51 protein-coding genes and 1 other annotated feature (1 of these 52 running past the window's edge) are annotated in these 57,671 nt (G+C 45.6%); of the genes, 40 read left to right on the forward strand and 11 right to left on the reverse strand.

Annotated features, from left to right (window positions below):
- Positions 1 to 97: 97 nt before the first annotated feature.
- On the reverse strand, positions 98 to 583 hold the full coding sequence (locus BK127_RS34920) for a PCYCGC motif-containing (lipo)protein (RefSeq protein WP_076237058.1): 486 nt from the start codon (positions 581 to 583) through the stop codon (positions 98 to 100).
- Between the two features lie 150 nt (positions 584 to 733).
- On the opposite strand from BK127_RS34920, the gene BK127_RS34925 reads away from it, so the two are divergent.
- From BK127_RS34925 to BK127_RS34950, 6 genes are all read left to right on the forward strand, one after another.
- A complete protein-coding gene (locus BK127_RS34925; RefSeq protein ID WP_076237060.1) occupies positions 734 to 1,636 on the forward strand; it encodes a LysR family transcriptional regulator in 903 nt (300 codons plus the stop codon).
- A 137-nt stretch (positions 1,637 to 1,773) separates the two neighbouring features.
- On the forward strand, positions 1,774 to 3,132 hold the full coding sequence (locus BK127_RS34930; protein ID WP_076237063.1) for a sedoheptulokinase: 1,359 nt from the start codon (positions 1,774 to 1,776) through the stop codon (positions 3,130 to 3,132).
- Positions 3,133 to 3,372: 240 nt separating this feature from the next.
- Complete coding sequence (locus tag BK127_RS34935) at positions 3,373 to 3,753, forward strand: GntR family transcriptional regulator (RefSeq protein ID WP_076237066.1); 381 nt, start codon at positions 3,373 to 3,375, stop codon at positions 3,751 to 3,753.
- 4 nt (positions 3,754 to 3,757) lie between these two features.
- Positions 3,758 to 4,471, forward strand: a complete 714-nt coding sequence (locus BK127_RS34940) for an ABC transporter ATP-binding protein (RefSeq protein ID WP_144026659.1) — start codon at positions 3,758 to 3,760, stop codon at positions 4,469 to 4,471.
- Positions 4,468 to 6,060: an ABC-2 transporter permease gene (locus BK127_RS34945; RefSeq protein ID WP_076237068.1), complete on the forward strand. Its 1,593-nt coding sequence runs from the start codon at positions 4,468 to 4,470 to the stop codon at positions 6,058 to 6,060. The genes BK127_RS34940 and BK127_RS34945 overlap by 4 nt, the downstream gene beginning before the upstream one ends.
- A gap of 194 nt (positions 6,061 to 6,254) precedes the next feature.
- Positions 6,255 to 7,640: a protoporphyrinogen oxidase gene (locus BK127_RS34950; protein ID WP_076237071.1), complete on the forward strand. Its 1,386-nt coding sequence runs from the start codon at positions 6,255 to 6,257 to the stop codon at positions 7,638 to 7,640.
- Between the two features lie 89 nt (positions 7,641 to 7,729).
- Here BK127_RS34950 and rarD read toward each other — a convergent pair whose 3' ends face one another.
- Positions 7,730 to 8,620 (reverse strand): EamA family transporter RarD, encoded by an 891-nt coding sequence (gene rarD / locus BK127_RS34955; RefSeq protein ID WP_076237073.1) that lies wholly within the window; start codon positions 8,618 to 8,620, stop codon positions 7,730 to 7,732.
- Positions 8,621 to 8,822: 202 nt separating this feature from the next.
- On the opposite strand from rarD, the gene BK127_RS34960 reads away from it, so the two are divergent.
- The 15 genes from BK127_RS34960 to BK127_RS35030 all read left to right on the forward strand — a co-directional run bounded on the left by BK127_RS34960 (position 8,823) and on the right by BK127_RS35030 (position 27,528).
- Positions 8,823 to 9,557: a class I SAM-dependent methyltransferase gene (locus tag BK127_RS34960; protein ID WP_076237075.1), complete on the forward strand. Its 735-nt coding sequence runs from the start codon at positions 8,823 to 8,825 to the stop codon at positions 9,555 to 9,557.
- A gap of 33 nt (positions 9,558 to 9,590) precedes the next feature.
- The gene (locus BK127_RS45615; RefSeq protein WP_179097717.1) at positions 9,591 to 11,684 is read left to right on the forward strand and encodes a helix-turn-helix transcriptional regulator; all 2,094 of its coding nucleotides are present in this window, start codon (positions 9,591 to 9,593) and stop codon (positions 11,682 to 11,684) included.
- A gap of 298 nt (positions 11,685 to 11,982) precedes the next feature.
- The gene (locus BK127_RS34970) at positions 11,983 to 12,363 is read left to right on the forward strand and encodes a cytochrome-c oxidase (protein WP_076237077.1); all 381 of its coding nucleotides are present in this window, start codon (positions 11,983 to 11,985) and stop codon (positions 12,361 to 12,363) included.
- 260 nt (positions 12,364 to 12,623) lie between these two features.
- Positions 12,624 to 13,886: an MFS transporter gene (locus tag BK127_RS34975; protein ID WP_076237079.1), complete on the forward strand. Its 1,263-nt coding sequence runs from the start codon at positions 12,624 to 12,626 to the stop codon at positions 13,884 to 13,886.
- A gap of 308 nt (positions 13,887 to 14,194) precedes the next feature.
- Positions 14,195 to 14,962 (forward strand): ThuA domain-containing protein, encoded by a 768-nt coding sequence (locus BK127_RS34980; protein WP_076237081.1) that lies wholly within the window; start codon positions 14,195 to 14,197, stop codon positions 14,960 to 14,962.
- A gap of 56 nt (positions 14,963 to 15,018) precedes the next feature.
- Positions 15,019 to 16,266 carry an MFS transporter gene (locus tag BK127_RS34985; RefSeq protein ID WP_076237083.1) on the forward strand — a complete coding sequence of 416 codons (1,248 nt, stop codon included), beginning with the start codon at positions 15,019 to 15,021 and terminating at the stop codon, positions 16,264 to 16,266.
- A gap of 63 nt (positions 16,267 to 16,329) precedes the next feature.
- Positions 16,330 to 17,355, forward strand: a complete 1,026-nt coding sequence (locus BK127_RS34990; RefSeq protein ID WP_076237086.1) for a Gfo/Idh/MocA family protein — start codon at positions 16,330 to 16,332, stop codon at positions 17,353 to 17,355.
- Positions 17,356 to 17,435: 80 nt separating this feature from the next.
- Entirely contained in the window at positions 17,436 to 18,209 is a 774-nt protein-coding gene (locus BK127_RS34995; protein WP_076237089.1) for a ThuA domain-containing protein, read from the forward strand.
- A 120-nt stretch (positions 18,210 to 18,329) separates the two neighbouring features.
- The gene (locus BK127_RS35000) at positions 18,330 to 19,298 is read left to right on the forward strand and encodes an ABC transporter permease (protein WP_076237091.1); all 969 of its coding nucleotides are present in this window, start codon (positions 18,330 to 18,332) and stop codon (positions 19,296 to 19,298) included.
- Between the two features lie 26 nt (positions 19,299 to 19,324).
- The gene (locus tag BK127_RS35005; RefSeq protein WP_076237094.1) at positions 19,325 to 20,215 is read left to right on the forward strand and encodes a carbohydrate ABC transporter permease; all 891 of its coding nucleotides are present in this window, start codon (positions 19,325 to 19,327) and stop codon (positions 20,213 to 20,215) included.
- A gap of 33 nt (positions 20,216 to 20,248) precedes the next feature.
- Entirely contained in the window at positions 20,249 to 21,988 is a 1,740-nt protein-coding gene (locus BK127_RS35010) for a type 2 periplasmic-binding domain-containing protein (RefSeq protein WP_076237097.1), read from the forward strand.
- Between the two features lie 89 nt (positions 21,989 to 22,077).
- Positions 22,078 to 23,697 (forward strand): response regulator transcription factor, encoded by a 1,620-nt coding sequence (locus BK127_RS35015; RefSeq protein WP_076237099.1) that lies wholly within the window; start codon positions 22,078 to 22,080, stop codon positions 23,695 to 23,697.
- Entirely contained in the window at positions 23,694 to 25,538 is a 1,845-nt protein-coding gene (locus BK127_RS35020) for a sensor histidine kinase (RefSeq protein ID WP_076237102.1), read from the forward strand. The genes BK127_RS35015 and BK127_RS35020 overlap by 4 nt, the downstream gene beginning before the upstream one ends.
- Before the next feature lie 101 nt (positions 25,539 to 25,639).
- Positions 25,640 to 26,239: a DUF2238 domain-containing protein gene (locus BK127_RS35025; protein ID WP_076237104.1), complete on the forward strand. Its 600-nt coding sequence runs from the start codon at positions 25,640 to 25,642 to the stop codon at positions 26,237 to 26,239.
- A 203-nt stretch (positions 26,240 to 26,442) separates the two neighbouring features.
- A complete protein-coding gene (locus tag BK127_RS35030) occupies positions 26,443 to 27,528 on the forward strand; it encodes a winged helix DNA-binding domain-containing protein (RefSeq protein WP_076237107.1) in 1,086 nt (361 codons plus the stop codon).
- A gap of 3 nt (positions 27,529 to 27,531) precedes the next feature.
- Here the strand turns inward: BK127_RS35030 and BK127_RS35035 are convergent, their stop codons facing one another.
- Positions 27,532 to 30,465 (reverse strand): DEAD/DEAH box helicase, encoded by a 2,934-nt coding sequence (locus BK127_RS35035; protein WP_076237109.1) that lies wholly within the window; start codon positions 30,463 to 30,465, stop codon positions 27,532 to 27,534.
- Positions 30,462 to 32,021, reverse strand: a complete 1,560-nt coding sequence (locus tag BK127_RS35040) for an SWIM zinc finger family protein (RefSeq protein WP_076237112.1) — start codon at positions 32,019 to 32,021, stop codon at positions 30,462 to 30,464. The genes BK127_RS35035 and BK127_RS35040 overlap by 4 nt, the downstream gene beginning before the upstream one ends.
- Before the next feature lie 181 nt (positions 32,022 to 32,202).
- Here BK127_RS35040 and BK127_RS35045 point away from each other — a divergent pair, with 181 nt between their 5' ends.
- Both BK127_RS35045 and BK127_RS35050 read left to right on the forward strand, forming a co-directional pair.
- Complete coding sequence (locus tag BK127_RS35045; RefSeq protein ID WP_076237175.1) at positions 32,203 to 32,661, forward strand: GNAT family N-acetyltransferase; 459 nt, start codon at positions 32,203 to 32,205, stop codon at positions 32,659 to 32,661.
- Positions 32,662 to 32,949: 288 nt separating this feature from the next.
- Complete coding sequence (locus BK127_RS35050) at positions 32,950 to 34,689, forward strand: Ig-like domain repeat protein (protein ID WP_076237115.1); 1,740 nt, start codon at positions 32,950 to 32,952, stop codon at positions 34,687 to 34,689.
- 65 nt (positions 34,690 to 34,754) lie between these two features.
- Here the strand turns inward: BK127_RS35050 and BK127_RS35055 are convergent, their stop codons facing one another.
- Positions 34,755 to 35,807 carry an LLM class flavin-dependent oxidoreductase gene (locus BK127_RS35055; protein WP_076237177.1) on the reverse strand — a complete coding sequence of 351 codons (1,053 nt, stop codon included), beginning with the start codon at positions 35,805 to 35,807 and terminating at the stop codon, positions 34,755 to 34,757.
- Positions 35,808 to 36,075: 268 nt separating this feature from the next.
- Positions 36,076 to 36,540: a GlcG/HbpS family heme-binding protein gene (locus BK127_RS35060; protein ID WP_372237403.1), complete on the reverse strand. Its 465-nt coding sequence runs from the start codon at positions 36,538 to 36,540 to the stop codon at positions 36,076 to 36,078.
- 226 nt (positions 36,541 to 36,766) lie between these two features.
- Here BK127_RS35060 and BK127_RS35065 point away from each other — a divergent pair, with 226 nt between their 5' ends.
- From BK127_RS35065 to BK127_RS35085, 5 genes are all read left to right on the forward strand, one after another.
- Entirely contained in the window at positions 36,767 to 37,126 is a 360-nt protein-coding gene (locus tag BK127_RS35065; protein ID WP_256711587.1) for a MarR family winged helix-turn-helix transcriptional regulator, read from the forward strand.
- A 96-nt stretch (positions 37,127 to 37,222) separates the two neighbouring features.
- Positions 37,223 to 38,086 carry an NAD(P)H-binding protein gene (locus BK127_RS35070; RefSeq protein ID WP_076237122.1) on the forward strand — a complete coding sequence of 288 codons (864 nt, stop codon included), beginning with the start codon at positions 37,223 to 37,225 and terminating at the stop codon, positions 38,084 to 38,086.
- A complete protein-coding gene (locus BK127_RS35075) occupies positions 38,083 to 38,571 on the forward strand; it encodes an anthrone oxygenase family protein (RefSeq protein WP_076237125.1) in 489 nt (162 codons plus the stop codon). The genes BK127_RS35070 and BK127_RS35075 overlap by 4 nt, the downstream gene beginning before the upstream one ends.
- Before the next feature lie 95 nt (positions 38,572 to 38,666).
- Positions 38,667 to 38,920 (forward strand) — a binding site (T-box leader).
- Between the two features lie 74 nt (positions 38,921 to 38,994).
- Complete coding sequence (locus BK127_RS35080; protein WP_076237127.1) at positions 38,995 to 40,674, forward strand: glutamine--tRNA ligase/YqeY domain fusion protein; 1,680 nt, start codon at positions 38,995 to 38,997, stop codon at positions 40,672 to 40,674.
- 78 nt (positions 40,675 to 40,752) lie between these two features.
- Positions 40,753 to 41,508, forward strand: a complete 756-nt coding sequence (locus BK127_RS35085) for an NRDE family protein (RefSeq protein WP_076237130.1) — start codon at positions 40,753 to 40,755, stop codon at positions 41,506 to 41,508.
- A gap of 39 nt (positions 41,509 to 41,547) precedes the next feature.
- On the opposite strand, the gene BK127_RS35090 is transcribed toward BK127_RS35085, so the two are convergent.
- Positions 41,548 to 41,934, reverse strand: coding sequence for a MerR family transcriptional regulator (locus BK127_RS35090; RefSeq protein WP_076237132.1), 387 nt, complete (start codon positions 41,932 to 41,934; stop codon positions 41,548 to 41,550).
- A gap of 231 nt (positions 41,935 to 42,165) precedes the next feature.
- Between BK127_RS35090 and BK127_RS35095 the strand changes: the two genes are divergently transcribed.
- A complete protein-coding gene (locus BK127_RS35095) occupies positions 42,166 to 44,448 on the forward strand; it encodes an S-layer homology domain-containing protein (protein WP_076237135.1) in 2,283 nt (760 codons plus the stop codon).
- 7 nt (positions 44,449 to 44,455) lie between these two features.
- Here BK127_RS35095 and BK127_RS35100 read toward each other — a convergent pair whose 3' ends face one another.
- Together BK127_RS35100 and BK127_RS35105 are read right to left on the reverse strand one after the other, a co-directional pair.
- Complete coding sequence (locus BK127_RS35100; protein ID WP_076237138.1) at positions 44,456 to 45,631, reverse strand: anti-sigma factor; 1,176 nt, start codon at positions 45,629 to 45,631, stop codon at positions 44,456 to 44,458.
- Positions 45,631 to 46,128, reverse strand: a complete 498-nt coding sequence (locus BK127_RS35105) for a sigma-70 family RNA polymerase sigma factor (protein WP_076237140.1) — start codon at positions 46,126 to 46,128, stop codon at positions 45,631 to 45,633. Before BK127_RS35105 ends, BK127_RS35100 begins: the two co-directional genes overlap by 1 nt.
- Before the next feature lie 337 nt (positions 46,129 to 46,465).
- Here BK127_RS35105 and mle point away from each other — a divergent pair, with 337 nt between their 5' ends.
- The 6 genes from mle to BK127_RS35135 all read left to right on the forward strand — a co-directional run bounded on the left by mle (position 46,466) and on the right by BK127_RS35135 (position 54,214).
- A complete protein-coding gene (gene mle / locus BK127_RS35110; protein ID WP_076237143.1) occupies positions 46,466 to 47,317 on the forward strand; it encodes an alpha/beta fold macrolide esterase in 852 nt (283 codons plus the stop codon).
- Positions 47,318 to 47,583: 266 nt separating this feature from the next.
- Entirely contained in the window at positions 47,584 to 48,906 is a 1,323-nt protein-coding gene (locus tag BK127_RS35115) for a response regulator transcription factor (protein WP_076237145.1), read from the forward strand.
- A gap of 111 nt (positions 48,907 to 49,017) precedes the next feature.
- Complete coding sequence (locus tag BK127_RS35120) at positions 49,018 to 50,406, forward strand: ABC transporter substrate-binding protein (protein WP_076237147.1); 1,389 nt, start codon at positions 49,018 to 49,020, stop codon at positions 50,404 to 50,406.
- Positions 50,407 to 50,510: 104 nt separating this feature from the next.
- Positions 50,511 to 51,422, forward strand: a complete 912-nt coding sequence (locus BK127_RS35125) for a carbohydrate ABC transporter permease (RefSeq protein ID WP_076237149.1) — start codon at positions 50,511 to 50,513, stop codon at positions 51,420 to 51,422.
- Positions 51,419 to 52,300 carry a carbohydrate ABC transporter permease gene (locus BK127_RS35130; RefSeq protein WP_076237151.1) on the forward strand — a complete coding sequence of 294 codons (882 nt, stop codon included), beginning with the start codon at positions 51,419 to 51,421 and terminating at the stop codon, positions 52,298 to 52,300. Before BK127_RS35125 ends, BK127_RS35130 begins: the two co-directional genes overlap by 4 nt.
- A gap of 147 nt (positions 52,301 to 52,447) precedes the next feature.
- The gene (locus BK127_RS35135; RefSeq protein ID WP_076237153.1) at positions 52,448 to 54,214 is read left to right on the forward strand and encodes a sensor histidine kinase; all 1,767 of its coding nucleotides are present in this window, start codon (positions 52,448 to 52,450) and stop codon (positions 54,212 to 54,214) included.
- 73 nt (positions 54,215 to 54,287) lie between these two features.
- Here BK127_RS35135 and BK127_RS35140 read toward each other — a convergent pair whose 3' ends face one another.
- Complete coding sequence (locus BK127_RS35140; RefSeq protein ID WP_076237155.1) at positions 54,288 to 55,097, reverse strand: MBL fold metallo-hydrolase; 810 nt, start codon at positions 55,095 to 55,097, stop codon at positions 54,288 to 54,290.
- 213 nt (positions 55,098 to 55,310) lie between these two features.
- On the opposite strand from BK127_RS35140, the gene BK127_RS45160 reads away from it, so the two are divergent.
- The 3 genes from BK127_RS45160 (at position 55,311) to BK127_RS35150 (ending at position 56,152) form a co-directional block, all read left to right on the forward strand.
- Positions 55,311 to 55,505 (forward strand): VOC family protein, encoded by a 195-nt coding sequence (locus BK127_RS45160; RefSeq protein WP_256711588.1) that lies wholly within the window; start codon positions 55,311 to 55,313, stop codon positions 55,503 to 55,505.
- A gap of 58 nt (positions 55,506 to 55,563) precedes the next feature.
- Positions 55,564 to 55,785 (forward strand): hypothetical protein, encoded by a 222-nt coding sequence (locus BK127_RS45165; protein ID WP_256711589.1) that lies wholly within the window; start codon positions 55,564 to 55,566, stop codon positions 55,783 to 55,785.
- Positions 55,786 to 55,852: 67 nt separating this feature from the next.
- Positions 55,853 to 56,152 carry a DUF1835 domain-containing protein gene (locus BK127_RS35150; RefSeq protein WP_076237158.1) on the forward strand — a complete coding sequence of 100 codons (300 nt, stop codon included), beginning with the start codon at positions 55,853 to 55,855 and terminating at the stop codon, positions 56,150 to 56,152.
- 271 nt (positions 56,153 to 56,423) lie between these two features.
- Here the strand turns inward: BK127_RS35150 and BK127_RS35155 are convergent, their stop codons facing one another.
- Complete coding sequence (locus BK127_RS35155; protein WP_076237160.1) at positions 56,424 to 56,780, reverse strand: hypothetical protein; 357 nt, start codon at positions 56,778 to 56,780, stop codon at positions 56,424 to 56,426.
- 175 nt (positions 56,781 to 56,955) lie between these two features.
- Between BK127_RS35155 and BK127_RS35160 the strand changes: the two genes are divergently transcribed.
- Together BK127_RS35160 and BK127_RS35165 are read left to right on the forward strand one after the other, a co-directional pair.
- Complete coding sequence (locus tag BK127_RS35160; RefSeq protein WP_144026660.1) at positions 56,956 to 57,312, forward strand: DNA adenine methylase; 357 nt, start codon at positions 56,956 to 56,958, stop codon at positions 57,310 to 57,312.
- Between the two features lie 67 nt (positions 57,313 to 57,379).
- On the forward strand, positions 57,380 to 57,671 hold the 5' portion of the coding sequence (locus tag BK127_RS35165; RefSeq protein ID WP_076237162.1) for a hypothetical protein. It continues 95 nt past the right edge of the window; only the first 292 of its 387 coding nucleotides appear in the window; its start codon is at positions 57,380 to 57,382; its stop codon lies beyond the right edge, outside the window.

Genomic DNA, 57,671 nt, shown 5'->3' on the forward strand with positions numbered 1-57,671 from the left:
CAGGAAAACAGGATACCTTTCCTCGAAATGGAGGTAAGGTATCCTGTTTATAAGATTTGGACTTTTTCAGTGGCCTCCTTTGTTGGAGAGTCTCTTTTTATGCAGGCATAGGTGTATCCGTAGGCTTGGCATATCCTTTGTTGTATCGCGTATCAATATAATCACGGATTTCCTTTACCGATTTTCCATCTTTACTTAATTGAGCTGTAGTTAAAGCGATCTCCATACAAACTCCACACCGTGTACCGTGATCGTCCCACACAACACTTCCATCGGTTTTTACTTCCTTTATAAAACAATTCATATTACTTTTATGACCAGCCTCATCTCCACATCCACAGTAACAAGGAATCCATTTGAGCTTATCGATGCTTAGAGCGGCGATCTGATAAATTTTTTGAGTTTGCTCAGGCTGGTTATTAAGAAATTTGGGCAGGGTGTTGATCGAACTGGTCATTTCCTGCAGATCTCCATTGTGGGCTACTCCATGGGATGCAGCATGCTCAGGGGCGCTCTTGCTACACGCAGCCATGCTGATCATCGCTAGTAAAGTCAAAGAAATCTGGATTGCTTTAAATCTCATTATTTTCCTCCTAAACCTTTATATTAAGCAATGTATTATAAAAACATATGAAAATCAAGTTATCCGGCACCTCTACTCATGCAGCTTAACGTAACAGGCTTCCTTTACATTCGTACATGTAATAAGATATGAAGTAAAGGGGGCATTTCATTGACACTGCAGCAATTAAAGTATGTGATTGAGGTGGCTAATCAAGGCTCCATTAATGAAGCTGCCAAGAGATTATTTATTTCTCAACCGAGTCTTTCAAATGCGATTAAAGATCTCGAAAAAGAAATGCAGATTGCCATTTTTGAAAGATCCAATAAAGGGATTTCACTTTCGAAGGAAGGTGTCGAATTTTTAAGCTACGCGCGACAGGTTGTTGAGCAGGCTGAATTATTAGAAGGCCGTTATCTCGATGCCAAACCTTCCCCGCAGCACTTTTCCGTATCTACCCAGCATTACGCTTTCGCGGTCAATGCATTTGTAAATCTATGTCAGGAGCATGGTCAAGACGAATATGAATTTGCATTGCGTGAAACCAAAACCTACGAGATCATCGAGGACGTCAAAAGCTTACGCAGCGAAATTGGCATTTTATATCTGAATGAATTTAATGGAAAAGTCATCAATAAGCTGCTGAAAGAAGCTAATTTGCAATTTAACAGCTTATTTACCGCTAAACCGCATATTTTCATCAGCAGCAAAAATCCGCTGGCCCATCAATCCATCGTAACCATAGAGCAGCTGCAGCAATATCCGTATCTTTCCTTTGATCAGGGCGAGTACAATTCCTTTCATTTCTCCGAAGAAATTCTAAGCACACTCAGCCATAATAAAAGCATACGAGTGAATGATCGGGCGACGCTTTTCAATTTACTGATTGGGTTAAATGGGTACACCATATCGACAGGCGTGCTGAGCAAAGATTTGAATGGGAATGATATTATTCCTGTACCTTTGGATTGTGAGGAAGTCATTAATGTCGGTTGGATTTCTCATCGTAATGTTGCGTTGTCCAAGCTCGGCTATGCCTATATACAAGCGCTCCAACAGGTCATTTCCACATAGCAGCATTGTTATACCCTTAGACTTGTATACAAACGCACGCTCACAATGATCTCAAGAAAGAACATTCGGTGGCTGCTACAGCGCCGTTCTGCACTGACAAGTGCCTGACAACCTACGGAGATTGGAGGCTTAAGAATATGAACTTTATCGGCCTGGATATCGGCACCACATCGATATGCGGTATTATCATGGATGCAGAGAGTGGCAAGATACTTAATTCCATAACGAAAAGCAACAATGCTTCTATACATTCGATTCATCCCTGGGAATTCATTCAGGATCCAGGCGTGATCCTCAAGATCGTCTTCGAGATTTTGGATCAATTGACAAGCGGCGGTGTTCATGCAGCTGGTATAGGCTTAACCGGACAAATGCATGGCATCCTTTACGTGGATGACGCGGGTAACCACGTATCACCGCTGTATACGTGGCAGGATCAACGTGGGGATTTACCGATCAACGACCCCAGTGACGGTGAACCTTATGTGTCCCACTTATCGCGGATTACATCCATGCCTCTGGCGACGGGCTTTGGACTGGTGACCCATCATTATAATTTGCAGAACGGACTTATGCCGACAAATGCTGCCTTTATATGCACCATCGCAGACTATGTAGCTATGAAGTTAACAGGAGGGCGTAAGCCGCTTATGGATCCGACCAACGCTGCAAGCTTAGGTCTATTTAACCTCGAATTAATGGATTTCGAAGCCCATACGTTGGAAGCAGCAGGAATCGAGTGGAGGATGCTGCCGGAAGTAGTTCCTGCAGGCACCGTCATCGGACATTCACAAGCAGGGATACCCGTGACAGTTTCACTTGGAGACAATCAAGCCAGCTTTCTCGGATCCGTCATTTCGATCACGGACTCGGTGCTGTTGAATGTTGGAACCGGTTCACAAATTTCCATGTTTAGCAAACGCTTTCTTACGATAGAATCTCTTGATATTCGTCCATTCCCAGGCGGGGGATACCTGCTTGTTGGAGCTTCCCTAAGTGGCGGAAAATCCTATGCGCTGCTGGAAAGCTTTTTTCGTGAGGTCTGTGTACAGCTTGGCGGTTTGGAGGACCCAGGCAGTCTGTATGCAAGGATGAGTCAACTAGCAGAGAAGGCTGTCCTGGATAGAGAGCTTCGCGTCCAGACCCAGTTTTATGGCTCCAGATCCGATCCTAATAAGAGAGGGTCCATTGAAGGTATTGACTCACTGAACTTCACACCTGGTCATCTCATCATCGGTGTAATCGATGGGATCATTGCGGAGCTTTACCAGTTTTATACTTCGTTCCCGAACGAGCGCAAGCAGCAGTTCAAAACTCTTATCGGGTCCGGCAATGGAATTCGAAATAATGCTACATTACGCCAAAGGCTGTCCACGACCTTTAACCTACCGCTACAAATAGCGGCTCATCCGGAGGAGGCGGCGTATGGCGCCAGTTTGTGTGCGTCCGTGGGGTGTTCGGTATTCCCGGACTTTCACCATATTTGCTTTCATTGAACCCGTGATAATAGCATTCTGTGAACTGCAATATCCCGTCTATCGTGGCGGGATTTCAAGCATTAAGAAATGAGAAGCTTTGAATAATTCTGAGGTTCGTTTTTGTATATGGTATTGAAGCTATTGGATATTCCAGATAGATTCGTGGCATTCGCACGTTGAAGTGTATGGTCTGTTGTGATACACTACATACGATAGCAAGCAACGATAGATGTAACCTGTCAGCAGAGGTGAACGTAAATGGATTTTGTTTGGAAGTCGGAACAGTTTCTGATAGATCCCTCCCGTCCGCTATATGAACAATTCGTAGAGCAGATTCGCGCTTTGATTGTGCGTGGTGTACTGGCTCCTGGTACTCGGATGCCTTCAGTACGGGAACTCGCAGCGAATATCCGTGTCAATCCGACGACTGTAATGAAGACGTATCAGGAGCTCGAAAGAGCCAGACTCATCGTTACGTTTCGTGGACAGGGAACCTATGTGACCACCGACAATGAAGCCATTAGAGAAAGTAAAAGGACGATCGTCAAGGAAGCCATGAAGCATCTGCGGGAGATCGCAGAATCACTTGATCTGACCGTTGACCAACTGCTTGAACTGGCACAAGAGAAGGAGGAGTAATCATATGACGAATGATACTGGCACCTCAATAGCCTTGGAGTGCAGGCAGATAACGATGAAAGTAAGAAAAAAGGAGATTTTAAATGAGGTTACGTTTTCTTTAGAAAAGGGACGTATTGCCGGATTGCTGGGCCCAAATGGTGCAGGCAAATCAACCCTGCTCAGTATTTGCTCCGGATTAATGGAACCTACAAGCGGATCAGTTCGGATCTTTGGTCAGCCAGCAGGCATAGAAACCTTGCGTTCCATCGCAGTACTGCCGGACCGGGGGAAATTGCCCGGATGGTTGACGGCTGGGGAATGGCTAGCTTTTGCTGGTCAGCTCTACCCGGATTGGGATTTCGAAAGGGAGGAGCAGTTGGTTCAGTCATTACGAATCAACTTGGGAACACGGATATCCGCCCAATCCCGCGGGGAGGAAGCTCGACTGCAGCTTATCAGCTGTCTGGCTCGCACCTCACCTCTTGTCCTGCTTGATGAACCGTTCACCGGTGTGGATATGATTTCACGGGAGCAGATCGCTTCATCGGTTGTTGCAGATTTGGCAGACGGAGAACGGACCTTTCTCATTGCAACTCATGATATACGCGAAATGGAGCAGTTATTCGATCGGATTATTTTGATCGGAAATGGCCGTGTTGTGGCCGACAATGAGGTCGATAGCTTAAGGGAACAAGGAACCTCCGTAGAATCCCGTTATAGGGAAGTGTTCTCATGAAAAGTGTATGGACACTTGCAAAGCTTGAGCTCAGTAGGTATAGCACTTACCTGCCAGGAACATCGCAAAGCAATTACACACGCATCGGCCTGATCTTCCTCCTGCTGCTTGCAGCCAGCATGGCATGGTCACGTGGGGACATGAACGTCAGCAGCTTATATGCAACGGGTTTCATCGTGTTCGTGGAGACGATGCTAATCATCATGGTATGGGAGGCACTGAACGGAGGCCGAGCCGGAAGAGACCAGCAGTGGTGGCTGCTGCTGCCTTATTCAAGGCGGACGCTTGTTCTTGGCAAGGCTCTTGGCTTTGTGTGCCTGGGACTTTATCTCATTCTATTCATGCTTCTGCTCTGTACCGTCCATTACGCGTTATTCGTCTTATGGGGAAGCGTACCCTATGCAGAAGCAAGCATCTTATGGCAAACGGCAGGTACCGCAGGATGGGTAGCTCTCGCTATACTCCCCGTCTTGAGCGGTATCGGTTTGCTCATGTCCGTGTTTCAGATGTGGTGGGCTCGCATCGGAACCGTGATTGTCTTCATCTATATTTCGATGCCGCTGCTTATCTTTTCGCTCCTGGCTGGCAGCTCCGCTACGATTGATTTTCAATACACGCTGCCGAAGTTACAAACGGTATGGCTGTTGGTGGTTGCAGGATGGACGTTCTCTTGCACGGCTGTATGGCTTTCAAGCACGATAGGCATGAAGCAGCTTGCGAAGCTTCGTTTTCATGGCTATCCGGTTGTATCATCCCCGGAATTGCAGGTTCCACAGATAGTGGTGCCATCACAGGTAACGAATCGACGTTCGGGTGCTTTCTGGGCTTTGGTTGCCATGGAGAAACGACGGTATGACTGGATCAGTCGCCATGCACCGAGGCGCATACGCTGGGTCGTGTATGCACTGTTGGCCCTCATTGCCATCTTTGGCTATCAGAATAGTGGCAGCCTGACGGATTTGATCTTCTTTCAGTCGACCTTGACCATGTTCAGCTACATGGGTATTGTTGTGTATGGGTTGAATAAAAATGCGGATTTCAGAAAAGGATTTGCCCAATGGTGGCTGGCATTTCCACATTCTCGTTATGTATTGCTTGGCAGCCGAATATTTGCTTATTTAACGTCGATGTTAACCTATTGGTTACTGGCCATGTTAAGTGCAGGTATAGGACTCGCTTTGCGGCAATGGTTGAATCCAATGTCGGGGACGGATCTTCTCATCGCAGGAAAATATATCGCAGAAAATGTGGTACTCATGATTCCGCTTGCTGTTTTTTACGTGTTAGCTGTACAAATCATGCCAGCCGTTAATAAGTATCCGCTTCTCATAATTTTTCTGGTTCCGTTATTAGCAAGTTACGGCTACTGCATTCAGCTGCCTAATCTATGGGTTATGCCGGATCGTTTATCAGGGCTTGCTCTGCGCGATGGTCCTGCTCCAGACTTCCTCAAGCACCTGACCTTGCTTTACGGAATTGGCATTCCAGCAGCTCTGATCGGCTTCGGGCTCGGTGGGAAGTATTTAAATAGATACGCGATGATGAGGAATTCGATCTGGTTCCGAAGCCTTCGCGGGAAAGAACATTAACGCCACAGACAGATAGATAGCATCCAAAATTGTCGGATGTATGAATTTTTCTTATTCACTCTTACATTGGCTCAGCTATGAATGGTTAAAACAGGCAAGTAGACGTATAATACGTATAGTGACATCCAATGTTACTACAATTGTAAGGGTAATAATTTAAATACTATTTATCTACTAGGTTAGGTGGAATCACTATGAAAACAATAGTCGTTGTTGGTGGTGGCATTACCGGGTTATCCACTGCCTATTATCTTCAAAAGACGATAATAGCCCAGAAGCGGGCGGCAAAAATTGTGCTGGTGGAAGCGAATGATACCTTGGGTGGTAAAATCAGAACCGCTCATGAGGGTGAATTTATAATGGAGACGGGAGCGGATTCGATTGTCGCCCGTAAAACGAATGTAGCTCCATTTCTGGAAGAGCTGGGCTTACAGGAGGACGTTGTGTATAACGCAACAGGAGTCTCTTTTATTCATACAGATGGCGAATTGAAAGCCATTCCGAAGGATGCAGTTTTCGGTATCCCGCTCAGTTTGGAATCATTGGCCAAGACGGATCTGATTTCAGCGCAGGGAAAGGTAGAAGCCTTAAAAGACTTCTACACACCGAATGAAACCTTTACCAAGGAGCATTCAATTGGGGAATTCCTGGAGTATTTTCTGGGTAAGGAGCTAGTAGAAAAACAAATTTCTCCAGTATTGTCCGGTGTGTATTCCGGTCGGCTTCAGGATTTAACTATTGCATCGACGCTTCCTTATTTACTGGATTATAAAAATGAATACGGCAGCATCATTCAAGGCTTATCGGAGAACAAGCAGCGTTTTCAGGGGACTGGTGGCAAGAAATTTTTGTCGTTCAAGCAGGGTGTGTCTTCGTTAATTGATAGGATGGAAGAACGGCTAACGGATGTTGAGCTATATAAAGGCGTGCAGGCTGAACAAATTGAGAAGCAGCAGGATCGGTATATCGTTTCTTTGTCCAATCAGATTGAGCTGGAAGCGGATTTCATCGTATTGAGCACACTGCATCCGGTGGCACAGCACCTTCTCCATAATGAGAGGCTGGATGAGGATTTCGAGCAATTGACCAACAGCTCTCTCATCAGTGTCTATCTGGGATTTGACATTCCGGACAGCGAGCTGCCCAAGGACGGGACAGGCTTCATCGTCGCAGAAGGTAGTGATCTGGTATGTAATGCCTGTACGTGGACCAGCCGCAAATGGGAGCATACCTCAGAGCAGAACCGTTTACTGGTAAGACTTTTTTATAAAAGCACCTGTCGTGATTATGAAAAGCTTCTACAAATGACACAGGAACAATTAATCCAGATAGCGCGAAAAGATATCGAAGACAGTCTTGGCCTTACAGGTACACCGATTTCATCTGATATTACCAAATGGCATGAAACCATGCCCAACTATCATTTGAAGCACCCGCATATTGTGAAATCGTTGGAAACCAAACTAGCGGAGAACTATCCTAATGTTATTTTGGCCGGGTGCTCCTATTATGGGGTAGGTATTCCCGATTGCATTCAGAACGGAGAACAGACTGCGCAAAGGATTGCCGAACGCTTGTGAGGAATAATCGAACAGGCTGCATTTACAAATAAATCAGCACATTTAAAAAACCTTCCCTTTCAGGAAGGTTTTTTGTTGATGCCAGATCTCTACGCTGCTTGATTTACAACTTTAGCGGCTCTCGATTTCCTGAACGTGACCAAGGAATAGATGAGCAAGGCAAGCCAGATAAACGAAAAAGCTATCAATTGAGGTTCAGTAAACGGCTCGTGAAATACAAAAATAGCTAACAGCAGGCTTGTTGTCGGAGCAATATATTGGATGAAGCCGACCATCGAAAGTGGAAGCAGCTTGGCTGCCTGAGCAAACCAGAATAACGGTAAGGCGGTTGCTGCTCCCGATAATAGAAGAAGCACAATCGAATAGCTGGGTAAAGAAGAGACTGTGGCTGAACCGGCTGATTGAATGTACAATAAATAAATGAACGCAATAGGGAAAACAACGATGGTTTCCCAAGTGAGACCCAGCAAAACATCCAGGCCCGCTATCTTTTTGGCAAGTCCATACAGCGCAAAAGAGACAGCCAAGGAAATCGCTACCCAAGGAATCGTTCCGTATTGAATGGCCATTATCAACACACCGAAGCCCGCCAGCAGGATTGCCACCCATTGACCGGCTGAAAGTCGTTCTTTCAAGAAAATGACGGCGAACACAACGCTTATCAACGGATTCATATAATAGCCTAAGCTCGTCTCGATCACATGTCCATTATTGACTGCCCATATGAATAAAAACCAGTTGCAGCTTATGAATATGGAGCAAAGCAAGACGGCTACTTTACTTTTTAGGTTGGGCACAGCCGATTTTAGCTGCTTCCATCGTTTCGCTGCACTGACCAGAATAGCTACAAAAACTAATGACCATACAATTCGATGAGCAAGAATCTCCCAAGCTGGCATGGATTGGAAGAGACGCCAATATAGCGGCAAAAAGCCCCACGAAAGATAAGCCAATACACTATAAATAACTCCTTTTTTCATGAATACAAGACTCCTTTTTCAAAAGTAAGTTTCAGTGTAACAAATTTACCCCAATAATGTAACCCTACCCGAGTAATCTACTCCAAAATGGGAGCAATGTTTGTTTAAAATAAAATTTTCAATGGATACTTCCTATACCGTAATGGTAAAGTAAAAGATAGGCAGTACATAAGGACTATTTAGTCAGGAGTGTTGAACGATTATGAAACAGAACCAATATGATGACCACGATTTTTTTGATAAATATAGTCAGATGCCTCGTTCAATCGGTGGATTACAGGCCGCGGGGGAATGGCCCGCACTCCGTGCGATGCTTCCCGAACTACTCGATAAAAGAGTTCTTGATCTTGGCTGCGGCTATGGATGGCATTGCCGATATGCGCGCGAGCAGTCAGCCAGGTCAGTGATAGGTGTAGATCTATCAGAGAAAATGTTAGCACGCGCCAAAGATAATACTAACGATTCCGCGATCGTATACCGTCGGCTGGCAATTGAAGATATCGACTTTGCCGCAGAGGAATTCGATGTTGTGCTAAGCTCACTGGCACTACATTATGTGGAGTCATTTGATAGCGTTTGCCGTAAAGTATATCATTGTCTCGTATCCGGAGGCACATTCGTGCTTTCGGTTGAACATCCGGTGTTTACCGCACTTGCTGCACAAGATTGGTTTTATGGTTCTGAAGGCGAACGCTTGCATTGGCCTATCGATCATTACCAGAATGAAGGTCTGCGGCAGGCAAGATTTTTGGATACCGATGTTGTCAAATATCATCGCACGATCGCCACGTATATGAATACGTTAATAGATTCCGGTTTCACCATTACGAGGCTTTCTGAGCCACAACCAACACAAGAAACACTTGCCAAATATCCCGAAATGCGAGACGAAACCCGCCGTCCCATTTTCCTCTTGATTGCAGCGGTCAAGAATTAGAGAAGTGCCAATCTATGGAATCCAAAAAGAAGGGTGAACAAAGTGCGCGATAAAGAAATCGACGCTGAGATTGAGCAACGGGGTTCGGTGGACGATAGGAATGAACCCGGTATAATGAGCGGATTCGAGATGCGAGAGGAACAGTTTCTGGTCGGTCGGAATGGGCAGCATGAGCGCTTTAACGCCTATTTGACGGGACAAAGTAATTCTGGTCAATCCATCTGGAACATTTACGGAACAGCGGGTGTGGGCAAAAGCTTTCTGCTCGATTCATTTTGCCGAAAAACACGGCTTGCAGGCATCCCGATGCTGCACCTGGACAGCCGTGATTTCAATCATAAAGGCGAGCAGTTGTTTCGTCAGCTGCTGGATCAGCTAATACTGCTGAAGCAGGACGATGAACATGGCTTACAGCAGCAGCCGCTGGAATCTTGTTTGACCCTGCTGAAGCTGCTGTCTCAGAGGACTCGCGTGGTGCTGGCCTTTGATACGTATGAGGAAATGGGAGAGCTGGACGGCTTGCTGCGTGAACGGTTATTCAAGCGGCTGCCTGACAATGTGCTGCTCATTCTTGCCGGCCGCTATAAACTCAGTGACCAATGGATCTTGTCCCCTGCTCTGAGAGAACAGATTCACTATATGCCGCTCGGGAACTTAACTGACAGCGAAAGCGAGTCATACCTTCGATGCTCCGGTATTATAGAAGATCATAGAATTACGCGAATTCAAAGGAAAACCGGAGGGCATCCCCTTGCCCTGTCCCTCGCGGCCGCGGTGCCCCTGCAAGACGAATGGGCAGCTCCCCCAACCGACGATACAGGTTGGTTTGACCTTCTGGTCAAGGCTTGGCTTCGTGAGGTTCCAGATGTGAAACTTCGTCGCATGGTTGAAGCGGCAGCCATACTGCTTCATGTTAACCGGGAAGTGCTAACCTTCATTATGGAGGAAGAGGTCGACGATCTATTGTTCGATGCGCTGATTTCCTTGTCCTTTGTACGTAAAACGGGGCGTGGCTGGATGCTGCACGATCTGATGCGGATAGCCGCGCGCAAGCAGCTGGAGGAGCGCACACCAGAATATTTTCACCGACTGATGGGCAGAGCTGCATACTATTATGCTGATTTGATCAGGCAAATCTCAGGCTCCCGCAGCACAGAGTGGGAGGTAGGGGAACTGTTCTACTATACAACTGGCAATATCATGGTACGTGCTTTGATTCAGTCATCTTCCAGAGGTCAGTATGCTTGGGAATCGTTGACGATGGCCAATATCGGGGAAGGGGAAGCTTACCTACGAAGTAGATTGGAAGCAGCGACACCTCTATCTTTCTCGGGGGCAGATCCCGAGACGGAACAGACATATCATGAATTTGTAGCCAAGGAAGATATGAAGCTGACGATCAAGGGTATTGATCTGCATACTTTGGTCCGGCTGGATCGGCAGGGCGTCATGCTGCTTCGCTCAGGAAGCGGTGAAGCCGTCGGACTGGCCTCCATGATCCCGATCCATTCGGAGACACTGCCCTACTTGAAAACCGACCCGTTTTCCGCTCCGTATCTATCTTCTCTATCAACGGAGGAATTGAAGCTGCTGGCGGTCGATCCACCTGGTCAATCGGGATGGTTCATCCGAACCATTGACTACAAGGACTGGAAAAATGTCAATCTGATCATCGAAGCGATGTATTTGATTTTTTCCTATTTATGCTCGGGCGGACTTTTTATCGCTTCTCCGCCTCCACTGGAATTTTTTCAGGGGGCTCACTTGAGTATGGGCTTTAAAATTGCACCCGGCGTTGTTCATCGGCATTATGATGGCAGAACGTTGACGCCGACATTCGTACTCGATACGAGGGGAGAGAAGCTGGAAGCATTCCTTCGATTTCTGCTTAAGCAGGGAGGGTATTCCAGTCTTGCACCGAGCTTGCCGACGGGTTTGCTTGAGCGGCTGACGAAGCGGGAACGCGAGGTCGTTCTGCTCGCAATAGATGGTCAAACCAATGGAGAAATTGCCAAAACCCTCTATGTAAGTGAGATCACGGTGAAAAAGCATGTCAGTTCGATATTCGTCAAGCTGGCAGTGAAAAACCGCAATCAATTAATTAAGCTTTTTACCAGTAAACCCTGAGGACTTATCTATTCCGGCTCACACCTTTAAGTGGTGTGGGCTTTTTACATATATGAGACCAATACCATACGAACGTATAATATCCAACTCCAGCGCTCCCTGTTATATTAGTTTCATGAATAGGCTGTAGGGTGTTGACGGCCGTAGAAAGGAGACAAGGCGATAGGGTGCATTCGGATGATCGAACGATCAATAATCGACTGATCGGCAGTGGAACACCGTTTCATCATCGTCATCATTTAGGCAAAAGATCTTATTTCATGCGGCTATGGCCCAATCAAGCAGGGGGAAGATAGGTATGGGAATCAAATTCATCAAGGTATCTGTTGTTTATTTTGTCATCGGTATTCTTCTGGGTATGTATATGTCGATGGCTAACCAGCATGTATTCGCGAGTGTGCACGCACATATCAATCTGCTGGGCTGGCTGTCGTTTGCGGTGTCTGGTATTATCTACCATTTGTTTCCAAGGGTGGGATTCAGCCGTTTGTCCATCGTACATTTCTGGATGCACAATATTGGAATTGGACTGCCACCGATGATGCTGGGATTGTTTCTGTTGCTTAGCGGAGCCGAATCATACGAGTTCCTGATTCCGATTGGCGCAATTCTGGTTGTACTTAGTGTCATCGTGTTCGCGGTTAATGTACTGATCCATATCCGATCGTCAGAAGGGTAAAAATCGTATTCCTTATCTGTGATAGACTCCTTATTTTGATCGATATAGCAATAGTTTACATAGAGAAGTTTAGTATCATGCAGTCATGATAATAAACTTCTCTATTTCAATGTTAATACGAATATATGACCTATTTCACTGAAATGGAGAAAATGAATGGCCTAACCTCCTGTTCATAGCCACTTTTAAGCTTGACGGGGTGAAGCATTACACATACATTAAATAGGTACCTATTTAACCTGAAAAGAAGGTCATTCCATATGGAAGTCTGGAAACGCAATTTATACATCTTATGGACCGGGAACTTTTTAACTGCGGTTGGCATTGGTATGATTATCCCTTTTTTGCCTCTTTATGTGCAAGATCTTGGTGTACATGATGTGAAACAGGCCGCTCTATGGGCCGCTATGATTTTCGGGATCAATCACCTGATGATCGCGCTCATATCTCCCTTGTGGGGCAGGTTTTCAGATACATATGGGCAAAAGCTGGTTATGGTAATAACCAGTATAGGCTCGGCCGTTATCATTGCGGCTATGGGTCTTGTCGATACTCCCTTACAGCTGCTTCTGCTCCGCGCCGCTTTTGGGACGATGGGCGGTTATCCAACCTCCTCTGTAGCCTTATTGGCCATAGAAGCTCCCAAGCAACAGGTGGGTAACGCTTTAGGCACACTGCAAACCGGACAAGTCACCGGTCAATTGTTAGGGCCGCTGATTGGCGGCGTGCTGGCTGAGTGGTTGGGGATACGCGATTCCTTTTTTATTACTGGCTTCTTTATATTCCTGGCTGCGCTGCTGACGGTATTTGGAGTGAAGGAGACGAATACATACCCTAAATTCAAGTTCAAAAGCTTGTTAAGGCTGAGTAACCCGTTTAAATCCAGAATTCGTCAACAGGAGGTTCCAGATAAGAAAGCATGGCATGATATTTTTGTGCAATCTCCACTTATTATCACGCTATTTATTTCTACATTCCTGATCTCTATAAGCTTTGCGAGCATTAGTCCGATGATTTCGTTGTATGTAAAAAGCATGAATATCGTGGATCACATTGAAATTATGGCTGGTCTCATATTTGCATCTACGGCTTTAGGCACGATGATCACGGCACCGCTGCTCGGAAGAATGGGAGATCGACATGGTCATACTATCATCCTGCTCGTATCACTCATTCTGATTGCCATTCTGCATATTCCTCAAGGGTTAGTCACCAATGCCTGGGTGCTCGTGGGCATACGGTTTATTACCGGGTTATGTATCGGTGGTGTGATTCCATCTATTAGTTCCCTGCTGCGCAAATTGACCCCAACTCCTGTTCAAGGCAGCGTATTTGCCTATAATGCTAGTGCTGGATCATTGGGAAACTTGTCAGGAGCGATATTCGGAGGACTTGTGGCAAGCAGCTTTGGCATTTCTCTGGTGTTTTATGTTATTGCCGGAGTTTTCTTCGTACATTTCCTGATGATAGCTGTTCAGTTCAAGAGGTTCAGAAGAGCGGAGCAGGAGCAGGATGTATCCTAAGATATTAGGTAAATAAAATATAATATCAAAGGTTTGACTTCTCATCCGTACTTCAACATAAGTAGAGTCTTATAGAAACCCGCGCCCAGCGCGGGTTTTTTAGTTTATGTTGTTTAGGTAATGGAGGGCATGCAAATGATAAATATCGGACAAGCCGAATGTACTTAACCCTTTTTAGGGTGGAACAAAAGTGTGATATCGGTTCATTTTTTGTTCGATTGTTGTATTTAAAAGTCTTACGCATTTTTTTACAATTACTAGTGTAATCAGAAACCAAAGGGTACAAAGCGGAAAGGAGCAATCAACAAATGGTGAAGAAAATTCAAGTGACGGTTTGGAATGAATTTTGGCATGAGCAATACCAGGATAACATTAAAGAGGTTTATCCTGACGGTATTCACCGTGTAATTGCAGGGCATTTGGAGATGCAGCCGGACATGGAGGTGAGAACGGCAACGCTTTATGATGCGGAATGTGGTCTATCAGACGAGATCATAGAGCAGACGGATGTATTGATCTGGTGGTCGCACATGAAGCATGACGAAGTACCGGATGAATGGGTAGACAAATTGTACAAACGCGCTATTGCGGGTATGGGAACGATTTTCTTGCATTCTTCCTCAGGTTCGAAGCTGTTCAAACGGCTGTTGGGAGCGGTAGGGGGCCATAAGTGGAGAGAAGCACATGAAAAGGAGCGGCTGTGGGTTCTAAAGCCGGGGCATCCGATTGTCGATGGTATCGGTGAATGTTTTGAACTGCAGGAAGAGGAAATGTATGGTGAATATTGGGATATTCCCGAGCCTGACGAATTAGTGCTTGCTAGTTGGTTCGAAGGTGGTGAGATTGCACGCAGTGGGATTACATATACTCGGGGCAAGGGTCGGTTATTTTATTTCAGGCCAGGTCATGAAGAGTATCCGACCTATTATAACGCGAATGTTATGCGGATCATTGAGAACGGGACGCGATGGGCGGCACCACTAGCTTCATCTCCAACGATTACTAGCGGTAATGTCAATTCAATTGAACCAATCGCTGGCTTCTTGCGTGACGGTCGTGGAAATCGGATCGACTGATCGGTTTCAAACTGAAACCATTAAGCGCAGTTCAATTCGGAAGGAGAACATAGATCATGTCTACCGAACGCGATGGGAAAGCCAAATCAACCGTTTTTCCTGTCCTGTTTGCCATAAGCATTGCCCACCTGATCAATGATTCGTTACAAGCTGTTATTCCTGCCTCATATCCAATATTGCGGGACTCCTTGCATTTATCTTATACACAGCTCGGTATGATTACGTTCATTCTTTATTTTTCCTCCTCAGTTATGCAGCCTTTCGTAGGAGCATTCGCAGATGCGCGGCCTACGCCATATATGCTTCCTGCAGGCATGCTGTTATCGTTTCTTGGCATGCTGGGGCTCGCCTTTGCTCCGGGTTATATGACGGTACTTGGCTCCGTTGTCCTCGTAGGGATCGCCTCTGCGGTATTCCACCCCGAAGGGGCACGGATTGCCTATCTCACTGCGGGCTCCAGAAGAGGTCTGGCGCAATCGATCTTCCAGGTGGGAGGAAATGCCGGAAGTGCAATGGCTCCGCTGATGACCGCGCTAATCTTTTATCCGTTTGGACAGTTCGGTGCCATATGGTTTACGATAGTTGCCGCTTTGGGAGTCGTTTTGCAGACTTGGGTGGCACGTTGGTACAAGGGACACTTGATGACATCCCGGCAAATGACGAAAAACAAAACTGCCGGACAGGAGGAATTAAAATATCAGAAAAGGGTTATTGGTGCGATCGTAGTCATCATTCTGATCGCATTTGCGCGATCGTTATTCGGTTCCAGTATCGGAACCTACTTCGTATTCTACCTGATGGAGAACTACAAGCTTTCGATACCCGAGGCGCAGATCTACATCTTTCTCTATATGGGGGCTGGCATATTAGGTACGTTCTTTGGCGGACCGCTGTCGGATCGCATTGGCCGGAAAAATGTCATATTGCTATCGGTGCTCGGCGCCTCGCCGTTTGCCCTCTTGCTGCCCCACGCTGGAGAGCTCTGGACATATCCACTTCTCGTTATATTGGGGCTTATTAATCACAGCAGCTTCTCTGTTACCGTCGTTTATGTCCAAGAGCTGATGCCTGGCAAGGTAGGTATGGTTTCAGGACTAATCACGGGTCTGGCATTCGGTATGGGTGCGATTGGAACCGTTGTTGTAGGCGGATTGATCGATTTGACCAGCTTGTCGATTGTTATTACCCTGTGTTCGTTTATGCCATTGTTCGGGTTTATTGGCTTGCTGCTCCCGTCCGACAAAACGATCCGTGGTCGGTTGGAGCAGAAGAAAGATAAGGATGAAATGACTACCGGAGTGTAATCGCTGTTGATTCCCGTTCACTTAAATTGAGTTCACGATATGAGCATTGGAGGAGTAATTGAAATGGAACGTGCAAAAGTGATTCAAGTTGGAGTAGGTGGATTCGGTAAAAACTGGATCGAAGGCATTAAAGATGTAAAATCCATACAAATTGTAGCTATCGTCGATGTTGTACAGGAAAATTTGGATGAAGCGCTGAAGGTGCTGGGAGACGGAAATATACCCGTCTACTTATCATATGAAGACGCTTTCCGTGAAGTAAAGGCTGATCTTGCCCTGCTGATTACGCCGCCTCCGACCCGTCATCGTTTAACACGCGCTGCTCTCGATGCTGGTATGCATGTTATCGTGGAGAAGCCGATGGCTTCTAATTATAAGGAAGGACTTGAGCTGCTTGCAATCTCACAGCAATATGACAAGGCGGTATCCGTTAATCAGAACTACAGATGGACACCCGAGATGAAGGCGATCCGTAATGCGCTGGAATCCGGCATGATCGGGAAGCTTGGAGTTGTGGAATGGCAGTTTGACCGGGATGGGTCCAGACACCGTGGTCCTCAATCGGAATGGAGAAAAGACCGTGAAGAGCCGTTACTTACGGAATTAAGCATCCATCATTTTGATTTAATGCGGTATTTGCTCAACGTCCATCCCGAATCGGTATTTGCCAGCAGCTTCAGTCCGATATGGAACGAGCGGATCGGTCATTCATCGACTTCTGCCATCATTAAATTTAAGGGCGGCATTCATGTAAACTATTTTGCCAGCAGCGCCAATAAAGGCAAGGATACGACCTGGACGGGCAACTTCCGTCTGGTTGGAAGCACCGGGACACTGGAGTTTACGGAGGGTACAGCGTACTACGTGACCGAAGCGGGAGAACGTCAGCAACTGGAGCTGCCGGAGCTGGAGTATGAAGGTGTTGCCTATACGGTCAACGAGTTTGTTCTAGCAGTCACAGAAGGACGCAAACCTGTCACTCATATTACTGACAACCTGATCAGCTTTTCGATGGTCGGAGCAGCCGTGGAATCCTCCAAAACCGGTCGTGTCATACGATTGGACACCGGTCATTACCAGGCATATTAGTCAAAATTGAACATTAGGAGATAACGGGACGCCCTTTCATCAGGGCATACCGCTCCATCAATGAGAGGAGCAGCAGCAACATGCCAACAAAAATTCGCGTAACGGTCTGGAATGAATTTTACCATGAGCAGCATCTGGATATGGTCAAAGAGGTATATCCGGAAGGAATTCACCGGGCGCTGGCTAATTATTTAGAAAAGGTGGAAGAACTGGAAGTGTCCACGGCTACTCTGTATGATCCTGAACATGGTTTACCAGATCTGGTCATTGAGCAGACAGACGTCCTGATCTGGTGGGCGCATATGAAGCATGAGGAAGTACCGGATGAATTGACAGATAAGCTGTATCGGCGTGTGATAGAAGGGATGGGGGTCATTTTCCTTCATTCCGCCTCTGGCTCCAAGCTGTTCAAACGGTTGATGGGTACAAGTGGAGGCGGCAAATGGCGGGAGGCGCACGAGCGTGAGCGATTATGGGTGCTCAAGCCCGGTCATCCCATTGTGGACGGTATTGGTGAATATATTGAGCTGCCGAACGAGGAGATGTACGGGGATCCTTCTAACATCCCGGAGCCGGATGAATTGATTTTCATGAGCTGGTTTGAAGGCGGAGAGATCATGCGCAGCGGCAATGTCTACACAAGAGGGAGGGGCAAGATATTCTACTTCAGGCCGGGGCATGAGGAGTATCCGACATATTACAATAAAGATGTGTTAAAGGTGATCGAGAATGCTGCAAGGTGGGCGGCCCCGTCAATCACTCCTCCTACTGTCACAACCGGTAATGTTCGCTCGATAGAGCCAATCAAAGGTTATATCCGTGACGGCATGGGGAACCCGATTAAACAGGAATAAATCGACGTTGCTGCTGATAACTGTGATAGATTGCTGCATTTTTCGTTACATTGTGATATGTGAAAGCGTTTCCTAGTAAAATATAATCTTAGTATCGACAATGAAAGGAGGCGCTTCATAATGGAGATAGCAACCACTGCATCCGCATCACCGAAACCGTTGTCTAATCGACAGGTATTGTGGACCCGGATGAAAAAATACAAACTGATGTATATGTTCTTACTGCCGGCCATCGTGGTGACGATCATATTCGCTTATATCCCAATGATAGGTTTAATTATGGCATTCCAGGATTATACAGCCGTACAAGGCTTCCTGCATAGCCCGTTTGCCGGATTTAAGCATTTTCAGAATATGCTTTCGAATCCAGAGTTTATGCTTGGCTTAAAAAACACAGTAGCCTTAAACGGGCTTCTCATTGTGATCGGGTTTCCACTGCCCATTATTTTCGCTCTTCTCATCAATGAAATCAAGAATGTGAAGTTTAAGCGAATTACGCAAACGATCTCTTACCTGCCGCATTTTATTTCCTGGGTTGTCGTTTCGGGTTTGGTCTATAAGCTGCTTGAGGAAGATTTTGGTAGTGTCAATCTGCTGATTCAAATGCTTGGCTTTGAGAAAATTTCGTTTATGCGGGAAGTGGATTATTTCTGGGGGGTCTTTGTGACTACTGTGATATGGAAGGAATTTGGCTGGAACTCGATTATTTTTCTTGCTGCATTAACCGGAATCGATCAGGAGCAATACGAAGCCGCGACTATAGACGGAGCAGGCCGGTTTCAAAAGCTGTTGTATATCACACTCCCAGGGATTGCTAACGTCATCGGCCTCATGTTCATATTCAAGGTCGCAACCATCTTCGGGGGAGGTGGGGGGGGAGCCAGCTTCGACGCCGTTTACAATATGGGCAATGCACTTGTTTCCGAAGCGTCCTTGACACTCGATTATCATGTGTATTTGGCAGGGATACGCCATGCTGAGGTTTCTTACGGCACCGCCGTTGGTCTTGTCTTATCGATATTATCGTTCTGTATTCTGCTGCTGTCCAACCGGATAAGCAAAAAAATAAGCGGATACGGCGCCTTCTAAGGCATATAGAAAGGAGGGATTATTGAATGGCGCGATTGGCCAAATACACGATTACCGATACTGTCATCGCCATGATGATGCTGATTATCTGTTTTATAACGCTGTATCCATTCTGGTATGCGATCATATATTCGTTTAGCAGCAGCAACGCGTCTATGAGCCATCCGGTTACCTTGATTCCCATACAATTCACCTTTGAAAATTATGCGACAGTGTTTGAAAATAATCAAATTTTCCGTTCATTCCTAGTTACGGCTGGCCGAACGATAGGCGGGGTGCTCTATTCCGGGACGATCGTAGCACTTGCTGCGTATGCGATTTCCAAGCGGGCGCTCCCAGGGAACAGGTTCATCGCAATTTTCCTGTTGATCCCTATGTATTTCAGCGGAGGTTTGCTTCCGAGCTACATTTTGATTTATAAGCTGGGATTGTTCAATCATTTTCTCGTTTATATTTTGCCGCACGGCTTCTGGGCGTTCAACATGCTAATTATGAGAACGTTCTTTGATTCCCTTCCTGCCAACCTGGTAGAATCGGCTACGATTGATGGGGCTGGTGACTTCAAGGTGTTTTGGAAAATCATCATCCCTTTGTCCATGCCGGTTACGGCGACGATAGCGATGTTCAATGGGGTGTTCCAGTGGAATTCCTGGTTCGACGCTATGTTGTATGTCAGCAATGAAAATTTGCAACCGCTTTCGTTCATTTTGCAGAGGATTCTTAAAGAGACGCTTGCCGCGCAGCTGCTGGCGTCACAGGGACTGGTCGGCGCGATCGATATGGACTCGAACCAGACATCGCCAGAATCATTGAAGATGGCCACCCTGATCGTATCGACCATACCAATCGTCGTGATCTATCCGTTTTTGCAAAAATATTTTGTGAAAGGATTCATGATCGGAGCTGTCAAAGGCTAACCTTATCATTTTAGCAAAAAGGGGGATGTATCTATGTGGAAGAAGGCGGTTCATCTAATGCTGATTTCCTCGTTAGGCTTGCTCACCGCTGCCGGTTGCACTGGTGGTGATAACGGGGGTGCTGTAATTAAGCCCGGCGGTGATAATAAGGCAGAAGGGAACACGAAGCAAGCTAAGCTGCCAATCCGATTCTACAGCCAAGGCTACCAGACCCGCATCGATGTAGCATCGCATGACGTGGTAACACCTTTTATCGAGAACAAATTTAATCTGGAATTTACAGAGATGTATGTGAACAACGACCAACCGCTCAAAGAAAGATTGAACCAATGGATTGCCACCAAAAATTTGCCCGATATTATGATGATGGACAAAGCAAATGCCAACTACGCTATCAGTACTGGACAATTCGCCGATCTGACGGATTATGTCAAAGACATGCCAAGCCTGCAGAAATGGTTTCCTCAGGAATATTGGGGCCGATTTACGAATGACGGTAAAAACTATCAAATCCCGACTCCAGTCGTAAACACGAACTCCAATGATCCAAAATTCGCTAATGATCCTTACAATTCAGGAAAAAGATTAACCTCGCTGCAGGTACGTGAGGACCTTCTCGCTAAGGCTGGATATAAATTCAAGCCGATCAAAGAGATCAAGAAAGATACGATTGATAAGGGCAAAAAACCGACTGTTGAGGATTTTGCGATCGAACCGGCTATCCGCACACCGGAAGATTTTTACCAGTTGTTAAAAAAAATCAAAGAGCTAAACGTAACAGCTAACGGAAAGCCGCTCATTCCGCTTTCGTTCCCGATATGGGCGCAATTCCATTTTGGCTCGATGTTCGATTTTGGGCACTGGACCCAAGATAAAGATGGTACAGTAGACGGTTTTCTTGGTTCCAAGGATGCCAAGAAGTATCATGAATATTTGAACCGACTGTATCAGGAAGGACTGCTTGATAAAGATTTCATCATCCAGAAAGATGATCAATTACAGACTAAAGCGGCTACAGGTCAGCTCGGTGTGATACTTGCAGTACTGAACCTGGATGCGGTGAGACAATCCCTACTGGCTACCGATCCTTCGATGGAGCTTCGTGTCATTCCGTGGCCCAAGATGGATCCGGACAAAGGATTTTACGATATTTACGAGGGCTCGTTCTGGCGGCTGCTTATACGCAAGGATTTCCCGGAAATAAAACGGCTGACGCAATATTTGGATTGGACCCTAAGTGATGAAGCGCTTGATCTGATGTCGTGGGGACCTGAGAACGCAGGCATCTGGAAAATGCAAGACGGCAAGAAGGTGTTTGTAGACCCGCAGGTGGAAAGTGATATGCTCACAGGCAAGCTGGGTGGTAAAGGCGCGGATTATTATGGTCTATACGCCAAGCAGTTTTACAGTAAGGCATCGTATTTCGGACTTGGTTGGTATATGGCAAGAGACTACAATCCTAAGAGTCCCTTGCGAAGCTACCCGCCGAACTATGACATTTATGTAATGAACAGCGGCATGGTCGGCAAAGGGGGTTATAATGTTACCGGAACGGCTTCCTATGGCGATGGGAGCAAGGAAGCCGAATTGGTCTCCAATACGTACTGGACATTCACAACACTGGATGTAGCAAAGCTGCTGACGCCCAAGACCAAAGAAGAGTTCGACAAGAACTGGGACACGATAAAAACGAAGTACATGAAGGATACAAACTACGAACAGGCAGCTAAAAATATGGTACAATGGTTCAAAGCCAACGCTCCAAAAAAATAATAGTCTGTCAATAAGCTTAACGGGATATCCTACAAGATATCCCGTTACATTCGCTTTATGGAAGAAAACGTGTACCGGGAGGCCACAATATGATCAAGGTGCTGATCGTAGACGATTTTCAGGTTGATCGTGAGAATCTTACGCTGATGTTAGAAACCGAACCTGCATTTCAGCATGTGGCTGTCATAGGCGCATGCGAGAATGGCAAGGAAGCATTGGATTTTATGAAAACGCTTCAACCGGATATTATTATCAGTGATATTGAAATGCCCGTCATGGATGGATTTGAAATGGTCAGGATGGTACGTCAGCTGTATCCACAGATCAAAATCATTTTTTCCAGCCTTTACAATGAATTTGAATATGCGAAAGACGCCATGTATCTGGGAGGTTACGGATATTTGCTGAAGCCTGTTGATCCCAAGGAGCTTCTGCAATGCGTCAGCGCAGTTACGGATAAGATCACTAGCGATTTGAAGTTTCGCAAAGATTACGAATACTTATCCAGGCAGCTTAACGAGAACAAGCCGTATTTAATCGAAAGCTTGTTGATGAGCTTGATGTACGGAACGGCTGGCAATGACATCCATGTGTCGGAAAAGCTGGAGCTGCTGGGGTTGGATATGAAGGACTGCTGGTATGTTGCCTCGTTGATCGAAATCGACGGCTTCGTCCAGTTAACTCGGGATATGAATATCGAAGAGAAGCATCTCTTTCAAATGATGGTATTAAGCCGCATCCGTGAGGTTCTCGGCTCCTGCTGCAATCAGCTTTCGGTTTCCCTTCAGCAGGCGCATATTGCCATCGTTTTTTATTATCCGGAAGCTGTTGAGGATCGCTTAAGTCAAATACATACGGTGCTAAGTAATATTTTATTGGAGTTTTCGAAATCGGATATCAGCTTGTCGATTATGGTCAGCGGCTATTCGAAGCATATTTTGTGCCTCAAATTCCTGTATGAGCAGTGCCTCTATATATTACGATACAAATATTTGCTTGGTAAAGGAAAGATCTTGTACAGCAGCGACATACCTTCCAGTAAAGAGAAACCATTATTTGATTATAACGGGATTGAAAAGGAACTGCGGGTTCTGCTGAATACAGGAACTGCGGACGAAATCACAGATTATATCCATAATCTGTATCTTGGCTTGCCGGACAACAGCTCCCCTGAGGAGCTTAAAGGCTTTTTTTATTTCATGATGATCTGCTTGCAAAATATCGTACACTCCAACCCCGAAGGCTTTGCCGGGCAGTCCGAACTTACGTCTCCGGCTGCATGGGAAACCTTGGTTACGTTGGAAACGGTATCTGATGCGGTAACATGGATTTGCGAATGCTTGCTTACCGCAAACAAGTGCATAAGGGAACGGGAGTTTCATAAAAACAAGGTCATGGTCGAGAAGATCAAACGTTACATTGAGCGGAATTATCAGACGAATATTACACTGGAAATGTTATCAGAGGAGCTTTATTACAGCCCGAATTATATCAATCAGATTTTTAAGCAAGAGACTGGTGGAACGATATTCGATTATGTGACACGGTACAAAATGGAGCGAGCTAAGGACATGCTGGCAGTCAATCATATTAAGCTGTACGAAATAGCGGAAAAGCTTGGTTACAATCATACCGCCTACTTTAGCAGCTTGTTTAAGAAATATATGGGTGTCACACCCAAAGACTTTAGAAGGCAATTGGAATCATGAACCATTTATTGCGCTCACTTGCTGCAACCGTCATGAAGGTCCACGGTAACACAAAGCTCAAATATAAGCTCATGTTAGCCTATTCATTGGTATTTACCGTGAGCATCCTCTCCGTCGGCTTTACGGCATACTATCAATCAAGGGATTTCATGACCAATTCAGAGAAGAATGCAGCTGCCCAAAGTATGGTTCAGCTTCATAATGCGATCGATAGTTTTCTTGAAATTTATTTTAACAAAAGCGAAATGGTGTTTTTTAATCTGCAGCTGCAAAAGCATTTGTCTACATATCAGGAAGATATCGATGATTTGGTGTACGCCCACAAAGATATTAATGATATCGTCAAACAAATTATTAACGATGTGAAACGGCCTTATCTAAAAAACTCTTACTATTTCGGTGGTAACATCCAGCTGCTGCTGTATACCAAAAACAGCAGTCTGTTTTCCGATGGTCAGACGATTTTTAACTACGATGATATTAAGGATATGGCTTGGAACCGGACCATGCTGGAGACGGATACTTATTTTATATGGGAAAGCCGGGTCAAATTCGGCGATCAATATTATGTTGCATTGAACCGAAGGCTCATCGATTTTGGAACCTCGAAGGACTTGGGTGTTATGAGACTCCTTATCCCGGTGGAACGTATTCAGAACATTATAGCTAAAAGCATAGAAAATTCCGATTACCAGCTGATCTATACGGACGAAGAGGATCGAATGATTACCAGCTATGGACCTATGATTGCGCAATTACCCGGTTTAAGGGAGCGAGTCAAGCAAGTCCCATTAGACTCGGGAGTATCCGAATCGATAATAGATGGCAGCCGATACCTTTCCGGTGCTATGAAATCGGAAATAACGGGCTGGAAGCTCACCTATTTTACCCATAAGAACAATATCACCGATAAAGTAAACCGGATTAGCTATTCGATCATCGTGTCTATTCTGGTCTCCATAGTCTTATGTATATTTATTGCCTTGTTGATCTCCGCCTATATGACCCAAAGAATTGATGTGCTCGTTAGTAAAACCAATAAGGCTAAGCAGGGTAACCTTATCATCACGGATGTAATCCGTGGCAATGACGAAATCGGCCAGCTGGATAAAAATTTCAACAGCATGATTGAGCAAATTCACAATTTGATCGAGGTTGAATATAAATCGAAAATTTTGTTGAACCATACGAAATTTGAGCTGCTGCAGGAGCAGATCAATCCGCACCTGCATTATAACACTTTGGCGATGATCGCATCCTTGGCTAAGAAATCGAACCAAACTGAAATTTATGAAGTAACCAACCATCTAATTCGTTTCTACAAGAACATGTTAAACAAAGGAAAGCTTATCATAAGCTTGGCTGCGGAATTTGAAATTATCCGTCACTACCTGGAGCTTAGCAAATTCGTCTACTCACTTGATATTGACGTTATGTTCGAAGTTGAGGATGACATTATGGATTATTACTCCATTAAAATGCTGCTTCAGCCGCTCGTCGAAAACGCCATTTTCCATGGCATCATGCCCTCCAAGAAAGGAACGATCGTCATTGGTGGCAGAGAAGTAGAGAAAGGAATCGAGCTGTATGTTTCGGATGACGGAGCAGGCTTACCGGAGCATATGATCGATTATATACGGAATTTAACAACGGATACGGACGAGAAGCATGGTTATGGACTAACCAATGTTGTTCGCAGATTTCAATTGTTTTTTGGAGATTCCTTCAGCTTCGAATGCGAAAGCTCGCAGGGGATTGGTACAACTTTTGTGGTAAGAATCCCCAAGTTTACCGAAAATGAAATTAAGTTGTTTCTGAAAGAAAAATATTTGTACTCGTGACTTATTAAACGGTACAATGTTATCCCCTTATCTGGATGATGTTTACCTGGATCGTAGAATGTGTATAAATAGATAGGGATAGTTCGGAAAGGAGAGGTTCCATGAGCAGTCAGAAAAAACAGCGCTTCAACGATTACTTTGAACTGGTGCTATACTTAATATCCACGGGGTGCCTGATTTACTTTCTGATCCAAGGTATCCCTCTGAAAGCCTTTCAAGGCATACTCATCATTTCTGTTCTGACGATTATTCGTGGTGTTGTTAAGTTTACAAAAACGGAGCTGTTTCCCGCACTGAGGTTTTCGATCTTATTTTTCATTTTCCTTACGATGCTGCTAGCCAACGAATTCGGATTTTATGGTATCATCCCGAATCTGGATAAAATCGAGCATTTGCTGTCAGGAGTAATTCTCCACTTTATCGGCATGTTAATATACTGGAAGCTCACTGCTGCTGAGGGTAACCAACGTAACGTGTCTTCCACTGCGATCTGGTTTGGCTTTTTCTTCTCTGTGGCGATGGCGGGCTTCTGGGAAATGTACGAATTTACTACAGATTACCTGTTTGGGCTTCAATCTCAGAGAGGCAGCTTGACCGATACGATGGGAGACATCATTTGCGGGACGATTGGTGCTGTGGGAACAAGTATTTATTTGGCATTTAAAGGAAAAAGAGAGAATCCTTCCCCATCAACAACTTGACATGAATGAATGGCCTTCACAGCCTTTTCCGTTTTGCCAAGGAAAGGGCTTTTTTTCGATCCCAGTGCTCGATTACTTCGGCTACCTTCAATGAGCTACTGAATATATAAATAAGCTTTGATAAATTTCTACTATACATTCGATGGCACGTCCACATACAATGTATGTGAAATTAGAAAAGATTCGATGTTGGGGGGCAGTCCATGAAGGAGCAAAGTATTCCTTATCGTCGGTTGTTCAATCTGCGTATCAATGCGGGAAGGCTCGATAAGCCTGAACAAGTCGTCAAGCAGCTCGGTGCTATGCAGGCACAGGATTACCATCAAGCCCTGTGGGCAATAGGTTTGCGGATGCAAGCATCAACCGCGGCGGATATCGAACAAGCCATCGCAGACCGCAAGATCATCCAGACTTGGCCAATGCGCGGAACGATCCATTTTGTATCTCCTAATGATGTGAGATGGTTGTTGAAGCTTTCGGCTGCCCGTACATTGGCACAGGATAACCGAAGACTGGAACAATTGGAGCTTAATCTGGAGATCATTGAACGCAGTAAGCAGATTATGTATGACGCCTTACAGGGCAATAAGCAGATATCCCGGCCCCTTCTCATGCAACTGCTGGAGGAAGCAGGGATCAGTACGAACAATCAGCGGGGGTATCATCTCCTCTGGTATATCGCACAGTCTGGTCATATTTGTATGGGGCCGAGGGAAGGCAAGCAGCAAACTTTCGTATGGCTGGATGAGTGGGTGCCCAAATCCAAGGAATTATCGATGAGCGAAGCGCTTGCCGCGCTTGCAGAAAGATATTTTACGAGTCATGGGCCTGCAACCGTGTATGATTTTGCCTGGTGGGCTGGAATTACGCTCTCCGCTGCTCGTCAGGGAGTCGAAGCTGTGCAGTCCCGTCTGGTGTCGGAGAAGGTAAACAATCAGGTATATTGGGAAGGCCAACATATCCAAACAAGAATTACCGATTCTGAATCAACTGTTTATCTGCTACCAGGATTTGACGAGCATCTGCTCGGCTACAAGGACCGCAGTGCGGTGCTGCAAGCCGAAGATGCTCAACATATTGTACCTGGAAATAATGGTGTATTCAGATCGACCATCGTCATTGATGGTCAAGTCGCGGGCATATGGAAACGTACAATCAAGAAGAAAGGTATTGATATCGAGTTCCATTTATTTGCGCATCATCAAGACAGGGAAGAGGGCATCCTGGAAACTGCTCGTCGATACTGTGGGTTTATGGGACTACCTTTAGCTTCGACATCATTTACATAAGCATCACCAAGCTTGCCGAAGCGCGAACAAATCATGAAGCTCCTCATTCGATAGCTCTGTAATCCAGCTTTCTGAGGTGGAGATTACGTTCTCGCTTAAGCTCATCTTGCTTTCCAGCATCTCGTCGATCTTCTCCTCAAGCGTGCCCAGTGAAATGAACTTATGCACCTGTACGTTTCGCTTCTGTCCCATCCGATAGGCTCGATCCGTAGCTTGGTTCTCGACAGCAGGGTTCCACCAGCGATCGTAATGGAACACGTGGTTAGCTGCCGTCAGGTTGAGTCCGACACCTCCCGCCTTCAAGGACAGAACAAAGATACCCGGACCTGTTCCGTCTGCAGCCTGGAACGCGTCAATCATTTTATCGCGTTCCGCTTTGGGTGTGCTGCCGTTCAAGTACAGCACGGGCTCGTTCTGCTGAGCCTGCAGTACGTCGGCCAGCATACGGCCCATGCCTACGTATTGGGTGAAGATCAAGCAGGAATCACCCTCATCCCTGAGCTCGCTAACCATCGCTGCAATCCTTTCCAGTTTCGCTGATCGCGTGATGTACGCTTCACGGTATTCATCAAGTATAAAAGCTTCTCCCGATGGCGCAGCTTCCTTTAGCAGCAGCATGGGGTGGTCGCATAGCTGCTTAAGCTGGGTCAAGACGGCGAGGATGGCTCCTTTTCGCTCAATGCCCTCCAGATTCTTCATACGTTCCATAAGATCCTTGACTACACGCTCGTAGAGGGCTCCTTGCTCGGCTGTCAGGTTGATATACACCTTCATCTCCAGCTTGTCCGGCAAATCCAGCTGTATGGCAGGATCTTTCTTTTTACGGCGCAGCATGAAGGGCTTGATAAGCTTCTGCAGCTGTGCAGTTGCCCCCTCGTCATGATGCTTTTCAATAGGATTGGCAAAGCGATGCTGAAATCCTCGCTGGTTACCCAGATAACCAGGGTTAAGGAAATCATAGATGGACCATAGCTCTGATAATCGATTCTCAATCGGCGTCCCTGTCAGCGCAATGCGATGTTGTGCCCGGAGCGAGCGAACGGCTGCCGATTGTTTATTTTGCGCATTTTTGATGTTCTGGGCTTCGTCCAGACAGAGGGAGCTCCAGACGGTCTCACGCAGGGTTTCTTGATCCAACAGTGCAGTTGTATAAGAGGTGATGACAACGTCTGTATCTTTCAAAACGTTAGTCAGCGCTTCTCCGTTTAATCGTCCCTTCCCGTAATGAAGCCATACCTTTAATTCGGGCGCAAAACGCGCCAGCTCCTTTTGCCAATTGCCAAGAACAGAGGTTGGGCAGATGAGCAGGGAGGGGGACTCAGATTCTGTTTGGTGATGAAGTAAATAAGTAATGAATTGGACGGTTTTACCAAGTCCCATGTCATCGGCCAAACAGGCACCCAGCCCGAATTTTCTCAGAAAACTGAGCCATGTAAAGCCTTCACGCTGGTAGCCGCGAAGCTCTGCGCGCAGTCCATCAGGTATCACAAGCTCTTTTAAACTCGATGGCTGTCCTAACTGACGAAGCAGAGCCAAGAGATGCGAGTTCAATTCAACCTCCAACTGAATCCGCTTTTCTTCTTCTTCCGCATCTGCTTCAGTTGTCAGACCAAGCTCTGCTGGCTTTGCTGGTTCCGCTTCGTTTAACAGATGCAGCTGAAGGACATCCTGCAAGGATAAGCCTTCTTCCGGATTCACACTTTCCATGAGCCTACGGATTTGCTCCAGCAGAGCAGGATCTAAGTAGACCCATTCTCCGCGGAAACGGATCAGCCTTTCTTTGCGGCCAAGCAGCTCAGCGAATTCGGCTGCATCCAGGTCGGTATCGCCGATGGCAACTCGCCAGTCGAAGTCAACCAGCGCATTGAGTCCGAATAAGGACTTGCCTTTGCCGCCGGCTTCGGACGTAACCCGAGCGCGTAGGCGCGGCTTCCGCTTAGAAGCAGCCTCCCACCATCCCGGCAGCATCACATTCCAGCCGTCATTTAGTAATTGTCGGCTGTCTACGGTCAGAAACCGCCATGCGATTTCATCGGTTAGCGGCTCAGCAAAGAACTTACCACCGATATTCACATTTGGAAGCGCCTCGCTCAGTCGGGCTGCCCATCCGCCAGAACGTTCTTGAATATACGGGCTCCAATCGCTAGCCCATGTGCCGGAAGCCTGACCGTCTGCACCCAAGCGAATCGGTATAATCGCCGAGCCTTCGCTCTTATCCTGAAGCACCAAACGGAGCCGCCAATCGAACTGCTCGTCATCCGGTTCCAGCAGCTGTAAAGCGGGACGGAAGGGAGCCATATCCGGCTTCCAGCCAAGTGCCGCGAGCCACTCATCCTCTGTAAAAGTAGGAGCCGAGGCAGCTCCTGCCTGTGCTCCTCTAAACAGTGCGGGATAGTCCCGTCGAAGGTCGGACACGGCCGCCTCATCTGCATAGTGCTCGGTGGTGACAGCAGCAGAAAAAGCTGAGCGCAAACCAACCATATCCTCGCCTGACAATTCCAGACTGACCAGCGTATTCCAATCAAGTTCTTTGAGGTCCTCAGATCCAGCCTCCCATGTCCACTGCAGCTTTCCACTACGGAATGAGCTGTAGCTTGGCATATAACGGCCTTCCTTGGCTTCTCTGTATAGTCGAGGTGCAGCTGCAAGCAGTTCTTGGGTGGCTTCATTCCCACCCTGCCAGCGAATAATGTCCATGAAATTCGGATCAGAGAAGAAGGGGAGCACCATTTCTGCAGGCAGGACCGTCACGGTGAGCTCACCTGCCAGCCGCAGCTCCAGCGTTGTTCCGTAGAGGGATGGCTCGTGCCAGGCAAACATAATTTTGCGGAATTTATCGCCCGGAACCTCATATCCATTCTGAAATCCCCAGAGTAAGGCATCCCCACTATCCGTTAGAATTACATGCAACGTCATCTCATACAATTGTGTACTCATTCCAACAGTTTTCCTTTCTTCAGTTCCTCTTGCAGCGCTCGAAGTCGGCTGTGTCGTTCCATAAATCCAGAGAAAAAGCGGTCCCAGCGTTCGGCCTGCTTCATTTTTTTGTATACTTTATCCAGTCTCTTCAGCAGCTTGACCGCTAATTTATAATCATGCCGATTTTTAAGGGAGACATAATGTTCGATGGCTTGATGATAATAGGGCAGCAGGAGAGCTGGAGCTTCCTTCTCGATTGGCTGCAGGACGCTAACCCGATGATAGAGGGGGTCTTGTCCTTTAAAAATTTGCATTTCCAGCCAAGGCTTCCATTTTCGCTGCTCGTACAGCATTTCATCAATAATCAGGGCAGAATGGGGCAGCATTTCTTCCAGCACGGTCCACAGTTGCTTCTCGGCTTCAGGAACATGTGCGACGGCTTCCTTCCAGTAACCCAAATAGGCATCGAGCTCCTTGGTTCTTTGGCCGTAAAAGTAAGAGGCCGTCCTTAATAACCAATCAATCAGATTGTCCCAATCGTGAGCAGCAGCAATATGATTCAGGAAAGGCAGAAAAAGACGTGTCGGTGCTTTATTTAAAGTACCACTCGCTTCTAAAGCCGCCCATGCGTCACTAGTTCTTGATTGATACAGGTACAGGAATGCCTTGGCTGCTGAGAGAGAAGAAGAGATCGAGTCGGTTGTTTGCTGCGTTATGTCGTTTATCTCCTGCAATACCCATTGTTCCGCATCGGGATAGGGGGTTATCCAATATTTCCACAGTGCCGTATACAGGCCATAATCAAGATACTTCTGATCTGTTTCTTTGGCCAACTGCTGTCTGACATAACTTAAAGTTTGTTTAAGACGCTCTCCAGCGAGAGTGAAGTCGATTTGTGCAGACTTTTGGTGTAACCAAGCGTGAATTTCATCGTACATTCGGTACAATACAGACGAAGTATAGTAACTTACAGTTCCTTGCGCAGTCTGCTCTTTGATTTTTCTCAGGATAAATAACTCTTGATGCAACTCAAAAAAGATCAAGTCCATCTCCGAAAAAGGAATAGCTGCCTTGCGGATATTTTGCAGCTCATACCGCAGCACGTTCGTAAAGGTTCCCTGATCGTAAGATGGTTTAACATGAGCTGTATATTGGTTCAGAAACTTATGCCAGCTATTAATATCCATGTCTGGCAGCTGCTTGAGCTGCGACTCTGGTGAGATAATCGAAGTAGCCCGCTTGAGGTGATAATTGGCATTCACAATTTGGGAAGCCGGATAACCCAGTCGGTCAGCCAGTTCCATGATAACAGCAGCCAGATGCTTGCAGGAGGTTCGGACCGGACAAGTACATGTATTGGACAAAAACTTGTCTAAATACAGCTTAACACTGTAATCTTCCGAGCCTGTTACCCTTGCTTGTACCACACGATTCTCCGTAATAATCAGAGAAGCTACACGCTGCTGTTTAAAATAATTAAATCCTCGGCTAAGTGTCACTTCATTAAATGATTGAGCTACTTGCTCAAGCATCTTCAACCATTGCTCATCATTTAAAACAGGAAAAGAACTCATCGCAAAGCTCCTTGCTCAAAAATAAAAGATGCTAACCACTCTATTATAAAGCGATACGAGAAGAAATACGATATTTTCATGATTTGCGGCAAAGTAAGTTAGCGATGTAAAGGAAAAAGATGATATCATAAGTGAAATTATATATAGGTGGTGATGGTCTTTGTACAAATGTCGTCAAGTTATGCCAAGTGATTACTTAACAATTTGTAATTTCCCACTAAATGCTGAAGAATTATTTTATATGTATCCCCAAGCAACATTTCCACTGACAGTGGATCAGCTTGAAGCGAAATCCAATAGCAGATTAAAGCCAATGGTTCTATTGGGTGATGAGGATCGTGTCATTGGCTATGCCAACATTTATGATTTAGACGAAGGGCTGAGATGTTGGTTAGGTAACGTAATTGTATCACCGGAATTCAGAGGAAAGGGTGCCGCTGAATATTTAATACGTTCTATGATGTCCGCTGCAAGGGACGAATTACATGTGAAAGCACTACATTTGGTTTGTCATAATACGAATACAAGAGCTTTGATGTTTTACACCAAATTCAACTTCAAGCCCTATGAAATTACAATGAGAACTAATAATCAGGGCCAGACAATTGCCGGTATCTTGATGAAGGCCGATTTAAGCTAACCAGGCAGTCAGTTATGCGCAGTAAAAGACCGGAATCCTTTCTACAAGGTGCTTCGGTCTTTTTGAATGATAAATGTACCAAGCATGCGACAGCTCTATGATAAGTCATGACTGTATAACCCATGGCCCCCAATTGTCTAACACTCTCGTAACCAATACCTTTATTGGCTCCGTTTCTCAAATGTACTACTTGGAGTATACTTAAAGTCAATAAATATTTTCATTAAAGGTGTGGAAGATGTTGTATAATAAATAGAGGAAACTATCTTTATTCAGGAGGATTATGACGTGGACCGATTTTTTAACTTCATAGAACGAATAAGATTCATAGGTTTTGTTTTATTTTTTGTATTAATAACAAGTATGCATCCTGATGCGATTTTTGCTCAGAATGTAACCACGTCGACAATATCCAGCAGTGTGGCTGCATCAACGTATGGGAACTCCGTTACCTTTACAACGTATGTAACCGATTCTGCTATCCAAGGGACTCAGCCTAGCGGTACAGTAACTTTTAAAGACGGAAGCTTAACAATGGGAACTGCGACTTTGTCCAGCACCGCACCTGCGGTAGCTACAGTGCCCAATCAGCCAGCAGTTCCTTCCGGAATGAAAGTAAGTTGTTATTCAGGACCCGACACCTTTACTTCAGTAGATTGCCCCGTTGTGAAGTTGGGCGATTATACCTACTGGGCATTTAGCTACAATGATAATCGTGAATCCTTGGGCATTGTTGCCTATGACAGTTCCGGCACGGTAGTGAAGCAGTGGGAACGAGCAGGCACTCGTTATCTGTGGCAGATCACTGTGGATGCATCAGCCCAGTCGATAACCTTTTGGGGACAAGGAACTAGCAATGCTACGGTTGAATGGGGTTTTCTTGAAAATCATAGTGCTGCTGCCAGCTTCTCGACATCCACATTGGCAATAGGCACACACACGATTACAGCTGCTTATAGCGGAGAAGGCAATCATACTGGAAGTACATCAGGTGGGGTCCAGCATACCGTAAATCCTATTGCTACTTCGACCACCTTGAACTCTAATGCGAACCCTTCTTCGTATGGGAATTCAGTTGATTTCATAGCCACAGTTACATCCTTGGGAGGATATCCGGCAACGGGTACGGTTACTTTTAAAGAAGGAAGTACAACACTCGGGACGGCAGCATTGGCAGGTGGAGCAGCAACGTTCTCTACCTCATCACTATCTGCTGGCACGCATGCTCCGATTACGGCCTTATATGAAGGGGACAGCTTACACTCAGGGAGCATGTCTACAGGACTCACCCAAGTTGTGAACAAGCTGATGTCGTCCACAAGCTTGACTTTCAGTAGCAATACGTCAGCTTATGGTGATTCAGTTACCATTAATGCTCAAGTGACATCTTCGCCTGGAGGTGAACCTACGGGGATGGTTACTTTCAAGGATGGCATTACGATACTTGGCATTGCTTCCTTATCAGGGGGACAAGCATCTATTTCGATTTCTTCATTAAGCGCTGGGAATCATTCGATAAAAGCGGAATACATGGGCGATAGCAATTTTGTAAGCAGTGCTTCAAGCGCAGCATCCTTGGAAATTTTGTTGCGGAGCAATTCTAGTCTTAACGGACTTACACTTGATGGCATTTCTTTGGCCGAGCCTTTCCACAAAAATGTATATACCTATACAGCTGTAGTAAATAATACGGTTCATTCGGTAGCGGTAACAGCTTCATTGGAAGATAATACTGCATCTGTAAAAGTAAATGGAATTGCTGTTTCGGGAGGGCAAATGAGCAGCCCGATTGAGCTTCAGGTAGGAAGCAATATGATTAGCATTGAGGTAACGGCCCAAGACGGAACGAGCAAAAGTACATACGCGATTACCATACAGCGATCTGCAGGAGAGCGGATGGATGCTGCTCAAGCACTTACGAAAATTTCTTCCATGTATGACAGCAATATGGATGGTAAGTTTGATGCGGATGATGTCAGAGAGATTTTACTTCTGATCGAGCCTGTTAGTATTGTGCCATTACCCTAGCTAAATGAACAACCAGCTGCTTATGCGCAGCTGGTTGGATAGCTCAGTACCCTAATTAAGATTGATTATTCCTTTGCCGCGTTTCGGGCCAGTTCCTTACGAACGATGGGTGCAACCTTGGTTCCGAGCAGCTCGATAGCACGCATCACTTCACGGTGCGGCATCGTGCCGACATTTACATGCAGGAAAAAACGAGTAACCCCCAAATTTTTGCGCAGCAAAATAATTTTCTCAGCGACATATTCGGGATCTCCGACATAGAGCGCACCACGAAGGCTGCGTGCTTGGTCATAAGCAGCTCGGTTATAATGCTGACCCCAACCACGCTCGCGCCCGATGACGTTCATTTGAGCTTGTGTGGAAGGGAAGAACAAATCAGCTGCCTGCTCGGTTGTTTCTCCAACAAAACCGTGTGAATGTGTCGCAATCGGCAACTTTTCAGGATCGTGACCGGCGCGCGCGGCTGACTTCTTATAGAGATCAACTAACGGAGCAAAGCTCTCCGGCATTCCGCCGATGATCGCGAATGCGATAGGAAGACCGAGCATGCCTGCCCTAACAGCAGATTCTGCATTGCCGCCGCTTGCGATCCATACAGGTAGTGGGTTTTGAACAGACCGGGGATAAACACCAAGGTTATCGATGGCGGGACGATGACCACCGCGCCAGCTTACCTTTTCCGAGGCTCTGATTGCAAGTAGCAGCTCCAGCTTTTCTTCGAATAATTCATTATAATCGTCCAGACTGTATCCGAAAAGTGGAAAGGATTCTATAAACGATCCCCGACCCGCCATAATTTCAGCTCGTCCATTAGAAATGCCATCAAGAGTAGAGAATGCTTGATAGACGCGAACCGGATCATCTGAGGACAGCACGGTAACCGCACTCGTGAGCCTAATCCGCTTCGTCATGGCAGCTGCTGCAGCCAATACAACAGCAGGTGAGGTACCCGCATAATCGGCTCGATGATGCTCCCCAATTCCATAGACGTCCAGACCGACCTGATCGGCCAGAACGATTTCCTCAACTGCATCGCGTAGCCGAGCAGCATGGCTAATAACCTCTCCAGTAACCGGATTCGGCGTAGCCTCCAAAAATGTACTGATTCCTATTTCCATGTTGTTGGTTAAACCTGTCATTGTGATACGCCTCCTTTAGTACTTATATTTTACTCATTTTTTTGTAGTTTCTCAAATTTAGTAAGCTGCAATCGAGACGAGTAGAGAGGTTTTGACGAAGATTGCATCACGAATGAGCCAGAATTGTAACATTTAAGGCAGCATTTTATGTAAGAGGTTCACATATACAACCATAACCGGCGTCTTTTCCCGTCAGGTTCTGATCAGAAGAAAGCGCCGGCTTATGTTCAAAAACTTAATTTCCCAACTACATAGGCTGATTTGATCCAATACGGTAGGAGATGGCCGCGGAATCCCTTTTGTTTTTTAAAGCTTCAAAAACATGTATTGCGGCATTCGCCACTTCGATATCTTGAGCACTGGTGCCGCCGCTTACACCGATTCCACCGATAACCATCCCATCCTTCATAAGGGGAATCCCCCCGCCAAGAATAACGACTTTCCCATGATTGGTCGTATTAATCCCGAACGACGGGTTTCCAGGAAGAGCGGCTTGCGCCAAATTCGACGTTGGCATTTTCATCGCTACACTTGTCCAAGCCTTGTTCTGAGCAATATCGATTCCTGCAATCCTGGCCGTGTCCATACGATGAAAGGCAATAAGATTAGCGCCATCATCAACAATAGCGATATCATCAGCCAATCCCATTTCTTTTGCTTTTCTTTCAGCTGCTTCTAACAATACTTTAGCTACTTCCAAAGTAAGCTTCATTACCGTCATCTACCCCTTAGTTAAAGTTATTATAGGATATGGTCAATGGCCCAATTTGGTGTTTATCTTATTATAAAGCTATTAGGGACTTTACATTATTTTGAAAATATATTATATTTGTATGCGCAAGCAATTTATCGGAAATGAGGTTGTATCTGTGCTGGGGACCTATTTAAAAGAATGTCTGTATTTTACTGCGAATAGACTGGGTAGAGTGATCACCAAAATGGCAGAGGATGAGTTTGCCGCAAGTGGGTTGTCACCAACGTCTGCTTTTTTATTGATGGCCGTTTTTGAAAAGGAAGGGATTTCACAAAAAGAGTTAGGGGAAATACTCCATCTTCAACCCTCAACTGTGACCCGTCTTATTGAGAAGCTTATCATTAAAGGGCTAATTACGAATCGTGTCGATGGGCGTTTGTCACTTATTTATGCTACGGATAAAGGGAAGGCATTAGAGGAGCCAATCAACGAATGCTGGAATAGCCTTCGTAGTCGTTATGCTGCCTTATTGGGGGAAAAGGAAGGCGATGAATTATCACTTTATCTGTATAAAGTGAGTGATCGTATTGAAAATATAGAATGATCCAACATTCTTTATTTGAATAACATTTGCTTGCGCAAACAATATTATGTGTAAGGAATTTAAATATATTGAAATTAACTAAAGGAGAGATCATGGATGAACAACGATACAGGTAAGAGGGCAATTACCGAGGATAAGCAACCAACTTTGATTGTTGGTGGAACAGGCAAGACCGGTCGGCGTGTGGCTGAGAGGCTGATGAAGCTCGGTCTGCCTGTAAGGATTGGTTCCCGTTCTGGCGACCCGGCCTTCGATTGGGAGAACCCACACACATGGGAAGCGACATTGCAGAAAGTGAGAGCGGTGTATATCACTTATAACCCTGACCTCGCGCTGCCGGGTGCCGCCACAGCCATTGGTGCTTTTGCCAACCTTGCCGTGAATAGTGGGGTCAAGCGGCTGGTTCTGCTATCCGGCCGAGGTGAAGAAGAGGCACAGCTAAGCGAGCAGGCTTTACGGGAATCCGGTGCTGACTGGACGATTCTGAGAGCGAGCTGGTTTAGTCAAAATTTCAGTGAAAGCTTCCTGCTAGGGTCGGTGCTCAGCGGTACGGTTGCTCTTCCGGTTACAGAGGTGGCGGAGCCGTTCATCGACGCTGAAGACATTGCAGATGCAGCAGTTGCAGCTTTGACGCAGGAAGGACATATTGGACAGCTCTACGAGTTGACCGGACCGCGAGCGCTCACCTTTGCAGAAGCAACAGAAGAAATTGCCAGGGAGAGCGGCAGAGCTATCCGCTATGTGCCAATTTCGACAGAGCAGTTCAACTCTATGCTGGCACAACAGGACGTACCGCAAGAGATAATGGCACTGCTGACCGACTTGTTCACCAAGGTGCTGGATGGCCGTAATTCCCACTTGACCGACGGCGTCCAGCGGGCCTTGGGACGGGAACCCCGGGATTTTGCCGACTACGCTCGAAATGCAGCCGCTACAGGTGTGTGGGGAGGTTCGAGATGAGCGACCGGATTGTCAATAGCCTGACCTTTTTCTCGACTGTAGGCTCGGGATTGATAGCAGGAATATTTTTTGCTTTTTCAGTATTCGTAATGACTGCCCTCGTCCGACTCCCACCGGCGCAAGGTATTGCCGCTATGCAGTCCATCAATATGGTTATACTCAACCCACTATTTGGCTTGGTATTTGGAGGGACGGCCTTAGCGTGTGGAGTCCTGGCGATCACCTCCTGCTTCAAATGGGGCGAAGCAGGTATGATGTACCTGCTTGTCGGCAGCATATTCTATCTCATTGGCTCCTTTCTGGTAACCATCGTGTTCAATGTTCCGCTGAACGACGCACTGGCCGCAGTAGACCCTGGCAGTGCCCAAGGCGCCGACCTATGGATTCGTTACAACGCTAGCTGGACGGCTTGGAACCATGTACGGACTATCGCTTCCTTGGCGGCACTGATATCGTTCATAATGGCATTCCGACAGATCGGCTAGCTTTAGGGAATTCAGGTAACAAATTGCACATTGTTGACTCATTACGTATAATGGTTTACACAAAAGGTAATGATTTGATATCATAAAAGGAATATTCAAAAGCGATGATGAGATGAGTAAGGGAAAATGTTCTTACACAGAGAGCTCCGGAAGCTGAAAAGGAGTCAAGAGCTTTCCCCCGAACCAAGCCTCTGAGCAGTGCGTCGGAACCTTCGATGGGGATGGCGTGACGGGAGCTCCCGTTATAGAGCTAAAGTATAAGCATTGTCTGCAATGCCGTACTTGATGAGGTTAATATGGCGACATATTAATGAAGCTGGGGTGGTACCGCGAAAATTTCGTCCCCGAGACATAAAACTGGTCTTGGAGGTGAAGTTTTTTTGTTGATTGTCCACTTATCACGTTCATTAGGAGGAGACCATATTGGCTAACGGGAACGAGCATCAAACTGAAAACTTTTTGTTTAGACTGATTAGTGGGGAGCTGGAGGCGGGTAAATTCGGAAGGGACATGTGTACACGATTTCCTCCCGAGCCTAACGGCTATCTTCATATCGGAAGCGCCTATGCCATACACACGAATTATACGATTGCCCATAGATTTAACGGAACCTTTCATTTGCGATTCGACGACACGAACCCTCTTAAGGAGAACATCGAGTATGTGAACGCGATTATAGAAGATATCCAATGGCTTGGTTACGATCCGGGCGATCATATCTATTATGGCTCGGACTATTCAGACGAAATATATAACGCTGCAGTTACCTTGATCAGGCAAGGAAAGGCTTATATCTGTGATTTGACGCCAGAGGAAGTGTCAGAGTTTCGCGGAACCTTGACGGAACCGGGCAGAAACAGTCCGTATAGAGACCGTTCAATTGAGGAGAATCTGGAGCTTTTTGCAAAAATGAAGCAAGGGGACTATCAGGCCTCCTCCAAGGTTGTTCGCGCCAAAATCGATATGGCATCGCCTAATATAAACCTGCGTGATCCTGTGATATACCGTATACTCCATGCTGAGCATTACCGAACTGGTAATGACTGGTGCATCTATCCGATGTACGATTTTGCCCATCCTATACAAGACGCGATTGAGGGTATCACGTATTCCTTATGCTCCATTGAATTCAAAGACCATCGCCCCTTGTACGACTGGGTTCTCAGGGAGCTTGCAATCCCCGAGCCTCCGCGGCAAAGAGAATTCGGTCGGTTGAGTCTAACGGGTGTCGTAACAAGTAAACGGTTTTTGAGGCAGCTGGTGGAAGGCAATTACGTAGATGGTTGGGATGATCCCAGATTGCCTACGCTCCGCGGCTTAAGAAGAAGGGGCTTCACTCCGGAAAGCATACGCAGCTTCATCGAGGAGATTGGCAGTATTCGAACTCAAAGCACGGTAGACATTTCGCTGCTGGACCACTGCCTCAGGCAGGATCTCAAACCGAAAACGATCAGCGTTATGGCTGTTTTACAGCCTTTAAAGGTCGTTATTACCAACTACCCGGACAATGAGATGGAGCTGTTAATGGTTGAAAACAATAGCGAGAATGAGGCGTTGGGAAAAAGAGAGGTGCCTTTTTCCAAAACGATCTATATCGAACGGGACGATTTTATGGAGCAGCCACCTAAGGGCTTTCATCGGTTGAGTCTGAATGCTGAGGTCAGGCTGAAGGGTGCGTATTTCATCAGATGCGAGCAAATGATCAAGGACCCGGATTCAGGAGAAATTACTGAGCTTCACTGTACCTATGATCCCATCACAAAAAGCGGTAGTGGATTTACCGGGCGTAAGGTGAAGGGCACGATCCATTGGGTGTCGGCATCGCATGCCGTAAAGGCTGATGTTCATCTATATGAGAAACTGCTGCTTGTACAGGAGGTTCCGAAGGAGGGCAGCGGAGATTGGACGGAAGCGATAAATCCTGATTCACGCGTTATCGTAAAGGATGGATTGCTGGAGCCATTCGTCGAACATGCCCATTCCGAACAAAAATTTCAATTTTTCCGACATGGCTATTTTTGCGTGGATAAGAAGCTCACTACAGGCAAGCAGCTCGTATTTAATCGTATTGTACCGTTGAAGGATACCTGGAATAAAAATTGAGGATTGTGCCAAGAACCAGTCTAAACGCTAACCTGCTGTGTTAGACTGGTTCTTGCCATTAGGAAAGTTGGGATTTCCATGTGTTTAATTTTGTTTGCTTATCAGGCACACGAAACTTATAAGCTTATCGTTGCTGCTAATCGTGATGAATTTTACAACAGACCGACAGCAGCCATTCATTATTGGCAGGATCATCCTGATGTGCTTGCAGGTCGGGATTTGAACAAAATGGGCACCTGGATGGGAGTGACCACGGCTGGGCGCTTTGCAGCTTTAACGAATTATCGAAACCCAAAGGAATCAACGGACGGCAAACGTTCAAGAGGAGAATTGGTGGCGGATTTTTTAATCAACAATGAGCAGCCTGAATCTTACATGCAGGAAGCCGCTAACAAACGTAATGCATATCCTGGGTATAATTTGTTGGCTGGCGATGCTAACAAGCTTTACTATTATTCGAATATTGAGGACAAGATTCAACAGCTGAAACCGGGTGTTTATGGGGTCAGTAATCATTTATTAAATACCGCGTGGCCCAAAGTCGAGCATGGCAAAGAAGGCTTGTCCACAATAATAAGTGAAAATAAAGATGATTTAACAGATCAGCTGTTAACGTTACTCCAAACCGCTGACCCGGCCCCCAATGAAATGCTTCCTCAGACAGGAGTTTCGTTGGAATGGGAGCGGACGCTTTCGCCTATTTTTATTAAAAGCGAAGGCTACGGAACCCGGAGCTCGACGGTTATGTTGATGACTGAAAAAGAGCTTTACTATAAGGAACGAGTATACACAGAGGAAGAAGTACATAATCGCGAATTTACTTTTACGTTATAATCTGTGAAGGCTTGGGTAAAGGGGAGGATTGCTGAAGCGTCACAATGCGCAGGAATCCCTTTCCAATTGTTGTAATTGAACGTCGTACAAAGCCATCTTATAGTTGATTTTGCCTAATGTTTTCATTAATTGAAGCATTTGTTCCTCGACTCTTACTTTATGATCCACCATCATTTTTTTGCGCTCTAGTAGAGTCTGATCCCCTTCTTTATGCAATTCCACGTATTGTTTTAATTCAGCCAAAGGCATTCCAGTGGAACGCAGCGATATGATCGTTTCAATCCATTCAATACTGGACTCATCATACAACCGAACCCCATTATCATTTCGTTCTGCATAAGGCAGTACACCCTGTTTTTCGTAGAAGCGCAGCGTATGAGCAGATATCCCCGTTTTTTTGGAAACATCATTTACCGTATATGACATAGTTGAATCTCCTTCCATTTAATTAGAGTTACTCTAATCTATTATACTTCTTCATCTGTGTCTACTCAATATAATTGGATGTTAATAATCGACTGCAGGTAGAGAAAAACGGGTGCATAATAGGAGACTTCCTGCATATGTATATACTGCTTTTTTGCTACTTTTGTAGAATATACTTGCACAATCAAATATGCTACTGTAAAAATGTCTGAGGAGAGGGTGAGATCCATAATGTGGAAGCAAAGATGGCATATTCAAAGGGGAATGGTACTCGGTATAACCGTATTATCTTGCTTATTCGGCACATTAGAATCTCAGGTTCACGCTATACCGATTACCAACCTGACAACCCCCGTTATTGACAATTTCCCCCGGATTCAACCTGATCTGCTCATCCTTCCAAATACAAATCTGGGAAATGTCAGCTTAATGTGGGACTATCCAGCTGCGGACCTTATTGATCCTAAAGGTTCACCGGTAGTGGCAGCGGACGGTACAGTCTATCTGGGATATAACCAGTTTGTATTTACGGGCTTTGTCGGTATGGTATCCGCCGTCACACGCGAAGGTAAGAGTAAATGGAATAACTTGACCTCAGATCAACTTCTGGGTTCTCCCACAGTAGGCCCGGATGGCACCCTTTACATGGGAGTTGGCAGTGTAAAATATAATGAAGGTAAATTTATTGCAATGAACCCAGACGGAACGCTAAAATGGTCGGTTTCCATAGGTCTCGTGGATGCCAAGCCCGTGTTTGGATCGGATGGCACCATATACGTGGCTGTCAAGGATGGAACGCTGTATGCGCTTCATTCAAACGACGGAACTAAGCAATGGTCATCCAAGGTTGGGTTCAAGTCGACCGCTTACATGGCCATAGGCAAGGACGGCACGATCTTTTTGGGCAATGAGAGCAACGTTTTATTCGCGGTTAAGCCTAATGGCAGTATCAAATGGACGTACCAAGCTGGAGGACTAGTCAATACCGTTCCTGCACTGGGGGCGGACGGCACCATCTATGTCAGTGCTGCTGACAGCAAGCTGTATGCGATCAGCCCGAGCGGAACGAAACAATCGGAGTACACTTTTGGAGGGAATCCCTTTTCTCCTGTGATTGGCTCGGACGGTACGATTTATACCGGGGCCTCGGATCAAACCCTGTATGCACTACAGCCAAATTTGACACTGGAATGGAAAACCGTTTTCAACAAAGCCATAACCCCGACCGTCATCAGTCCGAATGGATCCATTCATTTGCTAACGGCTAGTGGTATGGTTTATGCCTTGAATCCTTCCGACGGCAGCACACAATGGAGGTATGGCATCAACACCCCCGACATGGCTCTCGCTCCGACTATTGGAGAGGACGGTACCGTGTATGCAAGTGGAATGAAAGAGGCGAAATTGAACCTGTACGCTTTGCGTGTCAAAGTCAATGGGATAACCTTGAATAAGACTCAAGCAACGCTGCAGACGGGCGCAAGTGATAGCTTATCGGTTGCGCTGTCCCCGAACAATGCACCTAATAAGAAAGTCACATGGAGCAGCAGCAAGAATGGAGTAGCTTCCGTGGACAATGAAGGCAATGTAACAGCTGTCTCCTCCGGTACGGCAACGATAACTGCACGGACAGAGGACGGAGGACTATCCGCCACATGCGAGGTTACTGTAACCAATCCTGCAGGAACAATCGAGGTGCAAAGCATTAGTATCCAGCCTGCCGAGTTGTCCGTCAAGGTGGGGCACAACGGGAAGCTAAAGGGAAGCGTGCTGCCAGGCATCGCATCCAATCAAGGGCTGCTTTGGAGCAGCAGCAACCCTGGCATCGCTCAGGTAAACGACTCAGGTCAGGTGACGGGGATTGCACCCGGAAGGGCAAGCATTACCGCGAAGACGGTTGACGGAGGTTTTACAGCTGCGAGTCAGATTACCGTACTGCAGGGAACGATGACGGCGCCGGGCTCGGATGCATTCACCGACATCGAGGGACACTGGGCGAGTGAGGAGATTGCGCGGGCTTACGAACTCCATATAACGAACGGCTATCCGGACTTTACATTTCGGCCGAATGGCAGCATCACCCGTGCTGAATTCGTAGTCATGCTGATGAACGGATTAAAGCCAGAGCTGCAGCCATCTGAATTGGGATTTATTGACAGGGATGAGATTGGCATATGGGCGCAGACATCTACCTCTCAGGCTGTACAGCTTGGTATCGTTAGCGGCTATCCGGATGGTACATTCCGACCAGAGGCCAATATTACGCATGCCGAGATGGCTGCTATGGTATTCAAGGCTTTAGGAATTCCACTATCAGCCGTTACAACAACAAGCTATTCGGATGATAGCGACATTCCTGAATGGGCCAGAGGTGCCGTGTCTACTGTAGAGAAGACGGGCATTATTATCGTGGGTGGCAAAACCACTGGTCCGTTCGCCCCAACCGATCTATCTACCCGCGCAGAAGCGGCAGCTTGGATCGTAAATATGATGGATATCATAAATAAAAAGTAAATCATTGTCATCGATTATTCCAATTCCACCAGCGGACTTCGCCCACACGGATGCTGGACACCCAATGCTCCTCTTTAAGCTTTAACAGTTCTTTGGTAGGTCCGGTCACAACCACTCCGTAAAGCTTCACTCCATTAGCCTCCAAATAAGTGATGGTTGGCTCGAGTGGAAGCCATGGAGCAAGGCGATTGGTAATCGTTGGATACTTTTGCAGTAAATGCAGAGTATCCAGGAAATTTTTGTCGCGTACCGTTCCGTCTCCATAAGTTTGGATGCCTGGTGAAATAGAGCTTTCCATGACAGTCTTGCCGAACCAGCCTCGCTTTTCTTCAGAACGGCTTGTCACCTGCATATCTTCAGCATGCCATAGCGGATATGCGGGAAAGCCGACCGGATTCATCACCCATTCTGCGTCACCGAGCTTTCTCTCTTGGCCAGTGTAGGCGGCAAACCAAACAGGTGTCATATTTTTACCATTAAATTTCTGTAGAAGCTCATCGGTTGTATACCTCTTATCCAATGACACAAAAGCTTCGGTAACCGTACCCTCAGGCAGCTTCTCAAGTGTTGCCCAGTCCTGATTACTGCTAGCCGCATCTGACCCGGAAAGTAGAAACAGACTGGCGTTGGAGTTATTTCTTTCAGAATGCCATGTGGTTTGCTCTCCCATAGGCCAACCCAACAAAAACTTTAGTTGAAAATCTCCGACAGAAACCTCTGAATCGCCAATTTTCTTTTTCATATTACCTTTGTAATCCATAGTGAAATAGGCGTTTGAATTGCTTCCTCCACTTACGGTGAGGTTAGGGCGGGTGAGGGCAATCGAAGATGAAACAACATCCTGGTATAGACTTGACCGATTGCCCAATCCATAAAAAAGTCCAGTCAATATCGCACTGATGAGGGTAAACGTGATCAAGATTCCAATAGCAGTCAAGGCGGTTTGAATTCTTGCCCGCCACTTACTTCTGCGCAGCAGGGAAGCTTCTTTGATTGGTGTGGAAGCCTTATTGGCACTACCTTCTATCAGCAGATGACGATCTTCATCATTCCCCATAAGCTCACCAAGATAAGCTTGGTAGGCTTCCATCTTTTCAAGCTCAAGCTCGAATTGCTCCTTGTCTCTGTCCGTTAATTTACCGTCTGCATAGTCTTGTAATTGACGCTTGAAATCATCACCCATCATGAACCCTGCCTTTCATTGTGTTGTCTGACGACTTGTCTTGCGCGGTACAAAAGTATTTTAAAATGAGATAACCGGATTTCCATAATTTCTGCGGCTTCGCGGTACGATAGCTCATGAAAGTCGTGCAGCAGTATAGCTTGCTTTTGATTGACCGATAGTGTGGATATGGCATCTCCAATGTGCCCCCATAGCTCCTTCTTCAACAGCAGCTCATCAGGAGTTTGAGTATCAGATAGCTGCATGAAAAACTCTGTCCCTGTGGGTATACTTCGCTGTTCTTTGCGATAATAATCTACGAAAACGTTGTAAGCGACCCTGAATAGCCACGGCTTAATTTTATCATCCTTACAGTTGTCCAGATACAAATAAGCTCGGTAAAAGGTTTCCTGCACCAAATCTTCCGCGGCATGATGATCTCGGCAGAGGGAGATTAAATACCGATAGACGTCCTTTACATACGATTGATACATGCTGTCGAGCGTGTGTCGCTTCATGCCTTCCCCCCTCAACCTATACACGTTTGAATTGGGTAAAGGTTACAAATGAATTGATAGGATTCCTTGCTTGGAATCTAAATGATATCCTACAGAGGTTAGTTCGTGCTAGTCAGCAAACCATAACCAGCTGAGATATGGTATAATAGATCCGGGTTACAAACCCTTTTTCTAATATGAATCCGGGGAGTGCTTATTGTGATTATCAAATTCATTCGTTTGCATTAATTTGAAGTACAGTTTCTCTAGACTCATCCATTTTTTTGTAAATGTGCTGAGGTTTATTTAAGTGTACATTTTTTCATGTAAACACATTCGAATGAAATGAGGAATCGATATGAGCGAACAACTAATTAGAGTTAACGGAATTGATATATGTGCGGAAAGCTTTGGGGATTCTCACAATCCAGCGGTTTTACTGATCATGGGTGCCATGTGTTCGATGGTTTATTGGGATGACGAATTTTGCCAACAATTGGCGGATACAGGACGGTACGTGATTCGATATGATAACCGGGATGTTGGACGTTCCACGGTGTATGATCCTGGAAGTTCAAATTATACGGTCGCTGACATGGCCGAAGATGCTGTCGGGTTGCTTGACGCATACCATATTGAACAAGCACACATTGTCGGGATGTCATTAGGCGGTATGATTGCTCAGGTTATGGCAATACGCTATCCTCACAAGGTGCACACCTTGACATTGGTCGCATCGAGTATTTTCGAATCTGACAATAAGCGAGAGTTACCACCAATGGATGAGCGGATACTTGCGTATCATGCTAATGGAGCCAGTTTGGACTGGTCAGATGAAGATAGGGTTGCCGATTATTTGGTTGCAGGTTCAAGCTTGCTGTGTGGTCCCAAACATAAATTCGAAGAAAAGAGAGCTTACAAGCAGGTCAGAAAAGAAATAAAACGAGCAAGGAACCTGCTCAGCATGTTCAATCATGCACTGCTTCAAGACGATGCTTCTTTTGAGGGGAAGCTACAAAGCATCCATGCACCTGCACTGGTTATCCATGGTACAGCCGATACAGTGCTTCCACTGGAGCATGGTTTGGCTCTAGTCGATGAACTTCCCCATGCATCGCTGCTTTCCATCGAAGGGACGGGTCACGAAATTCACTCGGACGATTGGGAATGCATAATTAACGCCATTAAGAACCATACTCGGGTCGTGTAGGCTTGGCGGATCTCATTAGCTAAATAACAATACAATCCCAGAAGGGCTGCTATCGGTACAACCGAATAAGTAGCCCTTCTTTTTGGATTTCATTTATTCCATTTAAAGGGAATTATCCGCGTATATATAACACAATTATCGTAATCAAACACCTGTCAAATTCGGGTGGACTGCAATAAAATGAGTGTACAGTTATGGGATATATGTAAAATAATGAAGGATTCCATCCGAGCTATCAAGAACTTAATAAGTATAGGGGTGAGGGTATGTATAATATTTTGATCGTGGATGATGAACCGATGATATGTAAAGGCATCGCTGCTATTCTTACTCAATCAAAGCTGAATATTTCAGAGGTTTTTATTGCATATAACGGATTTGAAGCGCTGGACTTTATTCACTTGGAGAAAATCGATCTGGTGTTTACCGATATTCAAATGGAGAAGATGAATGGTATCGAGCTGATTGAAAACCTTTTTATGGAGGATCCTTCTCTTCCCGTTGTCATTCTATCCGCTCATGGGGAATTTGAGTATGCCCAGAAGGCGATCCGTTTTGGAGCGAAGGAATATTTGGTTAAGCCGATTACACCGGATCATTTGGTTTCGGTTGTTGGGACGCTGCTGAGTGAGAAAGAAAGTAAATCCCATCATTGGGTGAACTGGGAGGGGCAGCTGGCGTTGCCTGAGTATTCCAATCTGGAACAGAACTATTACTTGAATGAACTTGTAACAGGCTCGATCCACGAATCCGATGTAGCCTCCATTGTGGAGAAGCTTGGAAGTCGTGTGAACGGCAAATATTTTAGCATGCTCATGATCAAGCTGTCCTTGGATCGGGGCGGTATCCATGATGAAGAAATAATTGCAATGAAGGACAGAAGCCTGCTGAAATACGCCTCACTGAACATTATTGATGAGACGGTGAATCAGTGGAACCATTTTGTTTTTAATAATCACAATTCAACCTTCTCGCTGCTGCTGCAGGTAACCGAAGAAGAGAATCGCGATTTGCTGCGCATGAATCAATTGCTCATGGTTGCCCAGATGATTCATAACAATTTACATAAATACGTTAACGTTAAATGCCATATCGGTATCAGTCGCATCCGTGAAGGTGTGACACAATGGCCAGTCATTTATACAGAGGCACTGGAAAGCTTGAATTGGAGTGACACCAACAAAGGGCATTATATGTCCTACATTGGGGATATCGATAGTGTCATGAACGATCAATCCTTAACCCATACGCAAATTGATGAAGTAAATCATCGCGTTGTGCTTGAAACAAAAGCCTACATAGAGAGCCACTTTTGTAATAAAGGACTCAAGCTTCAGGTTATTGCCGACAGCGTGCATTTAAGTCCGAACTATTTGAGCTATTTGTTTAAAAAGGTGATGGGGGTTAACATCTGGGATTATGTGACGAAGCTGAGAATGGAAGAAGGCCGGCGCCTGATTCTTATGACAGATAAACGGAGATATGAGATATCTGAAGAAATCGGCTACGAGTCACCCGAGCATTTTAGCAAAATTTTCAAAAAGCATTTCGGGATCAACATATCAGAGTTAAAAAGCACGGGTCAGTAACTTGCGACATGATTAGCGTAAGACTGCACATCGTAGTGAGATGAGACTCCCTTTATAATCATAAGTGTAGACAACAAACCTTAATGAAATGATTTGAAAGGGGAACCACACATGAAAGATAAGAAAGGGTATGCATTCAGTGCATTTGCACTTACGGCTCTGCTAGCAGGCTGTAGTACGAACAATATGACAGCATCTACAACTCCGAAGGAAACAGCGGCGGCGAATAAAGTAACCATTACAGCGCAAGGGTTCAAACCGGATCAAAAGGAAAAGAACGACCAGCTCGATCAACGTATTAATCGTTTCAAGGCCAAATTCCCGAATGTGGATTTTAAAAAAGACGACTGGCAGTATAATCCGCTTGAAATCGGGGTGAAAATGGCATCGAACAGTGCACCAACAGAATATACGACGTATGCCACAGAAGGTAAAGTGCTGGTTAATAAAAAGTGGGTCGCTGATATGACAGATTCGATGAATACCTGGGATCATGCCAAGGATATGAACGATTTGCTGTCCAAACCATTTGTCATTAATGGTAAAACGTACGGCGTACCCGTTGATGGATATGTCATGACGATTACTTTAAACAAAAAGCTGTTTAAGGAAAAAGGCGTTGAGCTGCCTCCCATCGATTGGACCTGGGACGATCTGCTTGATGCGGCTCGCAAAATCAGTGATCCTGCCAAAGGGATAGCAGGCTTCATTCCCATGGGTAAAGGACCGGAAGCAGGCTGGAACTGGACGAATTTTCTCTATGCTGCCGGCGGAGACGTGCAAAAGCTGGACAATGGCAAAGTTGTTGGCCAATTTAATTCCGAGGCGGGTCTGAAAGCGTTGGAGTTCTATAAAAAGCTTAAGGATGAAAATCTGATTCCTCAGAACTGGGCACTTGGTTATGGCGACGCTTTAAATGCGTTCTCTCAAGGACGCGGCGCGATGGTCATGTGTGGAAGTGGTAACGCAGCGGATACAGCGATTAATGAGGGCGGCATCAGTAAGGACGATCTGGTCGTGTATCCGATTCCGTCACTGACTAAAGGTGGCAAGCATACAGGTGTTCTGGGTGGGAACTACCGCGTCATTAACCCTAAAGCCGACAAGCAAACCCAACAAACGGCGTTCAAATGGATCACAGATGAATACTTCACAGAAGAATTCCTCGGCTCTACTCAAAAAGAAATCGAAGATCGAAAAGGCAAAAATCGCGTATACATTCCCCAACCGATCAATTACTGGAATGACTCTTCGGACTTTGGTAAAAAATACGCCAGCTTGCTCGCCAAATACGATAACGTTTTCAAATATGATCCGCAATTGCTCAGCCTATGGGATGGAAAACCCGAAGCTCAATACGAGGCACAAAAGTTCTACACGGAAATGGCCAATGTCATTCAGAAAATCTTCACCACCAAAAATGTCGATTTGAAGAAAACGTTGGAAGAGACCTCGGATAAATTGCAGACTGAAGTATTTGATAAAGTCAAAGTCGAATAGCAGGCTGCATAATCGGACCTAAACCTCTGTTGGTTTGAGGTCCGATTGTTTGTGGATGGCATAATGCCATGAGATCGCAACCCGATGAATGAGGAGTGTCTGATATGGAAACCGATGTGTTCTCGCGACAAGCTGTGGTGACGTCACAGGCAAGAAAAAAGTTGAACTGGTATCTATGGGGCACCTTATTTGTTCTGCCTGAGCTTATTTTGTTTTTCATATTTCTATGGGTACCCATTTTTAAAGGTATCGTGTACAGCTTTTACAGCATCGACTTTGTGGATGGCAATCAGTTTATTGGCTTGGAGAATTATCTGAACATCGCGCAGGACGAACTATTATTCACATCTATCCAAAACACACTTTACTATATGGCTCTCGGTATCCTGCTTGGCTTCTGGATTCCACCTCTCGTCGCCATTGCAGTTACCGAATTAAAATACTTTCAGGGAGCGGCTCGAATTATCGGTTATTTGCCAAGCGCCGTACCTGCGATTGTGCTTTATGGGATGTGGTTATGGTTCTTTGATGCGGTTGGCCCGATTAACAGTCTACTCGAAAGCATAGGGTTCACGAAGGTAGATTTTTTCAGCTCTCAAATGTCGATGATATCGATTGTGCTACTGGAAACCTGGCAAAGCTTTGGAGCGGCGACTCTGATCTATATTGCCGCGATTGTCAGCATTCCGAAGGATTTGTATGAAGCGGCTGAGATTGACGGGGCCAGCATATGGCAGCGGATCAGGCACATCACATTGCCCAGCATCAAGACACTCATGGTACTGCTGCTGCTCTTACAGCTTATCACGACATCACAGGGCTTTCAGGCCCAATTATCAATGACCGATGGCGGACCCAACAATGCGACGCTGACTTACCTGCTGTGGATTAACCATACCGCATTTCGCGATCTTGATTTTGGCAAGGCGAGCGCGATGGGCAGTCTGATGTTTTTTGTACTCATTCTGTTGTCCATTGTATATAATCTACTGCAGCGCAGAGGTGAAAAGACATGAAACAGGAAGATCGCGGGATTATCTCAAGCTATGACTTTAAAAAAGTGTCCGTTAAGCTCGGCTATTCACTTATGGTGCTGGTCATTGTCTGCATGGCGATTACGATGCTGTATCCGTTCTTTAATACCTTTTTCAGTTCACTCAAAACACGTGAGGAGTTTTTCAGCTTTCCGCCGACGTTTTTTCCGAAGGATTGGATCTGGAAAAATTACTATGATGCATGGACACAATTTGATTTACCCTTGCTGACCTTTCTGAAAAATACGATCTTGATTTATGTCGGCAATATGGTATTTTCGCTGTTGTTTATCGGGTTGGCGGCCTTTGCGCTATCTCATTTGAAGGTTCCTTTCAAGAAATGGGTGACACTGTACTTTTTGGCTACACTGTTGATACCGCCTGCCACCTATATCGTACCTAATTTTCTGAATTTGAAAAGTCTCGGACTTATTAATACGTATTGGGCATTTTGGCTGCCTGCTGCGGTGAATGCGTATTTTATGCTGCTGCTAAAAAACTTTTTTGACGGCATTCACAAAGAAATTCTGGAAGCGGCAAGGATGGATGGGGCCAGTGAATTTAAATCCTTCACAACCATTGCGGTTCCACTTTCCCTGCCGATCATCGGGACCCTGCTGCTGCTCGCTTTCTCCAATACATGGAACGATTTCTACTGGCCTAATATCGTGATGACGGAAAAAAGCATGTATCCGCTAGCAACCGGTATTTATCGTTATGTCGTATATCCGACCTCAGTCATTCCGTGGAGCGTTCGCTTTGCCATTCTCACTTTGGCCATGCTGCCGCCGATCCTGTTCTTCCTGACCTTCCAGAAATTTATTATACGCGGCTTAAGTGCATCAAGTGTAAAAGGTTAGCAGCTCCTCAACTTGAAATAGCACCTTACAGAAGACATTTTCTGAAGGTGTTTTCTTTCATTTAAAGGAAAAGGTACCGATACTCACGAATTTATTGTAAATATATAACATCTAGTATCATGAAACGAGAAAGGGATGCACGAGGCTATGATCAAAATGCTGCGGAATATGAAATTGATGAAGAAGCTTATCATGCTGCTCATCGTATTCGTCGTCATTCCCATTCTGGTTATCGATTTTGTCGTAGCCAAAAAGCTCGAATCCATTACGGAAGAACAGGTCGGCAATGCCCTGCTGCAGCTAGTGAGTGGAAGTCATTTGACATTGGACCGGGAAAGCACCGATTTCGAGGAAAAGACCAAGAACATCATGATTTCGCAAGAGATTCAGCAGTTGGCCAGCTTGCCTTCCTCATCCGAATATGAAAGACTTGCTATCTTTAATGCATTGGACAAATATTTGAATAATTACTCGACGAATGCGATACGGTACTCGCTGTTTATATCGGATAAGGATAAATCGTATTCTTTTGTTCCCAACCCGGATTTGTTAACGAACGGAATTTTCTACTCCACCGATTTTAATGAATTATCGTGGTTTAAAGACGCCAGCGAAGCCAAAGGAAAAGGGATTATTCGGGTTATCGATAAATTCGGATATAATCCTAACCATACACAGACGGTTGCCTACCTACGCCAGCTGAACAGCACATATAATGGAGAGATGGTTATCGGTTATTTGGCTGTCTCGGGTATTGAAACTCAGCTGCAGATGGATTTTACGCCATTCAGCAAATATACGGATGCTGAGGTCGTACTGCTCGACCATACTCAAGCTGTGCTAGCAAGCAATACAAATTATTACAACGTCGGAACGAACGTGAGTGTGCCGCCAAATAAGCTGGAAGGGGTATACAAAGTAAAGGAGGCGAATCACGAATTGATGTGCATCCTGCATACAAGTGAATACACGAATACGCAGCTGCTGATGAGAGTGCCTGTGGAGTCGATTATTATCGATCATATTAGTGTGCAGCATTTGGTGAATTGGATTATGATTGTATATTTCCTGATTCTCATTCTCGCTAGTATGTACTTCATTCAATCGATATTGAAACCGATCTCCAGGCTGGCGCGCATCACGAACTCCTATCATCCAGGACAGTCGTTGTCCATATCCATACAATCGGACAGCCAAAACGAAATCGTACTGCTGAACAATCTGTTCATTCGTATGACGAACCGGCTGAATCAGACGATATATGACAAGTACGAGCTGGAGCTGAAAAATAAAGAGGTAGAGCTGTCTACGCTTCATGCACAAATCAATCCGCATCTGCTGTATAACACCTTGGAATCGGTTTATTGGCATACATTAATGGAGGGCGCAGCCGAGTCCGCCCAAATGATAAAGGATTTATCGCTGATTATGCGTATTGGCTTGAGTAAAGGGAAGCTGCTCATTCCTATTATGGAGGAAATTCATCATGCGGAGGCTTACTTGAGGCTGCAGCTATTTCGTTACGAGTACTCGTTCCAGGTCTACTGGGACATCGAAGAGGAAACGAAACGATACCTGATCCCAAAAGTTGTGCTGCAGCCCATCATTGAAAATGCCATTTTACATGGAATCAAAAATATGAGTCACGATGGAGAGCTAAGGGTTTCTGTCAAAATGGTTGGTGAACGCATCGTCATCAGCATCGAGGACAACGGGTACAAGCAAATAGATATTGAGAAGCTAAATGCGATTCTGCATGATGGAGAGACCAACAAAGGATATGGCATTATTAATGTGCAGAAGCGCATTCAGCTGCATTTTGGCAGCAACTATGGTATACAGTATTCGCTTCGCGAAGATCAGGGCGTGTGTGCAAGGATCGAGATACCTATGGTGCTGGATGGGAGCGGCTGAGAAGTACGGTTGAGCTCAATCGCGATCAGCTTGAGATACGTCTATGTCTGTCGTTACATAAAGTAGTTCCTCTTCACAATTGGATGACTAGCCCATCATACGCTACTTGTATGCCAGCCGGTGTAAAAATTTCCGTCAAGTCCTCATGCAATAAGCCGGCATTATGAGAAAAGTGGGTCACCACCACCTGGGCTCCCAGTTTCAGGACGTTGTTGTCTACCATCCATGTTTTCGTTTCAAGTACTGCTTCGACGTTCATATGATTGTTCCTGTTCGAGCTGTAGCCTGTTGTACATTCCAATATAACCAGATCGAGCTGTTTATCCTTAAGCCAATTCCAGGTTTGTTCAGGGAACCAACCACTGTCGTTGCCGTACAGTATCGTTGTACCTTCCTTATCAATGTAATAGAGCAAGCAAGTTTCATTTGGATCATGATCGGCTAGTAGAGGTACGATGGTCGCGGTCTGCGTCTTGATGGATTTAAAGGGATCAACCCTATGGAAATTATAGTTATGGGACAGACCGTTTAATGCCTGCTGACAGCGTTGGAGGGGTATTTCGTGACCATAGACATGCAGGGGTTTATTCCCAAACTGTGCGTAGCCTTTAGCGCGAATTCCCATATCTTCTGCATACAAGTGGTCGGAATGGGAGTGTGTGATCAGCAAATCCTGCACGTTGTTCATATCAATTCCGTATTTCAGCGAGTGGTACAACGTATCTGGCGGAAAATCGACCTTCAGCACTTCATCGATCATTACCGATGTTCGTGTCCGAATGTTACGCCCCCCTCGTTCACGAGCTTGATGACAAGTGGAGCATTGGCAAAAAAGTGACGGAATCCCTTCATACGCAGCGGTACCCAGAAAATGTACTTTCATTAGGTTGTTCCTCCTTAACGTTATTCATTAGAGTAGAGGCTTGCCATACAGTGAATAGGGGAAGCTGCCTCCCCCTAATGATGATACAGCATACAGTTGTTTTCAAGTCTTATTTTTTGAGCAAACCAGCCAAGGAAGGCAGCCGAGTTTTCAAACCTTACGTTTAGGGATATATTGTGAGGGCGATATCATGATATGAGGAAGGTGTACCTAATGAAAATAACGGAAGTAATCATACGCACACATCGCTTCGACGCAATGAAAGCTTTTTATGGCTCCTTGTTGGGGCTGGACATTCTAGAGGATCAACAGCCGCATCTGTCGTTCCAAGCTGGGGAATCGATTCTTTCTTTCCGGGAGAGCTCGCCCACGGAAAATCCGTTTTATCACGTTGCGTCGATAATCTGATTGAGTTCATCGCTCACCATACGCTTGACAATGCGGTAGACGAAGCTTGGTTGCCAGGGTGCTCACTGAAGCGTTTCAGCTTAACCTATGGGGTGGGGACGGGCAGCAATTCGCGCCGCTTGGTGACGTGGAAGGCCTCTTGATTGTTGTAGACAAGCAGCGGCCCTGGTTCCCGGATGGACGAACACCAGCCGTGTTCGATACAACAGTTTCTATTAAAGTCACAGATTCAGCGAGCCCTAGGCTTCAGAATGGCCTGTATGAATTAAGATCGACTTGAATAGGGACCTGATCAGTCAGCATCTTACAGCTGATCATTGGGGGGATAGAGAGGTGAGTTCAAGCCGATGAAGCAACATGCAGAAATAAAGGTGCATATTGTGTTTGGAGATTCTGCTGCTGGAAGTTTAAAGCTAGCTATTCAGCAATTGGGATATGCCGACACGAACAAGGTCATTTCATTCCGCGATCGCTTTTCTATAGGTCCGTTATGGAAGCTTCATGATAAGGATGGGTGGGACCAAAGAAATGAATGGATCAGAGACCACATTAATGATGAGTACAATGAGGTTCATGACGAAGATGCAGAAGTCGATTATCAAAACTTGATAGGACAAATTGAACAAATTCCCGCACAAGCTGAATGAGATATTTGTGTTTAACGCAGGGGAAGTTTGCAGCAAAAGATTCAATCTTCCCGACAGGTCGATCGATTATACTTTAGTTTCTCAACATTAAATGCAAAGTAGATATATAATGTGCTGAATAAAAGACTAATTTGGATAGGGTGGTGTACATGGAATGGTATACGTCACAAGAATATTAGTTTACAACAAAGTTGACTACTTGTTTAAAAAAAAGAGACAGCCATTAATCATTGGCTGCTCAGGCATATATTCGCTATTTATCGTTATAAAGTTAGACATCAATGCGTGTAAATTCTCGATGCACGATATGATTAGGGTTCTGATTGAAGGCCGCGTCTCTTCCGAAAGTGCCAACCAGCACGGTGTTATCATCTTCATGATGTACTTTGATTTGAACCTCATACGTAATGACATTAACAGGAATAGTAGTTGTATGAAAAATATTGGAACGTGATGGAACTTTTACAGTAACTTCGTCGATTATTGTTTTTGTACCATCCAAGGCGAAAACTTTAATTTTTGCTGTTACAGTTTTGTTTCGATTGTTGTTTAATACATGGGTAACGGTATCAACTGAACGATTATTGCCTGTGTTTTCAAGTGGACCTGTTGAGTATTTTATAGACATATTTATCACTCCTCTCAATCTTACGTACTAGCAGTAAATGCATTGATAGGGTCAAATGAAATGGACAAGTTGCAGGGGACAACAATGGATTTACTAAAAATGCTCACGTAGTGCGGCAGCCGTGTACAGAATTAATAGTTTGTTACCCCTTATACCAAGGAGAGGAGGCAAGGACATGGCAGTCCCAAGGATTCTGCATTACCCTAGCATCAAGTGGAATCTATCGGAATGTATTATCGAGCACATGCCTCAGCATACAACCTATCTCGAACCATTCTTCGGATCCGGCGCAGTACTCTTTAATAAAGTACCCTCGCAACTCGAAACGGTCAACGATCTTGACGGCGACGTTGTAAATCTCTTCCGAATCATTCGGGAACGTCCAGAAGAGTTGGCAGGAGTGGTTCACTGGACGCCTTACGCCAGAAGGAAAACGACGATGCACACAATCCTGCTGCCGATGCGCTTGAACAGGCACGTAGATTACCGTATGACGTTAGCGTGTACTCTTGGCGGAGGCGCTGGGGAATAATCGTTCCGATCAACCATTATTACACGGGGGATAGGTGATCGGAATGAGACAAATAAATTGCTTATAGATGCGGGCTAATACTAAACGTTCTTCTACAGCCTGCCTTGTAGCTTCTCTATCGATCTCCCATGGAAATACTGGGATTGATCCGACTATAAGTGAGCAGGAGTCTGCGGATGATTTTGTTGACTTTACCATTGGAATTAACGTGAACAATAAATTCATCTTGTTGAATCCTTTTGATTCGCATCTAGAATTTACGGAGCAAGTAAAAGTCATTATCAAAAAATATCAGGAATGGTTGCCAGAACGCGCAGGGATTGAGACTAATGCTTATCAGAAATCGCTCAAGCAACAAA

The organism is Paenibacillus sp. FSL H7-0331 (assembly GCF_001956045.1).

Excerpts from the sequence above, each read along its gene's own strand:
- BK127_RS34920 (WP_076237058.1), bottom strand. The coding sequence starts at position 583 with ATGAGATTTAAAGCAATCCAGATTTCTTTGACTTTACTAGCGATGATC.
- BK127_RS34930 (WP_076237063.1), top strand. The coding sequence starts at position 1,774 with ATGAACTTTATCGGCCTGGATATCGGCACCACATCGATATGCGGTATT.
- BK127_RS34935 (WP_076237066.1), top strand. The coding sequence starts at position 3,373 with ATGGATTTTGTTTGGAAGTCGGAACAGTTTCTGATAGATCCCTCCCGT.
- BK127_RS34940 (WP_144026659.1), top strand. The coding sequence starts at position 3,758 with ATGACGAATGATACTGGCACCTCAATAGCCTTGGAGTGCAGGCAGATA.
- BK127_RS34945 (WP_076237068.1), top strand. The coding sequence starts at position 4,468 with ATGAAAAGTGTATGGACACTTGCAAAGCTTGAGCTCAGTAGGTATAGC.
- BK127_RS34950 (WP_076237071.1), top strand. The coding sequence starts at position 6,255 with ATGAAAACAATAGTCGTTGTTGGTGGTGGCATTACCGGGTTATCCACT.
- rarD (WP_076237073.1), bottom strand. The coding sequence starts at position 8,620 with ATGAAAAAAGGAGTTATTTATAGTGTATTGGCTTATCTTTCGTGGGGC.
- BK127_RS34960 (WP_076237075.1), top strand. The coding sequence starts at position 8,823 with ATGAAACAGAACCAATATGATGACCACGATTTTTTTGATAAATATAGT.
- BK127_RS34970 (WP_076237077.1), top strand. The coding sequence starts at position 11,983 with ATGGGAATCAAATTCATCAAGGTATCTGTTGTTTATTTTGTCATCGGT.
- BK127_RS34975 (WP_076237079.1), top strand. The coding sequence starts at position 12,624 with ATGGAAGTCTGGAAACGCAATTTATACATCTTATGGACCGGGAACTTT.
- BK127_RS34980 (WP_076237081.1), top strand. The coding sequence starts at position 14,195 with ATGGTGAAGAAAATTCAAGTGACGGTTTGGAATGAATTTTGGCATGAG.
- BK127_RS34985 (WP_076237083.1), top strand. The coding sequence starts at position 15,019 with ATGTCTACCGAACGCGATGGGAAAGCCAAATCAACCGTTTTTCCTGTC.
- BK127_RS34990 (WP_076237086.1), top strand. The coding sequence starts at position 16,330 with ATGGAACGTGCAAAAGTGATTCAAGTTGGAGTAGGTGGATTCGGTAAA.
- BK127_RS34995 (WP_076237089.1), top strand. The coding sequence starts at position 17,436 with ATGCCAACAAAAATTCGCGTAACGGTCTGGAATGAATTTTACCATGAG.
- BK127_RS35000 (WP_076237091.1), top strand. The coding sequence starts at position 18,330 with ATGGAGATAGCAACCACTGCATCCGCATCACCGAAACCGTTGTCTAAT.
- BK127_RS35005 (WP_076237094.1), top strand. The coding sequence starts at position 19,325 with ATGGCGCGATTGGCCAAATACACGATTACCGATACTGTCATCGCCATG.
- BK127_RS35010 (WP_076237097.1), top strand. The coding sequence starts at position 20,249 with ATGTGGAAGAAGGCGGTTCATCTAATGCTGATTTCCTCGTTAGGCTTG.
- BK127_RS35015 (WP_076237099.1), top strand. The coding sequence starts at position 22,078 with ATGATCAAGGTGCTGATCGTAGACGATTTTCAGGTTGATCGTGAGAAT.
- BK127_RS35020 (WP_076237102.1), top strand. The coding sequence starts at position 23,694 with ATGAACCATTTATTGCGCTCACTTGCTGCAACCGTCATGAAGGTCCAC.
- BK127_RS35025 (WP_076237104.1), top strand. The coding sequence starts at position 25,640 with ATGAGCAGTCAGAAAAAACAGCGCTTCAACGATTACTTTGAACTGGTG.
- BK127_RS35030 (WP_076237107.1), top strand. The coding sequence starts at position 26,443 with ATGAAGGAGCAAAGTATTCCTTATCGTCGGTTGTTCAATCTGCGTATC.
- BK127_RS35035 (WP_076237109.1), bottom strand. The coding sequence starts at position 30,465 with ATGAGTACACAATTGTATGAGATGACGTTGCATGTAATTCTAACGGAT.
- BK127_RS35040 (WP_076237112.1), bottom strand. The coding sequence starts at position 32,021 with ATGAGTTCTTTTCCTGTTTTAAATGATGAGCAATGGTTGAAGATGCTT.
- BK127_RS35045 (WP_076237175.1), top strand. The coding sequence starts at position 32,203 with ATGCCAAGTGATTACTTAACAATTTGTAATTTCCCACTAAATGCTGAA.
- BK127_RS35055 (WP_076237177.1), bottom strand. The coding sequence starts at position 35,807 with ATGGAAATAGGAATCAGTACATTTTTGGAGGCTACGCCGAATCCGGTT.
- BK127_RS35060 (WP_372237403.1), bottom strand. The coding sequence starts at position 36,540 with ATGAAGCTTACTTTGGAAGTAGCTAAAGTATTGTTAGAAGCAGCTGAA.
- BK127_RS35065 (WP_256711587.1), top strand. The coding sequence starts at position 36,767 with ATGGCAGAGGATGAGTTTGCCGCAAGTGGGTTGTCACCAACGTCTGCT.
- BK127_RS35070 (WP_076237122.1), top strand. The coding sequence starts at position 37,223 with ATGAACAACGATACAGGTAAGAGGGCAATTACCGAGGATAAGCAACCA.
- BK127_RS35075 (WP_076237125.1), top strand. The coding sequence starts at position 38,083 with ATGAGCGACCGGATTGTCAATAGCCTGACCTTTTTCTCGACTGTAGGC.
- BK127_RS35085 (WP_076237130.1), top strand. The coding sequence starts at position 40,753 with ATGTGTTTAATTTTGTTTGCTTATCAGGCACACGAAACTTATAAGCTT.
- BK127_RS35090 (WP_076237132.1), bottom strand. The coding sequence starts at position 41,934 with ATGTCATATACGGTAAATGATGTTTCCAAAAAAACGGGGATATCTGCT.
- BK127_RS35095 (WP_076237135.1), top strand. The coding sequence starts at position 42,166 with ATGTGGAAGCAAAGATGGCATATTCAAAGGGGAATGGTACTCGGTATA.
- BK127_RS35100 (WP_076237138.1), bottom strand. The coding sequence starts at position 45,631 with ATGGGTGATGATTTCAAGCGTCAATTACAAGACTATGCAGACGGTAAA.
- BK127_RS35105 (WP_076237140.1), bottom strand. The coding sequence starts at position 46,128 with ATGAAGCGACACACGCTCGACAGCATGTATCAATCGTATGTAAAGGAC.
- mle (WP_076237143.1), top strand. The coding sequence starts at position 46,466 with ATGAGCGAACAACTAATTAGAGTTAACGGAATTGATATATGTGCGGAA.
- BK127_RS35115 (WP_076237145.1), top strand. The coding sequence starts at position 47,584 with ATGTATAATATTTTGATCGTGGATGATGAACCGATGATATGTAAAGGC.
- BK127_RS35120 (WP_076237147.1), top strand. The coding sequence starts at position 49,018 with ATGAAAGATAAGAAAGGGTATGCATTCAGTGCATTTGCACTTACGGCT.
- BK127_RS35125 (WP_076237149.1), top strand. The coding sequence starts at position 50,511 with ATGGAAACCGATGTGTTCTCGCGACAAGCTGTGGTGACGTCACAGGCA.
- BK127_RS35130 (WP_076237151.1), top strand. The coding sequence starts at position 51,419 with ATGAAACAGGAAGATCGCGGGATTATCTCAAGCTATGACTTTAAAAAA.
- BK127_RS35135 (WP_076237153.1), top strand. The coding sequence starts at position 52,448 with ATGATCAAAATGCTGCGGAATATGAAATTGATGAAGAAGCTTATCATG.
- BK127_RS35140 (WP_076237155.1), bottom strand. The coding sequence starts at position 55,097 with ATGAAAGTACATTTTCTGGGTACCGCTGCGTATGAAGGGATTCCGTCA.
- BK127_RS45160 (WP_256711588.1), top strand. The coding sequence starts at position 55,311 with ATGAAAATAACGGAAGTAATCATACGCACACATCGCTTCGACGCAATG.
- BK127_RS35150 (WP_076237158.1), top strand. The coding sequence starts at position 55,853 with ATGAAGCAACATGCAGAAATAAAGGTGCATATTGTGTTTGGAGATTCT.
- BK127_RS35155 (WP_076237160.1), bottom strand. The coding sequence starts at position 56,780 with ATGTCTATAAAATACTCAACAGGTCCACTTGAAAACACAGGCAATAAT.
- BK127_RS35160 (WP_144026660.1), top strand. The coding sequence starts at position 56,956 with ATGGCAGTCCCAAGGATTCTGCATTACCCTAGCATCAAGTGGAATCTA.